A 54,994-nucleotide genomic window follows, 5' to 3' on the forward strand; every position below is an offset into this window, starting at 1 on the left:
CACCGCGCCTCCCGTCCGTCTTCAGTTGCATTTGCAACCATTACCGTCCAGACGGTACACTAACGGAGTCCTGACGGGATGCGTGCACACCCCGCGTCCCGTCCGGTCCGTTCGTCAGTTCCGCCGTCGACCTGGTCCGGCTCGAAGTCCCTGGAGTCACCGTGTCCGCCCTGCTCACCAGCCCGATCCCCACTGCCGCCACCGGCAGCCGCGCCCGCCGGTTCGCCGCCCTCGCGGTGCTCATGCTGCCCGTCCTCCTCATCTCGGTGGACAACACCGTCCTGAGCTTCGCGCTGCCGTCGATCTCGCGCGCGCTGAACCCGGACGCCACCACGCAGCTCTGGATCGTCGACGCGTACCCGCTCGTCCTCGCCGGCCTCCTCGTCGTGATGGGCAGCATCGGTGACCGCATCGGCCGCCGTCGGATCCTCGTCGTCGGTGCCACCGGCTTCGCGCTCTTCTCCGTCGCCGCGGCCTTCGCCACCGACGCCTGGATGCTCGTCGCCGCACGGATCGTCATGGGCGTGTTCGGCGCGATGCTCATGCCGGCGACCCTCTCGATCATCCGCAACGTGTTCGTCCACGCGGGGGAGCGGCGGATGGCGCTCGCCGTCTGGTCCACCATGTTCGCGGCGGGCAACGCCCTCGGCCCGCTCGTCGGCGGCGTGCTGCTCGCGCACTTCCACTGGGGCGCGGTGTTCCTCGTGGCGGTGCCGATCCTCGTCGTGATGCTCGTCGCCGTGCCGTTCTGCGTGCCGGAGTCCCGTGACCCGAACCCGGGGCCGGTCGACGTGCCGAGCATGTTCCTGTCGCTCGGCGCCCTCGCCCCGATCGCGTGGGCGATCAAGTCCGTCGTGCACCCCGAGGAGCGCGGCTTCGCGATCGCGATGCTCGCCGTCGGCGTCCTGTGCGGCATCGCGTTCGTCCGTCGGCAGCTCCGCTCGCGGACCCCGATGCTCGACCTCCGGCTGTTCCGGAGCACGGCGTTCACCGGCAGCGTGCTCATGAACATGGCGGCGATGTTCTCGCTGACCGGGTTCCTGTTCTTCATCGCACAGCACCTGCAGCTCGTCGCCGGCCTCGACCCCTTCGCGTCCGGCATGGTGCTGGTGCCGGGGTCGATCCTCACGATCGTGGCGGGGCTCGTCGTCGTGCCGATCGTCGCCCGGGTCGCTCCGCGCTGGGTCGTCGCCGTGTCGCTGCTGTTCTCGGCGGCCGCCTACGCGATGGTCGCGGTCCTCGGGCACCACGCCTCGATCGTGGCGCTGGCGTTCGCGTTCGTGCTGCTCGGGATCGGGATCGGTGCCTCGGAGACGGTGACGAACGACCTGATCATCTCGACGGCCCCGGCGGACAAGGCCGGTGCGGCGTCGGCGATGTCCGAGACGGCGTACGAGATCGGTGCCGTGCTGGGGACCGCGGTGCTCGGGACGATCCTGGCCACGGCCTACCGGGCGCACGTCGTGGTGCCGGACGGGCTGTCCTCGTCGGCGCACACCGCTGCGCAGGAGACCCTCGGCGGAGCGGTGTCGGCGGCGTCGTCCCTCGGCGGGTCGGCGGGGCAGGCGCTGCTCGAGTCGGCGCGGGCCGCGTTCGACTCCGGCGTCACGGTGACGGCGGGGGTGGCCGCGCTCCTGATGGTGGTCGCGGCCGCCGGTGCCGTCGTCATGCTCAAGCGCCGGTAGCGCCGCGCGCGCCGCGCCGCCGCGGGCGGCGCCGCGCCGCGCCGCGCACGCCGCGCCCCGGGCGCCGCCGCGCTTGGTGAGCAGATATGGTCGGGTCGCCGCGAGCGACCCGACCATTTCTGCTCACGAAGTCGGGCTCGCGCCGCCGCACCCCGCGTCACACGGGGTCACACGGCACGCCCGGGATCGACCGAACCTGGGAATCGTTGACCTCAACCAGGGTTCAGGTCATACGTTGGGACATGGCCGCGGAGCCGCGGCCCTCCCCATCGAAGGAACGACCACGACTCCCATGCCCGACGCAGCACCGGCGAACATCGCGGACGCCTACAAGGCCGCCTTCCGTGGACACCCGGCCGGTGTCGCCGTCATCACCGCCGAAGGCCCCGACGGTCCGACCGGCCTCACCGCATCGAGCGTCGCGAGCGTGGCGATCGACCCGCCCGTGCTCGTGTTCTCGTTGTCCACGAACTCGGGGTCAGCCGGAGTCGTGCTCGGCGCCCCGATCTTCGTGGTGCACCTCGTCGACTCGCTCGGCGTCGCCCTCGCCCGTCGGTTCGCCTCCACCGGCAGCCCCGCGGCGGACGACCCGATCTGGGGCACCCTGCCGTCGGGTGACCGCTACCTGCCGAGTGCCGCGAGTGCCCTGCGCTGCCGGCCCCTCTCGACCACGCCGATCGGCTCGTCGACCGTCGTCGTCGCCGAGGTCCTCGACATCGTCGTCGGCCTCGAGCGGGGCGAGCCGCTGGTCTACCACAACCGGGAATTCCACTCCCTCACCGATCGTTCCCGGCTCTCGTGAGCCGCGGAGCACCATCCGCACACCACTGATCGAAAGGAACTCACATGGCTGAGTACACCCTGCCGGAGCTGCCGTACGACTACGCCGCACTCGAGCCGCACATCAGCGGCAAGATCATGCAGCTGCACCACGACAAGCACCACCAGACCTACGTGACGGGTGCGAACACCGCGCTCGAGCAGCTCGCCGAGGCCCGTGAGTCCGGCAACCTGGCGAACGTCAACAAGCTCGAGAAGGACCTCGCGTTCAACCTCGGTGGCCACGTCAACCACTCGATCTTCTGGACCAACCTCGGCCCGGACACGAAGGTCCCCGAGGGCGAGCTCGCCGCGGCGATCGACGAGTTCTTCGGCTCGTTCGAGAAGTTCCAGGCCCAGTTCACCGCCGTCGCCACGGGTATCCAGGGCTCCGGCTGGTCCGTCCTCGCCTGGGACACTGTCGGCCAGAAGCTGACCACGTTCCAGCTGTTCGACCAGCAGGCCAACGTGCCGTTCGGTCTCGTGCCGATCTTCATGCTCGACATGTGGGAGCACGCCTTCTACCTCGACTACCTCAACGTCAAGGCGGACTACGTCAAGGCCGTGTGGAACATCGTCGACTGGGAGAACGTCGCCGCGCGCTTCGCGAACGCGAAGTCGCAGAGCTTCGTCACCCTCTGAGACGGGCGCAGCGGGTCACGGTCGTGAGCCGGTGAACGACGGGAGGCGCGGTGCCGGCTGGCACCGCGCCTCCCGTCGTTCGTCGGTGCGCGTCGACCGCTCAGGCCGACTGGAAGTGCGCCCCGGCGACCAGCTTCTGCGCGATCGCGCGCAGCGCGGCGTCGGGCGTCGCCCGCTCGCGGTCGACGATCGTGCCCCACTGCACGCCCCGAGCTGCGAGGACGGCACCGCGGGCCGCCCGTTCGGCGTCCACCGCGCCGTAGCCGTGTTCGACGCACCAGGCGGCGATCGCGCTCACCTGCGCGCGGTGGAAGGTGCGCTCGCGATCACGGCCGTCCAGCGACTCGACCGATCCGAGCTCGAAGGTGAGCCGGGCGGCGAGGGAGCGCTCGGGGTCGTCGAGCCCGCCGAACACCGCGATGAGGTAGTCGGTCAGCCCGCGGTCGTCGGCGCCGGGGTCGAGCGTGACGTCGGAGACCGATTCCGCCAGGTGGTCCACCACGGCGTCGATCAGGGCTTCGCGCGTGCCGAAGTGGTACACGATCGGGTACGCGCTCGTCCCGAGCACCCGGCCGAGGCTGCGGACGGAGACGTCCTCGAGCTTGGTGTCCTGCAGGTGCTCGGCCACCTTCGCGATGATCGCCGGCTTGAGTGTCGGGTCGGGCTTGCGGGGCATGGCGTCTCCAACGAGCGTGATGGGCAGTACGCGACCGTTCACATACGATCACAGAGTATATTACTGGCGATGGCCGGGAAACAGCCGGGAATCCATAACGGGTGCAAGGGATTTGTGGTGAGAAGCGGAGTTTTACTCGATTCCACGTAGGATGGGGCCGATGTCCATGCCTCCAGAGCGCCCTGTGGCCCCGTCGCGCCCCGAGGCACCCCGTGCCGGGCGGGCGGTCGCCGGACGCCGTCGCGGGGCGGGGAAGCGCTTCCTCGTCGTCGGGGACGTCCTGGACGGGGTGCTCGTGCACACCACGGCCGCGAGCATGGGTGCACACGACCCGGCCGCGGTCATCCGGCACCGACCGGTCGGCGCCGCGGGCAACACCGCGACCTGGCTCGGCTGGCTCGGCGCCGACGTGGACCTGGTGGGGCGGGTCGGCGTGGACGACGTCTACCGGCACGAGCGATCGCTCGCCGACGCCGGCGTCCGCGCGCACATCCGCTACGACGCCCGGACCGCGACCGGCGCCGTCGTGTCCGTGCGGAACGGGAACGGTCGGACCGCGATGTCGGATCCCGCAGCGAGCGGGGTGCTGTCGGCGGAGGACCTACCGGTCGACCTCGTGGCGCGCGCGGACATCGTGCACCTGACCGGCTCGGCGATGCTCGGCGGAGGCGGTCCGGACCGCATCGCGGCACTCGTCGCCCAGGCCCGGTCCGGTTCCGCCCGGGTGTCCCTCGACCCCTCGTCCGCCGCGGTGGTGCGTGCGGTCGGTGCGTCGGAGTTCCTCGAGGCGCTCTCCGGCCTCGATGCCCTCTTCCCGAGCGAGGACGAGGCCCTCGCGCTGACCGGAGCACCCACCGTCACGGAGGCGATCGAGTCGCTCGCCGACCGCGTGCCCCTGGTCGTGGTGACCATGGGGACCGAGGGCGTCCTGCTCGGGCGGCGAGGTCGGACGCCGCAGCGGGTGCCGATCACGCCTGCGACGGTGGTGGACACGCTCGGCGCCGGGGACGCGTTCGCGGCGGGGTTCCTCCGTGCGTGGGCGACCGATCCGGTGCGGGTCGCGGCGGCTGCGCGCGAGGGCACGCGGGTCGCGGCGCGGGCGCTCGGGTTCGTGGGCGGGCGTCCGCCGGTCTGACGCTAGCGCGTCAGCGCTCGCTGGATTCGGCCGGGACCACCGGTCGCGGGGTCAGCGCTCGCTGGGTTCGGCCCGGACCACCAGGGTCTGCACGAGGCCGGCCGCGAGCGGCGCCAACCGGATCTCGACGCGCAGCCGACCGGCCGTCCCCGGCAGCCACCAGCGCAGGTGCGACGGGGCCTGGGACTCGGCGGCCACCGGTTCCGCCCCGAGGTCGGCACCGACGGCCACCACCGCCTCCGCGATGGCCCGGCGGCGTCGTTCGTACGGCACGTCCATCGCCACGTTCGGCGTGCAGATCGCGTCGGCGAGGTCGTCGTCCCAGTGGGCCAGGAGGCGCGTCACGGCAGCCTGCGCCGCCCGCGTCGCGTCCACGGTCTGCCCGGTGCCGGGTGCACGGTCCGCCAGTGCGCCGCCCGCGGATGCACGGTCCGCCGCGGCGGTCGCGCGGGCGGTCGCGCGGGCGGTCAGCACGAGGTCGAGCGCCCGGTCCGCCGCCGCCGAGACCTTCGCCTGCGTGGCGTTCTCGAAGGCGACGACGCCGAGGCCGTCCCGGACCGACCACCGCATGTGCGCCGAGAACCCCGGGTACCCGCCGGAGTGCGAGACGAGCTCGCCGAACGCCGGGTCCTGCTCGACGAAGAGCCCGAAGCCGTACGCCGTCGCGCGGCTCGAGGTCGGCACCACCGCTGCGGGCACGACCCGCATCGCCTGCTGCATGAGTCGGCGGTCGGCGGGGGAGACCGGTCCGGGCTCGGGCGCCTCGGTGAACGCCGACGCGAGGTGCCGACCCCAGCGGGCGAGGTCCGTGACCGTCGAGAAGAGCCCGCCGATCGACGAGAACGCGCCGGGGCCCGACATCGGCAGCGGCTCCCATGTCCCGACTCCCGCCCCGTCAGTGGCGGGCTGCACGCCCGTGACCACGTGACCGTGGGCGTCGTCGGCGCGGAAGACGGTGTCGCGCAGGCCGAGGGGGCCGAGGACGAGTTCGGTCGCGACGTCGGGGAAGGGGCGGCCGGCCACGACGGCGATCGCCCGGCCGAGCAACGCGTACCCGGTGTTCGAGTAGGCGAACCGGGTCCCCGGGACCGAGTCGAACAGGAGCCCGGCGCGCAGGACTTCGTCGAGCTCGGCGTCCGAGATCGATTCCTGCCGGTCGGCCCACGGATCGTCGGTCGGGAAGCCGCCGGCCATGGTGAGGAGCATGCGGAGCGTCGGCACGGGGGAGTCGGCGGTGGGCAGTACGACGTCCGCGAAGGCGGGCGCGAAGTCCGTGATCGGGGCGTCCAGCCGGACACGGTCGTCCGCGACGAGGGCGAGCAGGGTGGCCGCCGTCACGCTCTTCGTGCAGGAGGCGATCCGGTACACGGTGTCGGCGTCGGGAGCGATGCCGTCGCCGCGGTCGCCGTGCCCGCCCGAGGCGACGAGCCCGGTGCGGTCGAAGACGCCCCAGACGCTGCTCGGAGCGACGCCGCGTTCGACACGTTCGCGGAACAACGCGTCGACGTCCGCGATCACCTGCGGATCGATGCCGCTCACGACCGGCGCATCCGGTCGTACGCGTCGAGTGCCCGCTGCCGGGTCTCCTTGAGGTCGAGCATGGGCTCCGGACGGTCTTCGTCGGCGGGGACCCAGCGGTGCACGTAATCGCGGTGCGGGTCGAATCGCTCGAGCTGCCGGTCCGGGTTGAACACCCGGAAGTACGGCGCCGCGTCGAACCCGGAGCCGGCGACCCACTGCCAGTTCGCCGCGTTGTTGGCGGAGTCGGCGTCGACGAGGGTGTCCCAGAACCACTGCTCGCCCACGCGCCAGTCGACGAGCATGTTCTTCACGAGGAAGCTGGCCGTCGCGAGCCGGACCCGGTTGTGCATCGCACCCGAGTGCCAGAGCTCCCGCATGCCCGCGTCGACGAGGTCGAACCCGGTCGTCCCGGTCCGCCAGCGGTCGACCTCGGCGTCGGGGACGTCCCGCCAGGGGAAGGCGTCGAACTCGCGCCGGACGTTCACCGTGGTGATGTCCTCGCAGTGGAAGTACTCGTTCCAGTTGAACTCGCGCCAGGCCAGCTGCCGGAGGAACGCCGAGGCGTTCTTGCGCTGCTCGGGCTCGAGCTGGCCGTGCAGGCGGTGCCAGACCTGGTAGGGACTGACCTCGCCCCACCGCAGGTGCGGGGAGAGGTCGCTCGTGGCGGCCATCGCGGGTTCGTCGCGCTGGTCGTAGTCCTCGAGCGCGTGGTGCACGAAGTGTTCGAGCCGCCGGTGCGCGCCCTGCTCGCCGGGTTCCCAGGCGTCCCGGAGACCGCCGGCCCAGTCGGGGTGCGTCGGCAGCAGGTCCCAGTCGTCGAGGTCGTCGCTCGCGACCCGGGGCGCCGCGGGGAGGTCACGCGGCTTGGGCAGCGGATGGCGGGGCTCGGGCATCGCCTGGGCGGCACGCCAGAACGGCGTGAACACCTTGTACGGCTCGCCCTGCCCGGTGAGGACGGTCCACGGTTCCCAGAGCAGGCTCGCGGCGAAGCTGTGCGCCTCGGTCCCGCCGTCGGTGAGGGTCGACTTGATGCCGGCGTCGAGGTCCCGCTCGGCTCGGCCGTACCGGCGGTTCCAGAACACCGCGTCGGCGCCGGTGTCGGACACGAGCGCGTCGACGGCCTCGGCAGCGGGCCCGCGGCGGAGGACCAGTCGGGACCCGCGCTCGCGGAGTTCACCGTCGAGCGCGGCGAGCGAGTGGTGCAGCCACCACCGTGCCGCAGCCCCGATCGGGCGGATGCCGGGGGACTGCTCGTCGAGGACGTACGCGACCGTGACGTCGCCGCCGTGGTCGATCGCTGCTCGGAGTGCCGGGTTGTCCGCGAGACGGAGGTCGTCGCGGAGCCAGACCAGGGCGCCGGTCACACCGTTGCCGCGTCGACGTCGGACGCCGCCCGGGTCGCGCCACGTCGGGGCGAGGCCGCACCGGCCGCGGTCCGGAGCTTCGTGCAGAGTTCGGTGAGCGTGCGCAGCTCGACGTCGTCGAGGCCGGCACCGACCTGGTCGGCGATGGTCTGCGCGTGCTGGACGGCGACGGCGCGGTACACGTCGAAGCCGTGCGCGGTGAGGGCCACGATGACGCCGCGGGCGTCGGTGGGGTCCGGCTGCTTCTCGACGATGCCGCGCGCGGTGAGCCGGTCGACCAGGCGGCTGACGCTCGGCTGCGTCAGGAGCAGGTGGCCGGTCAGTTCGCGCATCCGGCAGCGCCGGCCGGGCTGCGTGGAGAGGTTGAAGCAGACGTCGTACTCGTTGAACGAGATCTCGCCGCCCGGGAAGTCGGCGTTGAGCGCGCGCATCACCGTGACCTGGGCGCGGAAGAGCGCTTCCCAGGCAGCGACGGCGGTCGCCTTCTCGCTGCGGCGTGGCTCGTTCACGGTCGCGCTCCCTCTGGTCGTACGGTCATGCCACACTACCGACGGCCTCGGACACGCGATGCTGCTGACGCGCAGCCGTGTCCCCCGGGACGCAACGAGGGCCGGTCATCACGGGGATGACCGGCCCTCTCCCTTGCACCAAGAGTGTCCTGCAATCACATTCCACAGGCGGTGCCACAGCAAACACCGTCTGCACGCACGACTGTATAACGAACGGGTAACGGCGCGCTACCGGACGCGGCGGTCGTTCGCTGCGAGTTCACCAAGAACGACCGATCAGGATCAGAAGAGGTCCGGCGACGGCGTGGAGGCGTAGCGCACGGCGACGTCGGCGTGGCGGTCGAAGCGGTAGCCGACACCGCGCACGGTGCGGACGATCTCCTCGAAGGCGCCGAGCTTCGAGCGGAGGCGACGGACGTGGACGTCGATCGTGCGCTCGTTCGGGGTCTCGTCCTCGCCGTCCGACCACAGGCCGTCGATGATCGCCGAGCGGTCGACGGTCTGGCCCTCGCGGAGGACGAGGAACTGCAGGAGCTCGAACTCCTTGTACGTCAGGGGAGCGGCTTCGCCGTCGAGCGTGACGCGCTTCCGGGAGATGTCGATGACGACCCCGGTCTCCTCCGGCTCGGGCTTCTCGGCCTGCTTGCGCGCGGCCACGGCGGAGCGGTCCTGCAGGGCGAGCCGGACGACGTCGACGTCACGGCCCCCGGAGCCCTCGGCGGCGACGGCCACCGCGGCGTAGGTCTCCGAGGTCGGGACGAGCTGCGCGGTCAGGGCCTTGAGCTGCTCGACGACCGCAGCGAGGGTCGTGCCCGCCGCCGCTGCCTTCGCCTCGTCGATGCCGACGTAGAGGGCGAAGCCGCGTGCCTCGGTGCCCTCGGGCAGGGCACGGTTGCGCTGCGGGGCGACGACCGGGCTGGTCGGCACGCCGGTGGCGACGGGCGGGGCGACGGGCTCGCGACGCGGACGGATCGGGGTCACGGTGCCGAGGTCGGTCGGCGCGGGTGCGGCGGTGCGGAGGGCGGTGCGGGGCTGAGCGATGGTGAGCGACATGGCGGTTCTCCGGGCGATGTGGCTGCGGTGTCGAGGTGTGCCGCGGCCGTGTCGAATGCGTCGGTCCGGGTACGGCGAGTGCCGTGGGCCCTGCGGTCCTGCTGCGGACCGGGGCCGACCCGGGGGTACGGGAGACAGACCTCGTGACGTGGTGCGCGTCGTCGACGTGGTCGTCACCCGGGGATCACGCTCGCGCGACGGGGGTGGTGTCGCGGGGGATCCGGCTGGAACGGGTGCCGATCAGGCACACATTCGACAACGCATGACGGCCGTGGCCGGCATCATCATGCCGGCGGTCCCCTGGGCCTCGGAGAGGACGCGGGTGGACACGGTTGCAGTCATGGGACGAGTATCGGTGGGATACCAACGTCGTGTCAACCGTCCGCACGGACGGTGCGTTCTGCGAACGCACCGGCACGACGGACAGGAGGCGCGGTGCCAGCTGGCACCGCGCCTCCAGTCGGAACGTGGTCGCGTCTACTCGGCGAGACCGTAGAGGCGGTCGCCCGCGTCGCCGAGGCCCGGAACGATGTAGCCGTTCTCGTCGAGCTTCTCGTCGAGCGCGCCGAGCACGATCGAGACGTTGCGGTCGCCCACGGCGGCCTCGACCGCGGCGAGCCCCTCGGGCGCGCCGAGGATGCAGACGCAGGTGACCTCTTCCGCACCGCGGTCGAACAGGAAGTCGATCGCGGCCGCGAGGGTGCCGCCCGTCGCGAGCATCGGGTCGAGGACGAAGCACTGCCGACCGGAGAGGTCGTCGGGCAGGCGCTCGGCGTAGGTCTGCGGCTCGAGGGTCTCCTCGTTGCGCGCCATGCCGAGGAAGCCGACCTCGGCCGTCGGGACGAGCTTGACCATGCCCTCGAGCATGCCGAGCCCGGCACGCAGGATCGGCACGACGAGCGGGCGCGGCTTCGCGATCGAGACGCCCATGGTGTGTGCCACCGGGGTGTCGATCGGCGTCGCGGTGACCCGGACGTTGCGCGTGGCCTCGTACGCGAGGAGCGTGACGAGCTCCTCGGTGAGGGCGCGGAACGTGGGGGACGGCGTCGTACGGTCGCGGAGCACCGAGAGCTTGTGGGTGATGAGCGGGTGGTCGGCGACGTGGACTCGCATAGGGTCGAGCCTACCGTGCTGCCGACCGCCAGGAGGTTCCGTGGAAGCACCCGCCGCCCGCCCGTTCGTCCCCGCGATGGAACGCGCGCTCGACGAGGCCCGCGCGTGCCTCGCGACCGGGGACGTCCCGGTGGGGGCGGTCGTCCTCGACCGGGACGGCGCGGTCATCGCCGTGGGACGGAACGAGCGCGAGGCGCGACAGGACCCCACGGCACACGCCGAGGTCCTCGCGCTCCGGGCGGCCGCGGCGGCGATCGGCGACTGGCACCTCGAGGAGCACACCCTGGTGGTGACGCTCGAGCCGTGCCCGATGTGCGCCGGTGCGGTCATGGCGGCCCGGGTGCCGCGGATCGTGTTCGGCGCGTGGGACCCGAAGGCCGGCGCGAGCGGGAGCGTCTACGACGTCGCGCGGGACCGTCGGCTGCCGCACCGGTCCGAGGTGATCGGCGGGGTGCTCGAGGGGGAGTGCGCCGCGCTGCTCGACGCGTTCTTCGCCGAGCGTCGCTGACCTGTGGGCGTCACTTCCAGAGGACCGCGACGAACACGTTGACGATCGCGAGCGCCCCGGCCGAGTGGAAGAACGGCAGGGCGGCCTTCGCCTTTGCGGTACCGGCGTCCGCCCGCTTCTGACGCGCCCGCGCGACGAGCGCCAGCACGAGTGCGACCGCCGCGATGACGAGCTTCACGCCGAGCTTGACGTGGTTCGCGCCGCCGTCCTGCGTCGCGTCGATGATCCCCATCATCCCGAGGCCCGTGACGAGCTGCACGACGAGACCGGTGATCGGCCAGGAGGTCTGGAAGCCGCCCTTGCGGCGGACCTGCACCAGGAAGGCACCGATGACGGCAGCGAGACCGAGGAAGTGGAGGACGAGCAGGATGCTGAAGAGCGCCGACATGTGACCATCGTGGATGACCGGCCACGGCGCTCGCCAGCAAGGTTCCCCTTAGTCTGCGGCGCGGATCACGATCGCCTCGGTCGGCGGGCGGGGGCCCGTCCGGAGCACGTCGGGTTCGACGTAGATCACGCGTGCGATCGGCACCGCCTGGCGCACCCGGTGCTCGACCGTGTCGATGCCCGCGGCGACGTCGCCGAGCCGTCGGTCGCCGTCCACCGCGACCTTCACGCCGACCATGAGCTCGTCGGGGCCGAGGTACAGGGTCTTGATGTGGATGATCGAGTCGACCTCGGGACCGTCGAGCACCGCGTGCTTGATGCGCTCGACGTCGGCCGCGGTGGCACCCTCGCCGACGAGGAGGCTCTTCGTCTCGATGCCGAGCACGACCGCCACGGCGATGAGCAGCGCGGCGATGAAGATCGTGCCGATCGCGTCGAACACGCCGTTGCCCGTGATCGCGGTGAGGCCGACGCCGAACAGGGCGAAGACGAGGCCGAGCAGCGCCGCGGTGTCCTCGAGCATCACGACGGGGAGCTCCGGGGCCTTGGCGCGGCGGACGAACTGCACCCAGCTCTGCCGGCCCTTCTGCGGTCGTGCTTCCTGCAGTGCGGTGCGGAGGGAGAAGCCCTCGAGCCCGATCGCGATGACGAGCACCACGAGCGGCAGCCACCAGTTCTCCAGCGGGTGCGGGTGGGTGAGCTTCTCGATGCCCTCGTAGAGGGAGAACACCCCGCCGACCGAGAACAGGATGATCGACACGACGAACGCGTACACGTAGCGCTCACGCCCGTAGCCGAACGGGTGCTCCTCGTCGGCGGCACGCCGGGCACGACGGCCGCCGAGGAGCAGGAGGAGCTGGTTGGCGGAGTCGGCGAGCGAGTGGACACCCTCGGCCAGCATCGACGCGGAACCGCTGATCGCCGCGGCGATGAACTTCACGATCGCGATCCCGACGTTCGCACCGAGTGCGGCGAGGATCGCCCTCGTGCCTCCAGAAGCGCTCACAGCTGTCCCCTTCTCCCGATCTGTTGGACGATCCTAGGCGAGGGCGCTCGGTAGGGTCTGGGGCATGACGATCGAACTGCCCCGCACCGCCCTGCTCGGCGTCGGCTCCATGTCCGGCGCGGTCCTCGACGGCCTGCTCGCCGCCGGTCTCGACCGGGCCACCGTGACCCTGACGACGAAGTCGGAGCAGTCCGCCGCGGCACACCGGGAGCGCGGCCTGGACGCCACCGCCACCGACACCGACCCCGACGCGAACCGGGCAGCGGTGCGCGGCGCGTCGCTCGTCGTGCTCGGGGTGAAGCCCTACGCGATCGGTGACCTGCTCGACGAGGTCTCGGCGGACCTCGAGCCGGGGACCGTCGTCGTGAGCGTCGCCGTGGGGACGACGACCGCGAGCATGGAGGCGAAGGTGCCGGCCGGTGTCCGGGTCGTCCGAGCGCTCCCGAACACGCCGATCGGCGTCGGGCACGGGGTGACCGGGATCAGCGCCGGTGCCTCCGCGGACGCCGACGCCGTCGCGCTCGCGTCGTCGGTGTTCGACGCGTCCGGTGTCGTGATCGAGGTGCCGGAGTCCCAGCTCGACGCGCTCTCCGCCGTCTCGGGCTCCGGGCCCGCCTACGTCTTCCTCCTCGTGGAGCAGTGGCAGCAGGCCGCCGAGTCGCTCGGGTTCTCCCACGACCAGGCCGAGGCGATGGTGCAGGGGACGCTCCGCGGTGCCGTCGAACTACTCGCCGCCTCCGGCAAGGAGCCCGCCGACCTGCGGAGGGCCGTCACGAGCCCGAAGGGGACCACCGAGCGCGCCGTCGCGGTGCTGCAGGACGCCGATCTGGCGGGGACGTTCGAGCGGGCGTCCCGCGCGGCGATCGCCCGCGCCGAGGAGCTGGCGAAGGGCTAGCGGTCGTCCCGGCACGTCCGGCCCGGACCATCGCCCAGACGACGAGCACCCCGGCGAGCACGGTGAGCACCGACCCGCCGATCGTCACCGCGTGGTCGAACGCCACACCCTGGGCGTGCGTCCACGGCGTCGCGGTGAGCGACCCGGTGAACACGGCACCGAGCACCGTGCCGGCGATCGCCACCCCGACGGCCGAGGCCACCTCGGAGGAGGAGTCCACGAGCGCGGCGCCGATCGTCGTGCGGTCCTCCGGCAGCCCGCGCAGGACGTTCGTGCCGGCGACCACCCCCACGACCCGCATGCCGGCGGCGACGAGCACGAGCGCCAGGGCGATCCACCCGTAGCCGAGCGGCCCGAGCACCGTGTACACCGCGAGCCCGACGACGACGGCGGCCGCGCTCGACCACGCGGCGTGCCCGAGTCCGACGCGCCGGACGAAGGGTCCGACGAACGCGCTCCCGGCCACGAGCACGGCGACCTGCGGGAGCATGCCGATCGCGGCGAGGGCCGGCGGCCACCCCCAGGCGAGCTGCAGGTGCAGCGTCACCAGGTATCCGAGGCCCGCGACCGCGAGGCCCGTGGCCGCCTTGTACGCGAGGCCGCTCGAGACCAGCGGCCGGGCGACGAGCGCGAGGTCGAGCAGCGGGTGCTCGACGCGGCGCTGTCGCACGGCGAACCAGACGCCGCCGCCGATCGCGCCGGCCGTGGCCGCCCAGGCCGTCCAGTCGTCGAGCCCGCCGTCGGCGAACCGCGTCGGCGCGACGAGGGCGAGGACGATCGTCACGGTCCCCAGTGCCGCTCCGATCCAGTCCACGGGAGCCCGGTGCAGACCCGCCGGATCGTCCGCGGTGACGCCGACGCGGATCCCCACGAACGCGAGTGCGGCGATCGGGACGTTGACGAGCAGGAGCACCTGCCAGGGCGCGACGGCGAGGACGAGTCCGCCCATCGTCGGTCCCACCGCGAGCCCGACGAGCCCGACGGTGGAGATCACCGTGATCGCCCGGACCCGCCGCTCGTCGTCGTCGAAGAGCCGGAACGCGAGGGCCATCGACCCGGGGGTGGTCATCGCCGCCGCGATCCCGGTGGCGACCCGGACGGCGATCAGCTGGTCGGCGGTGGTGACGAACGCGGTCGCGAGGCTCGCCAGCCCGAGGAGCACGAGCCCCACGAGCATCACCCGGCGTCGGCCGTACCGGTCCGCGACGGCACCCGCAGCGAGCATGAGCCCGCCGAACACCACCGAGTACGCCGTCGTCACCCACTGCAGCCCGGTCGCGCCGACCTGCAGCTCACGACCGATCGTGGGGAGCGCGACGTTCAGGACGGAGTTGTCGAGCATCTCGAACAGGAAGACCGCGGCGAGCCCGGCGAGGGCGACACGCGATCCGCGCAGGGATCGGGGAGAGTGGGGGGACCGGTCGACGTTCATGCGTCTAGGTTAAGTCAGTAAACTGAGTGAGTCAATCAACGAGGAGTCCGCATGCCCAGGAGCGCGCCCCGCGGCGGCCCGGAGACCCGTGCGCGGATCGCCGAGACCGCGTCCGGGATGTTCGCCGAGCACGGCTTCGACGGCGTCACCGTCGCGCAGGTCGCGAAGGCCGCCGGGGTCTCGAGCGTCACGGTCTTCAAGCACTTCCCGCGCAAGGAGGACCTGTTCCTCGACCGCTCCGCCGAGACGGTCGCGCTGTTCGTCGCAGCCGTCGAGGACGTTCCGCGTGACGAGGCGCTCGACGCGCTCGAGGCGCTCGCACTGCGCCTGGTCGACGAGCGCGCGCCGGTCTCCGGGCTGGCGCCCGGCGCACACGCGTTCTTCCGGACGGTCGCCGACTCGTCCGCCCTGCAGTCGCGCGCGCTCGAGCTCGTGGCGGGGGCGCAGCGCGCGCTCGGGGACGCCGTCGGCGACCGACTCCTCGCAGCGCTCTTCGTCGCCGGCTACGCCACGGTCTTCGTCGGGACGGCACGTGCCGTCCTCGCGGGGGAGGACGACGACACCGTCGTCACGGCGCACCGCGCCGGGCTGGAACGGCTCTTCCGCGCACTCCGGGACGGCGTCGCGTCCGCGACGTGACCGGCTGACGGACTGGAGGGACGGTGCGGGCCCGCCCCGCGCCTCCTGTCCGTCCCGTCCTCACTCCAGGGCGGCGAACCGTTCCAGCGCGCTCTCGGTCCCCGAGACGATGATGACGTCGTTCTGGCCGATCACGCTCTCCGGCGTCGCCGGGACGAAGGCCTCGCCGGGGGTCTTGATGCCGAGCACGGTGAGGCCGAAGCGCGTGCGGATCACCGTGGTCGCCAGGTCCTTGCCGCGGACCGATGCCGGCGGGAACATCTTGACCACGGCGAAGTCGTCGTCGAACTCGATGAAGTCGAGCATCCGGCCGGACACCAGGTGCGCGGTGCGCTCGCCGGCCTCGCGCTCGGGGTAGACGACGTGGTTCGCGCCGATGCGGGACAGGATCGTGCCGTGCGACCTGCTGATCGCCTTCGCCCAGATCTGCGGGATGCCGAGGTCGACGAGGTTCGCGGTGATGAGCACGCTCGACTCGAGGTCGCTGCCGGTCCCGACGACGGCGATCGGGAAGTCCTGCGCACCGATCTGCCGCAGGGCGTCGATGTCGGTCGCGTCCGCCTGCACCGCGTGCGTGACGCGGTCCGACCACTTCTGCACGAGGCCGGCGTCGGTGTCGACGACGAGGACCTCGCGGTCCTGCCGCTCGAGCTGCCCGGCGGTGGCGGCGCCGAACCGTCCGAGGCCGATGACGAGCACCGGAGCGTCGTGGCTGACGGCACCGAGCGGGTGCGGACGGTTGCGGTCAGCCAACGATCGGCCTCTCCTCGGGACGGCGGAACAGTTGCCGGCTCTGGCTGGCGGCCAGTGCAGCGGCGATGGTCACTGTACCGACACGGCCCAGGAACATCGTCGCCGCGAGCACGTACTTGCCGGACTCGGGCAGGTTCGCGGACACCCCGGAGGACAGCCCGCACGTCGCGAACGCCGAGATGACCTCGAACAGCACGCGGTCCAGGGACTCGTGGGTGATCTGCAGGAGCACGACGGTCGCGACGGCCACGATGGTGGCGCCCCAGAGCACGACCGCCACGGCCACGCGCAGGACGTCGCTCGGGATGCGCCGACCGAACGCCTCCATGCTCTGGCGTCCGCGGGCCTCGGCGACGGCGGCGAGGAACAGGACCGCGAGCGTCGTGACCTTGATGCCGCCGGCGGTCGAGGCCGAGCCGCCGCCGATGAACATGAGCATGTCCGTGACGAGCAGGCTCGACCCGTTCAGCTGGTCGAAGTCGACGAGGGAGAACCCGCCGGACCGGGTCATCGTGGAGAGGAAGAGGGCCTGGAACGCGGTGCGGCCAGCGCCCTCCTCACCGAAGGTGGTCGGGTTCGATGCCTCGAGCGCGATGTACACCGCGGCGCCGCCGACGAGCAGGACCGCGCTCGTCGCGAGCGTGAGCTTCACGTGGATCGGCCAGCGGCGCGGCGTCCGGAGCTGCTTCGTCAAGGCACGGATCACCGGGAAGCCGATCGAGCCCGCGACCACGCCGACCATGAGCAGCGAGAGGAACCAGTAGTCGTGCGCGAACGGGGTGAGTCCGCTGGCGTTCGGCGCGAAGCCGGTGTTCGTGAACGCCATCGCCGCGTAGTAGAAGGAGTCCCCGACCGCCGTCCAGAAGGGCATCCCGGCGATGAGGACGGACGGCAGCAGGAGGAGCCCGAGGACGATCTCGATCGACAGGGTGCTCACCGCGACCGTCGCGAGCAGGGTGCCGACCTCACCGAGACGGACGGCCTGGCCCTCGGGCACGGCGCCGTGGTGGGTCCGCAGGGGGTTCGAGTCGCCGGCCGCCATGAGCTTCGCGCGGAGTCCGAGCTTCCGGGTGACGAAGAGGCCGAGGATCGAGGCGAACGTCAGGACGCCCACGGCCCCGATCTGCGTGCCGATCACCACGAGGGTCTTGCCGAACACCGACCAGTGCGTCGCCATGTCCACGGTGGCGAGCCCGGTGACGCAGACCACCGACGCCGCGGTGAAGAGTGCGTCCGCGAAGTGCGTCGAGCGTCCGTCCGCCGCGGCCCACGGCGTCATGAACAGGCTCGTGAAGACGAAGATCAGCGCCACGAAGACGACGATCGCCAAGCGGGACGGCGACGAGCGGAGGGCGGTGCCGAGACGGGACGGCCGTCGACGGGTCGCTCCCGCCGAGCGGGACGGCGGCTCGTGTCGGTCGAGCATCGTATGCCTCCGTGGACATGGGCGGGACGGTTCGTCATGGTACATCCGTGACGCCCCGGCTAGCCTTGCCCCATGGCCGACATCTTCAGCGTCGTGGCGGACCCCACCAGGCGTGAACTGCTCGGGACGCTCCTGTCCGCGTACGGCTCGGACGTCACCGGCGGCGAGCTCAGCGTCGGCCAGCTCGTGGAACGCCTCGGCGTCAGCCAGCCGACCGTGTCGAAGCACCTGCGCGTGCTCCGCGACATCGGCCTCGTGACGAGCCGCGAAGAGGGGCAGCACCGCTACTACCGCCTCGACCCGGAGCCGCTCGTCGGCATCGAGGAGTGGGTCCTCCCGTTCACCGGCGCGGTGGACGCCGACGGCACCCCGGCCACGACGGCGTGGACGCTCGACGGGCAACCGGTCTCGGTCCGACGCTCCGGCACGGCGGGCAAGGCCACGGTCGAGGTCGGCACCGAGCTCGGCCGCGTGATGGCCGAGGCGTCCTACCGCGCGACCGCGGCGCTGTCCGGCGCGCAGCAGGGCTGGGAACGGGTCGTCGACCGCAGCCGGAAGCGCTTCACGCGTCGTGGCGACGAGGACTGAACGGGACCTGGACACCGGGTCGCACCGGCCCCTACAGTTGCCAGTGACCACACAGGTCACACCGATTTCCCGAAGGCGGACCATGACCGGCAGTTTCGACGACGTGCGCTTCCTCACCGTCGCTGAGGTCGCCGAGATGATGCGCGTCTCCAAGATGACCGTCTACCGCATGGTCCACGCGGGGGAACTCCCCGCCATCCGCTTCGGCCGGTCCTTCCGCGTCCCGGAGTCCGCCGTCGCGGACGTCCTGCGCGGTGGCATCGCCGACGTCGGCTAGGCGGGTCCGAACCGGCCCGTTCGACATCGCGTCAGGCCTCCGCTAGACTCGGCGGGGTTGTTTTTCCGCGGTCTCGTTGGCCCGGTGTCCACACAACATCAGTCCGAGTGAGGTCCGTATGGGTTCTGTCATCAAGAAGCGTCGCAAGCGCATGGCGAAGAAGAAGCACCGCAAGCTGCTTCGCAAGACGCGCCACCAGCGTCGCAACAAGAAGTAGGCCCCGAGCCTGCAGCGTCATGCCCCGGTTCGCCGGGGCTTTCGCGTTTCCAGGGGCGGATATGGTGGTCCCATGCCCGCCGTGACCCTGCTGACCAAGCCCGGCTGCCACCTCTGCGACGACGCCCGACCGGTCGTCGAACGCGTCGTTGCCGAACACCCGGGGACGACCCTGCAGGAGCTGTCCATCCTCGACGACGACGCCCTCCGCCTGGAGTACGCGGAGGACATCCCGGTCGTCCTGGTCGACGGGCGTGTCCACAGCAACTGGCACGTCGACGCCGACCGGCTCCACCGTGCCCTCGAGAAGGCCGAGGCCCGCGCATGATCCACCACGTCGTCTCCTGGACCCTGCGCGAGGACCTCGACCGCGCACAGTCCGTCGAGCGGATCCGCGAGCTCCTCGTCGGGCTGATCGGCACCGTCGACTCGATCCGTTCCCTGCAGGTCGTCGAGAACGTCGCCTACCCGGGGAAGAACCAGGACGTCGCCGTCGTGGCGACCTTCGACGACCTCGCCGGCCTCGACGAGTACCAGGTGCACCCGCAGCACCAGGCCGCGGCAGCGGAGATCCGTGGCCTGGTCACGGGGCGGGCGGCCATCGACTGGGAGAGCTGAGCCGCGCCTCCAGGCCCGCGCTCCCCGCGCTCGCCGCGCGCCGCGCTCGCTTCGTGAGCAGAAATGGTCGCCTCCCGACTCGGGAAGCGACCATTTCTGCACACGAAGGCCGGCGGCGGTGCCTCGGACTACGGGGTGAGGCGCGTCGGGCCGCGGAACAGGTACGTGACCTCGCGGATCGACGGCTCGTGCAGCGCGAGCATCAGCACGCGCGCCAGGCCCATGCCGAACCCGCCGTGCGGCGGCACGCCGTAGCGGAAGAAGTCGAGGTACCAGCCGAGCTCCTCGGGGTCGAGGCCCTTCTCGACGGCCTGTGCCGTCAGGGTGTCGACACGGTGCTCGCGCTGTGCACCCGTGGAGATCTCGGCACCGTTGAACAGCAGGTCGTAGCTGTTCGTGAGGGTCGGGTCGTCGGCGTGACGCATGTGGTAGTACGGGCGGATCGACGCGTCGTAGTCGGTGACGAAGACGAACTCCGAACCGTGCGTCTCCTTCGCCCAGGCGCTCACGCGGCGCTCGCCCTCGGGGTCGAGGTCACCGTCGGCGCGGACGACCTCGTAGCCGCTGTCGGCGACGATCTTCCGGGCCTCGGCGAGGGTCACGCGGGGGAAGGGTGCGGTCGGGACGACGAACTCGAAGCCGAAGACCTCTTCGATCTCGGTGCCGTACTTCTCCTTGACGGCGGTGAAGCCGGCGACGAGGAGCTCCTCGTGCATGGCCATGACGTCCTCGTGCGACTCGACCCACGAGATCTCGGCGTCGACGCTCGTGAACTCGGTCGCGTGGCGGCTCGTGAACGACGGGTCCGCACGGAAGGCGTCGGCGATCTCGAAGACCGCGCCGAAGCCGGCCGGCTGCGCCATCTGCTTGAAGTTCTGCGGCGACTGCGCGAGGTACGCCGTCGTCTCGAAGTACTCGAGCTGGAAGAGCTCGGCACGCGACTCGGACGCCGAGGCCATCAGCTTCGGGGTGTGGATCTCGATGTAGTCGCGCTCGACCCAGTACGTGCGGAACGCGTGCTCCATCGTCGTCTGGATGCGGAAGATGAGGTTCTGCTTGCGGTTGCGCAGGTCGAGGAAGCGCCAGTCGAGGCGCTTGTCGAGCGAGGAGTCGTCCGCGATCGGGGTCTCCGGGATGGCGGCGCTGATGACGGTCAGGTCGCCGACCTTGACCTCGAGCCCGCCGAGCTTGACGCGCTCGTCGTGCTTCAGGGTGCCCTGCACGTGCACGAAGGTGCCGTGCGCGAGGCCGGAGATCGCCTCGGTCGTCGCGAGTGCGGCGGCGGAGGCGTCGTCGCCCTCGACCGCTTCGCGCGTGGCGGGGTTGACGAGCTGTGCGGCGCCGGACTCGTCACGGAGGACGACGAACTGCACCTTCTTCTGGTCTCGGACGGTCTCCACCCATCCGGCGACGGAGACGGGGCCGTCGGGGCGTGCGGCGAGGTCGGCGATGCGGGTGCGTTCGATCACGGTGGTCGAGTCTACCGGTTGCGCCTCGGGCGCCGTCGTCGGGTGCGTTCGTTCCTCCACAGGTCGGCTGGCGTCCGGCATCGTCCACAGGATGGGCCCGGAGGCGCGGGTCGGGTCCGATGTCTCCGTAGCGTTCCTGACGCGGCCGGGTCGCGAGCTGGAGGGAGGCCCCGCACGACGGCAGGGGTCGAGGGGCTCGCGGCCCGGCCGCCCGCGGCGGGGGGAGCTGTCACGGGAGTGAAGCGCGCAGGCTGCCGAGCGTCCCGATGAACTCCTCGGCCATGCCCGCCCGCTCGACGAGCTTCGCGTGCCGCGCCCGCGCGTCCACGAGGAACTCGTCGAGCCGTGCGGCCAGCGCAGGCGCGTCCCCGGGGTCCTTCGCGGCCAGACCGTCGACGACCCGGAGCAGCTCGGCCATCTCGTCCAGCGTGAACCCGAGCGGCTTCATCCGCCGGATCACGAGCAGCCGTTCGAGGTCCTGTTCCGTGTAGACCCGGAACCCGCCGGTCGTCCGTCCGCTCGGCACGAGCAGCCCGACCTCGTCGTAGTGCCGGATCGTGCGGAGGGACATCCCGGCGCGGTCGGCCAGTTCGCCGATGTGCATCGTGGTGCTCACGGGGACGACTCTACCCTCACGTGAGGGTAGAGTTCAGGGCGATGTCCGTGACCACCCACGCTCCCACCGCTCCGAGCGTCCTCAGCGCCCTGCGTTCGCCCCGCCTCCTCACGCGCGAGGTCCTCGCCGGGATCGTCACCGCGCTCGCCCTCATCCCCGAGGCGATCTCCTTCTCGGTCGTCGCCGGGGTCGACCCGGCTGTGGGGCTCTTCTCGAGCGTCGTCATCGCCGTCGTGATCTCGATCGTGGGCGGCCGTCCGGCCATGATCTCCGCCGCCGCCGGGTCCGTGGCGCTCGTGATCGCCCCGCTCGTGCGCGACCACGGGATCGCGTACCTCGTCCCGACGATCGTCCTCGGCGGCCTCATCCAGATCGTGCTCGGCTTCCTGGGGGTCGCCCGGCTCATGCGGTTCATCCCGCGCAGCGTGAACGTCGCGTTCGTGAACGCCCTCGCCATCCTGATCTTCACCGCGCAGCTGCCGAACCTGTTCGGGCCGGACGTGCCGGCGGTGGTCTGGGCGCTCACGGCACTCGGCGTCGCCGTCATCATCGGCTTCCCGTTCGTCACGAAGGCGGTCCCGGCACCGCTCGTCGCCGTCGTCGTGATCACCGCGATCACGATCCTGTTCGGCGTCGCCGTGCCCACGGTCGGCGACGAGGGTGCGCTGCCGAGCGCGCTGCCCGGGTTCAGCGGCATCACCACGCCGTTCTCGCTGGACACGCTGCAGACCATCGCGCCGTACGCCTTCGGGGTCGCGATCGTCGGGCTCATCGAGACGCTCCTCACCGCGCAGCTCGTCGACTCGATCACCGAGACCGGTTCGAGCAAGTGGCGTGAGTCGTGGGGCCAGGGCATCGCGAACGTCGCGTCGGCCTTCTTCGGCGGCACCGGCGGCTGCGCGATGATCGGCCAGACCGTCATCAACGTGAAGACGGCCGGGGCCCGGACGCGCATCTCCACGTTCGCCGCCGGAGCGTCGGTGCTCGTGCTGACGATCGTCCTGCACGACCTCGTGGCCGAGATACCGATGGCCGCGCTCACCGCCGTGATGATCATGGTCTGCGTCGCCACCTTCGACTGGCACAGCATCCGCCCCCGCACGCTCCGGCGGATGCCCCTCGGCGAGACCGCGGTGATGGTGATCACCGTCGTGGTCGTCGTCGCCACGGACAACCTCGCGACCGGCGTGCTCGTCGGGGTGGTCGTCGCCGCGCTCGTCTTCGCCCGCCGAGCCGCCCACGTGGTGACCGTCGCGCGTGAGGTCGTCGACGAGCACACGGTCCGCTACCGGGTCCGCGGGGCGCTGTTCTTCGCCTCGTCGAACGACCTCGTCACCCGCTTCTCCTACGCCGAGGACCCCGAGCACGTCGTCATCGACATGTCCGACGCGCACGTGTTCGACGCCAGCACGGTCGCGGCCCTCGACGGGGTCGAGCAGCGATTCGCCCAGCACGGGTCGACGGTCGAGGTGGTGCACCTCGACACCGGGTCCACGGCGCTCCACGGGCGGCTCTCCGGCGAACTGGGCTGAGTGGTTCCGCATCCGGGGAATCCGCTGTGCGGGCGATGGGAACCCCTGAGCGACCTACACTGGAACCCATGCCCGCGTCCCGAATCCACCTCGTCCGTCACGGCGAGGTGCACAACCCGGACCGTGTCCTCTACGGGCGGCTCCCCGGCTTCGGGCTGAGCGACCTCGGCAAGCAGATGGCCCTCGCCTCCGCGACCGCGTGGAAGGACGCCGGCGTCGACGTCCGGCGGATCGTGGCCTCGCCGTTGCAGCGCACGCAGGAGTCCGCCGCGCCCTGGTCCGAGGCCTTCGGGCTCGACGTCGCCCTCGACGAGCGGCTCATCGAGCCGACCAACCGGTACGAGGGACAGCCCCCGGGCTTCACGAAGCGTTCGCTCGGACGCCCGGCCGAGTGGCCCTGGATCGCGAACCCGTTCCGGCCGAGCTGGGGCGAGGCGTACGAGTCCATCGCGAACCGGATGCTCGCGGCGATCGCCACGGCGTGGGAGAGCGTCGACGACGGAGACGTCGTCCTCGTCAGCCACCAGCTGCCGATCTGGATGGTGCACCGCCGTCTCGCCGGCGAGCAGCTCTGGCACGACCCGCGCAAGCGACGCTGCGACCTCTCCAGCATCACCACCGTCGAGCGTGTACCCGCCACCTCGTCCGGTCGGTTCACCGAAGTCGGGTACGCGGACCCGGCGCAGGCCCTGCGCGCGACCGCCATCGACGAAGGAGCAGTGTGATCACCAGCAGGAGCAAGCGGTTCGCGGTGCTCGCGGCGACGGCGGTGACCGCCGCCCTCGTCCTGACGGGGTGCTCGTCCGACAACGACTCGCTGTCGAAGCAGTACGGCAGCGGCACGACCCAGAACTACATCTCCGGTGACGGCGCCGTGACCGAGGTCGCCGCCGACAAGCGCACCGACGCGGTCGACTTCGAGGCGAAGGACATCGACGGCGAGACCCTGTCGTCGAAGGAGCTCAAGGGCAAGGTCGTCGTCCTCAACTTCTGGTACGCCGGCTGCCCGCCGTGCCGTGCCGAGGCGAAGTACCTCAACAAGGTCCACGACCAGTTCGCCGACGACGACGTCCAGTTCATCGGCGTCAACGTCCGTGACGAGCAGGCCACCGCCGAGGCGTTCGAGCGCACCTTCAAGGTCGACTACCCGACGGTGCTCGACCAGAAGACCGGCGCGATGCAGCTCGCGCTCTCCGGGCAGATCGCCCCGAACGCCGTGCCCGCCACGATCGTGCTCGACAAGCAGGGCCGCGTCGCCGCCCGCGTCCTCGGTGCGGTCGACGGCCCGGGCATCCTGAACACGCTCGTCTCCGACGAGTTGTCGGGCAAGGCTTCCTGACCCGTGTCCAGCAACCCCTTCGCCGACGCGATCCTCAGCGGGCAGATGGCCGTGGCGCTCCCCGTCGCGGCACTCGCCGGGCTCGTGTCGTTCCTGTCCCCGTGCGTGCTGCCCCTCGTGCCGGGCTACCTCGGCTACGTCGGCGGCGTCGCCGAGGGCGGACAGCGCCGCGGTCGCGTGGTGCTCGGGGTGCTGCTGTTCATCCTCGGCTTCACCGCGGTGTTCGTGGCGTACACGACGGTCTTCGGCGCGCTCGGGTTCTGGCTCGTCCGGTGGCGCGACCTCATCACGCAGATCCTCGGCGTCGTCGTCATCGCGATGGGTCTCGTCTTCGTCGGCCGCTTCACCTTCCTGCAGCGCACGATCAAGCCCGGGTGGACGCCCGCGACCGGCCTGGTCGGTGCGCCCCTGCTGGGCATCGTGTTCGGGCTCGGCTGGACGCCCTGCCTCGGCCCGACCCTCGCGGCGATCAACCTGCTCAGCGTCCAGTCCGGCAGCGCCTGGCAGGGCATGTGGCTCGGTGTCGCGTACTGCCTCGGCCTCGGCGTCCCGTTCGTCCTCGTCGCGCTCGGCGCCGGCTGGGCCACGGGTGCGATCCGCGCCGTGAAGCGCCACATGCGCATCGTCAACATCATCGGAGGAGCGATCCTGATCGTCATCGGTCTGCTCATGGTCACCGGCATCTGGTCGGCCGTCATGTCGAGCGTCGGGGCGGTGATCCAGACCTTTGTCCCCGCAGTCTGACCCCGACATCGACTCCACCGACACCTCGGCGGACCCGCAGCGACCGTCGGACCACGTCGACGGATCCGGCCCGGAGACGGCTGCAGGCGGGTCGGGCGACTCCGGCGTCAACCAGCCGAAGCTCGGGGCCGTCGGGTACCTCCGCTTCTTCTGGCGGCAGCTCACGAGCATGCGCACGGCGCTGTTCCTCCTCATGCTGCTGGCACTCGCGGCGATCCCGGGGTCCCTGGTCCCGCAGCGCACGGCCGACCCGAACGGCGTCGTCCAGTACAAGGCCGACCACCCGCAGCTCTTCCCGGTCCTCGACAAGCTGCAGGTCTTCGACACCTACACGTCGGTGTGGTTCTCGGCGATCTACCTGCTGCTCTTCGTGTCCCTGATCGGCTGCATCGTCCCGCGCACGAAGCACCACTGGCAGGCGCTCCGCACCCGACCCCCGAAGACCCCGGTCCGCCTGAGCCGTCTGGCCGGCTACCGCTCGGTCGCCGTCGACGGCGAGGGCGTCACGCCGGAGCACGCCGTCACCCGCGCGATGGCGATCCTCAAGCGCTCCGGCTACCGCGTCGAACGCTTCGGCGACTCCGTGAGCGCCGAGCGCGGCTACCTGCGCGAGACCGGCAACCTGGTGTTCCACGCGGCGCTCGTGGGCGTGCTGCTCGCGGTCGGTGTCGGCGGCGGGTTCGGGTACACCGGTCAGCGACTCCTCGTCGAGGGTCAGACGTTCTCGAACGTGCTCGGCTCGTACGACTCGTTCAACCCCGGTCGCTGGTTCCAGCAGAGCGACCTCAAGGGCTACAACTTCACGCTCGACAAGTTCGTCACCAAGTACGAGGAGCGGAACCTCGACGCCCTCGGCCAGGCGCTCGACTACTCGGCGACGGTCACGACGCAGGAGAAGGGCCGCTCCAAGCAGACGAGCCGACTCGGCGTCAACGACCCGGTGAGCGTCGGCGGCACCAACGTCTACCTCCTCGGCAACGGCTACGCGATGGACGTCACCGTGCGCGACGGCGACGGCAACGTGGCGTTCCAGGACACCGTGCCGTTCCTCCCCGAGGACGCGAACTACACGTCGACCGGCGTCATCAAGGTGCCGGACGCGCTGCCGGACCAGCTCGGCATGGTCGGGTTCTTCTACCCGACGGCGTCGAAGCTCTCGACCGGCGCGTACGCCAGCGCCTACCCGGACGACCAGAACCCGCTGCTGACCCTGCAGGTCTACACGGGTGACCTCGGGCTCGACGACGGCGTCCCGCAGAGCGTCTACACGCTCGACACGAGCGGCCTGCAGCAGATCGCGGGCCGCCAGTCCAAGACCGCCAGTGTCGAGCTGAAGCCCGGGCAGACCAAGACGCTGCCGGACGGCGCGGGGTCGATCACGTTCGACGGGGTGAAGCGCTACGTCTCGCTCGACGTCCACCACGACCCGTCGCAGCTGTGGGTCGGCGGCTTCGCCGTGCTGTCCGTCCTCGGGCTCCTCACGTCGCTCTTCGTCCCGCGCCGTCGCGTCTGGGTGAAGGTCGTGCCGCGCCGCGACGGCAGCGCCGACGCCGAGCCGGGCTACGACCTCGAGTACGCGGGCCTCGCACGCGGCGAGGACCCGAACCTCGAACGGGCTGTGGCGGACATCGCCAAGCGCCACACGTCGGACCTCGGAGTTAGGATGCCCCAGTGAACGACATGACCACGAACCTCGCGACCTACTCGGTCGTGCTGACGTACTCCGCCATGGCGGTCTACGTCATCGCGTTCATCGCGTTCGCCCTCGACATGGCGAAGCGGGCCGGCAACGTGACGGCTGCGTCCGACGCCGCTGCGGCACCCGCCGTCGGCGCGGAGCGGACCGTCGCGACCGTCCAGGGCGGCACCGTCGTCCTCGAGCAGGTCGCCGTCACCGACGAACGAGCCGGGCGCCGCGGGACGAAGTTCGAGCGGGTCGGCATGGCGATGACGATCCTGGCGCTCGTGCTGCACGTCGCGTCCGTCGTCCTGCGCGGGATCGCGGCCGACCGCGTGCCGTGGGGCAACATGTTCGAGTTCTCGCTGACCGGCACTGCGCTGATCACCCTGATCTTCCTGCTCGTGCAGTTCTGGCAGAACCTGAAGTTCCTCGGCGTCTTCATCACCGGCCTCACGATCATCCTGCTCGGCATCGCGACCGTGAACTACTGGGTGCCCGTCGTGCCGCTGCAGCCCGCGCTGCAGTCGTACTGGCTCGTCATCCACGTCTTCGTCGCCATCGCCGGCACGGGCTTCTTCGCCCTGGGTGCCGGACTCGCCGTGGCGCAGCTCGTGCAGACCTACCGCCAGGGTCGGACCGCCTCGGGCAAGCTCCGCTTCATGGAGACGCTGCCGGACGCCGACCGGCTCGAGGTCCTCACCTACCGCGTCCTGCTCGTCGGGTTCGTCCTCTGGACCTTCACGCTCATCGCCGGTGCGATCTGGGCCGAGCGCGCCTGGGGTCGCTACTGGGGGTGGGACACGAAGGAGGTCTGGACCTTCATCATCTGGGTGGTCTACGCCGGGTACATCCACGCGCGTGCGACCCGCGGGTGGCGTGGCGCGCGGTCGTCCTGGCTGGCCCTCATCGGCTTCGCCGCGGTGATGTTCAACTTCTCGGTCGTGAACGTGTTCTTCAAGGGCCTGCACAGCTACTCCGGGCTCTGATCCGGACGGGTCGCTGATGCGGCCCTGGTCGCGACCACCACCGGACGGGAGGCGCGGTGCCAGCTGGCACCGCGCCTCCCGTCCGTCGTCGGCGCGAGTCCGAGGCCGAGCCCGAGGCACGAGCCCTGGTGCGAGCCCAGGCGCGAGCGCGAGGTCGCGCAATCCGTCGCCCGGCGCGCGTCGGAGCGACCGAACGTGCGACCTCGGCGAACGCGAGCGGCAGGTCGTGCGACCGGGCCGACCGTGCGCCCGGGCGGCCGGTCAGCCGGCGAGGAGCGCGTGCACCCGCTTGAGCCGCGCGAGCCACCACGCGGCACGCTCCGGCGACGCCGCGTTCCGCTCGAGCAGGTCCCGGTCGACCTCGACCCGCCGCACCGGCACCCGCCCGTCCACCGGCAGCAGCGGCGCCGCCGACACGTCCGACGTGAACATCGCCGCGGTGCCGAGCCCCGCGGCGTACCCGGGCGACATCGCCTCGGCCGCGAGGAACGCACCCATCCCCAGCCCGACCGACGTGTCGAGCGCACTCGACACCACGCAGGGGAGCCCGGCGTCGGCGACGACCGCACGCGCGGCGGTGATGCCGCCGAGGGGCTGCGCCTTCACGACGAGGACGTCGGCGGCACCGGCCCGGGCGACGGCGAGCGGGTCCGAGGCCTTGCGGACGCTCTCGTCCGCGGCGATCGGCACGCCGAGCCCGGCGATCCGCTGCCGGAGCTCGGCGAGTTCCGGCACCGTGCTGCACGGCTGCTCGGCGTACTGCAGGTCGAACGGGGCGAGGCGCTCGAGGGCCTCTGCGGCGGAGTCGACGCTCCAGAGCCCGTTCGCGTCCACGCGGACCGCCGCGGAGGGGCCCATCACCCGTCGGACCTCGGCGACGCGGGCCACGTCGTCGTCGATCGTGGTGCCGGGTTCGGCGACCTTGACCTTGGCGGTCGTGCAGCCCGGGTATCGCGAGAGGAGGTCCGCGACGCCGTCCGGAGCGATCGCCGGCACGGTGGCGTTCACGGGGACGCTGTCCGCGGCGGGCTCGTGCGTCGTCCAGCCGAAGTCGACCGCGGCCCGGAGCCACGCGGCGGCCTCGGCGTCGTCGTACTCGACGAACGGGGAGAACTCGGTCCACCCGGCCGGGCCGCGCAGGACGAGGGCCTCGCGCACCGTGATGCCGCGGAACCGCACCCGCATGGGCAGCGCCACCACGTGCGCGTCGGAGAGGAGGTCGTCGAGGTCGGGGAGCACCTGGCCATCATCCCAGGAGCACCCAGGGCACCCCACGGTTCCTCGGAGCGGACCGCCAGGGCAGCGCACTAGTCTGCATCGGTCGGCCACGGTCGGCAGCCCAGCACCAGCACCGAGGACGAGGGAGGACCTGTGGCGCCGGAACCGCAGCAGCGCGCGTCGCAGCGTTCCGCAGCACCGTCCTCGGCGCGTGCGCAGGCCCCGGGCGCGCGTGCGCAGGCCCCCGGTCGCGACACGGGCGAGTTCGCCCGGCTCATGCAGCGGAACACCGTCGACGTCCGGCAGGAAGCCCAGAAGGGGCGCAAGAAGCGCAACCCCGTGGTCGGCAAGATCGCCCTGGGGCTCGCGGTCGTCTCCGCCGCGGTCGACGCGAGCGCCTTCGCCGTCTTCATGGGCGGCGACACCGACTTCGCGTTCGGCATCTGCTTCGTGGTGGTCTTCCTCACGCTCATCGCCGCGGTGCTCGGGTTCGTCGCCGCGGTGGGGTCGTTCGGCCGCTGGTACGGCGCCGTCGGGGTCGTCGTGGCGTTCTTCGCGAACCCGGTGATCCTCATCGTGCTGCTCGTGATCGTCGCCCCCGAGCTGCTGACCGACATGGGCGGTTCGGCCGCGACGGATGGCGCGGGGCTGTAGCACGCGGCGGTAGCGTTGGAGCATGGCTGCTCCCGTCTCCGACCTGTTCGACCCCGACGTCTGGACCGCGGCTCCGATCGCGGAGCAGTTCACCGACATCACGTACCACAAGCACGTCTCCCACGGGATCGTCCGGGTCGCGTTCGACCGGCCCGAGGTGCGGAACGCCTTCCGTCCGCGCACCGTCGACGAGCTGTACCGCGCGCTCGACGACGCCCGGCAGGACCCGCGTGTCGGCGTCGTGCTCCTCACCGGCAACGGCCCGAGCCCGAAGGACGGCGGTTGGGCGTTCTGCTCCGGCGGCGACCAGCGCATCCGCGGCCGGAGCGGCTACCAGTACGTCGGTGACGAGGGCGCCCCGCCCGAGGGGGTCGACCCGGCAGCGGCGCAGGCGTCGATGGGGCGGCTGCACATCCTCGAGGTCCAGCGCCTGATCCGGATGATGCCCAAGGTCGTCATCGCCGTCGTCCCGGGGTGGGCGGCGGGTGGGGGCCACTCGTTGCACGCGATCTGCGACCTCACCATCGCGAGCGCCGAGCACGGCAGGTTCAAGCAGACCGACGCCGACGTGGGCTCGTTCGACGGCGGGTACGGCAGCGCCTACTACGCCAAGCAGATCGGCCAGAAGTTCGCGCGTGAGGTCTTCTTCCTCGCGCAGGAGTACTCGGCGCAGCGCGCGTACGAGATGGGCGCCGTGAACGCCGTCGTCCCGCACGAGGACCTCGAGCGCGAGGCGGTCCGCTGGGGCGAGATCGTGCTCGGCAAGTCCCCGACGGCGATCCGGATGCTCAAGTACGCCTTCAACGCGGTCGACGACGGCATGGTCGGCCAGCAGGTGTTCGCCGGTGAGGCCACGCGGCTCGCCTACGGCACCGACGAGGCGGTCGAGGGTCGTGACTCCTTCCTCGAGAAGCGCGCGCCCGAGTGGACGTCCTTCCCCTGGCACTACTGATGGCCCGTCCGCTGGTCGCGACCAGCACGTCGGACGCGTCGGTCGTGCTGCGGGGCCTGGAGGCGGCACTCGCCGGCGGCCCCGCCCTGCTCCCGGTCGCGGACGGCGCTCCGGCGCTGCCGACACCTGCTCCGGCCACCGTCCCGCAGCGGGTCGCCCTGGTCGTCGAGACGAGCGGGTCCACCGGCACCGGCAAGCGCGTGGCGCTCTCGTCGGAGGCGCTCCTCGCCGGTGCCGCTGCGGCGGACGCGGCACTCGGGGGCCCCGGCGGCTGGGTGCTCGCGTTGCCGACGCACTACATCGCGGGGCTCAACGTCCTGACCCGGTCGATCACCGCGGGGACGGCGCCCGTCGTCGTCGCTCCCGGGCACTTCGACGCGGGTGCGTTCGCCGACGCGGCCGACCGGCTCGTCACCGGTCCCGGGGCACCGCGGCGATACACCTCGCTCGTCCCGGTGCAGCTCGCCCGGGTGCTCGACGACGAGCGGGCCACCCGTGCCCTCGCCGGGTTCGACGCCGTGCTCGTCGGCGGGCAGGCGACCCCGGCGCCGCTCCGTGACCGGGCCCGCGCCGCCGGCGTCCGGATCGTGACGACCTACGGCGCGAGCGAGACGAGCGGCGGGTGCGTCTACGACGGTGTCCCGTTCGGCACCGTCCGCACCGAGCTCGTCGACGGCGAGCTGTTCCTGTCCGGGCCGATGCTCGCCGAGGGCTACCTGGACGACCCCGACCGCACGGCGGCGACCTTCACCGAGCGCGACGGACACCGCTGGTACCGCACGGGCGACGCCGCCGAGGTCGTCGACGGTGTCGTGCGGGTGCTCGGCCGGCTCGACGACGTCGTGATCTCGGGCGGCGAGAAGGTTCCGCTCGGCGCCGTCGAACGGATCGTCCGCGGGCTCGACGGGCAGGAGGGCGCGGTGGTCACGCGCCGGGCGTCGGGGGAGTGGGGCGAGGTCCCGGTCGTCGTGACCGACCGTCCGCTCGACCTCGACGTGGTCCGCGCCGCGGTCGGCGACGCCCTCGGGCGGGCCGCACGGCCGGCCGACGTGGTCGTCGTCGAGCGGCTCCCGATGCTCGCGACCGGCAAGCCGGACCGCCGGGCGATCCGCGCGATCGCGGACCCGACCGCCTGACGGGGGTGGGTCGACCGCCGATCGCGATCCGTTCCTCCTGGGCCGGCGTCCCGGACGCACGGCGGACGCGGATACGATGGACGGTCGTGGCACGCACGAAGAACACGAACCGGTCCAGGAACCGCTCCGGCAACCCGGCCAAGGCCGCGGCACCGCAGCGCACGAAGCGCCGCGCGACCGCGGGCGACTGGATCGGCGGGGCGCGCCTGCGCACCCTGACGCTCGGCGTCGTCCCCGTCGTGATGGGCACGACGGTCGGGTTCGTGGACAGCGGTGAGGCCGGTGACTTCGGCGACTGGCTCGCGAAGGGCCACCACCTGCCCATCGCGATCCTGGCGCTGCTCGTCGCGCTGTTCCTGCAGATCGGCGTGAACTACAGCAACGACTACTCCGACGGGGTGCGCGGCACGGACGAGTTCCGCGTCGGGCCGGCCCGCCTCACCGGAGCCGGACTCGCGAAGCCCCGCACCGTGCTGACCGTCGCGCTGACGTTCTTCGGGCTCGCAGCCGTCGCCGGCATCGTCATCGTGGTGCTCACCCAGCTGTGGTGGCTCCTGCTCGTGGGCGCTGCCGCCATCGTCGCGGCGTGGTTCTACACCGGCGGCAAGAAGCCGTACGGGTACAACGCCCTCGGCGAGGTCTTCGTGTTCGTGTTCTTCGGACTCGTCGCCGTCCTCGGTACGCAGTTCGTCCTCATCGACCGGGTCACCCCGAGCGGGTGGGCCGCTGCGATCGCCGCCGGGTTCTTCGCCTGTGCGGTGCTGATGGTGAACAACATCCGCGACATCGACGAGGACCGTCTCGCGGGCAAGCGCACCCTCGCGGTCGTGGTCGGACGGCCGGTCGCCCGGGTGCTCTACGGCCTGTTCCTGATGCTGCCGTACGTGGTACTGCTCTGGTTCGTGCTGCTCTACTTCCGCACCGGGTTCACGTACTTCTCGCTGCTGCTGGCGCTGCCGGCACTCGCGATCGGCGTCTCGTCGCGGAAGCCGCGGGAACTCATCACGGCGCTCCAGCTGTCGTCGTTCGCGTCGCTCGTGTTCGGCGTCGTGCTCGGCATCACGCTCGCCGTCCAGCCGTAGCCCGGCGGGTCAGTCGTCGCGGTGCTCGCGGCGCGCTGCGTGGCGGTCGGCGTCGGAGACCGGCTGCTCGACCGGGGAGTCGCTGTCGGCCGCGTCGACGAAGTCGTCCTCGAAGTCGGTGTCGACGTCGTGCTCCGGCGCCGGTCGACGGTTCGCCAGGCTCTCGGTGACGCGACCGCGCAGCTTCGGCAGGGCGATGTACGAGATGAGCAGCGCCACGAGCGCGGCGACGATCGTCGCCCAGTAGCCGGGCATCGGCGTCAGGAGCAGGAGCAGTGCCAGCGCCGCGGCGAAGATGCCGAGGCGGGCCAGGGTGTACACGAGCCACGCTTTCACCTGCGCAAGTCTACGGATGCGCAACCGGCAGGGACCCCACAGGCTGCCGACCTAGACTCCCGGCCATGATCCGACTGTGGCTGATCGTCGTCGTGGCCGCCGTGGCGTTCACGGTCTACGCGGCCATCGACTGCGCCACGATGCCCCGCGAGCGTGTCCGTTCCCTCAGCCGTGGCGTGTGGGTCCTCCTCGTGATCGTGCTCCCCGTCCTCGGCGGCGTCCTCTGGTTCGTCCTCGGCCGGGCACCGGCGACCCGTCCCGGCGGTGGCTCCGGGTACCGTGGTCCCGAAGACGACCCGGACTTCCTCGGCGGCCCCAGCGGCCCCGAGCAGCACCGCACGGACAAGGACCAGGACGACGAGACCCTCCGAGACCTCGAACAGCAGTTCCGCGAACGAGAACGACGCGCCGACCGAGACCGCCGCGACCAGCACCGCGACGACGACGGCCGCACCGATCGCTGACGGCCCGGCCGGTTCCGGCAGCCCGGCGACCGACTTCGCCGTCGCGCTCCTGACCGAGCTCGCCCGGGCCGGTGTGACCGACGTCGTGGTGAGCCCCGGCTCCCGGTCGCAGGCGCTCGCCCTCGCTGCCGTCGCCGTCGAGCGGGCGGGCGGCATCAGCGTGCACGTCCGGCTCGACGAGCGCACCGCCGGCTTCTTCGCGCTCGGGCTCGCCGTCGAGTCCGGTCGGCCCGCCGCGGTCGTGACCACCTCGGGCACCGCGGTCGCCAACCTGCACCCCGCCGTGCTCGAAGCGCACCATTCCGGTGTGCCGATGATCGTCGTCAGCGCGGACCGCCCGGACGAGCTCCGGGGCATCGGCAGCAACCAGACCACGGTGCAGCCCGGGCTCTTCGGGCCGGCCGTCGCCGTCGTCCGCGACGTCGAGGCACCCACCGCGCACGGGGTCGACGCCGACACCGCCGCCACCGTCCGGGAACTCGTGCGCGAAGTCGTCGCCGCGGCCGCCGGCCACACGGGGCAGCCCGGGCCGGTCCAGCTCAACGTCGCCTTCCGCGAACCGCTGTCGGCCGGACTGGGCGAGGGGACGGTCCAGCCGGTGCCCGACGACGAGGTCGACCTCGCGTTCGCCACCAGGCGGGTGCACTCCGGTCTGCCGGCCGTCGACCTCGCGCCGGACGACGAGCCCGCGACGGTCGTCATCGCGGGACACGACGCGGGGGCGGACGCCGAGCGGATCGCCTGGGAGCTCGGTGCGCCGTTGCTCGCCGAGGTGTCGAGCGGTGCGCGGTTCGGGCGGAACCTGGTCGTCACGTACCGTGAGCTCCTGCGCGACCCGGACTTCGGCGGTGCGGTCCGCCGTGCCGTCGTGCTCGGCCACCCCACCCTCAGCCGCGAGGTCCCCGCGCTCCTGCAGCGCGCCGACGTCGAGACGATCGTGGTCCGCGGACCGGGGGCCGATCCGTACGACCCGGCCCGCGCCTCCCGGCCCGACGCCGCGACCACCTTCGTGTCGGACGTCCGCGTGACGGGCCGCACCCGGCCGGAGCACCGCGCCTGGGTCGGCCGGTGGGTCGCCACGAGCCGCGCGCTGCTCGGCGGTGGCGACGCCGGCCCCGACCTCGATGCGAAGCGCTCCGGCGACCGCGCCGAGCGCAACAAGTTCCTCCGCGACGAGGTGGCGCTCCGCCGCCGCGCCGTCGACCGCACGATGCTCGCGGACGCCGTCTGGGGTGCGACCTGGCCGCACGACCGCCTCGTGCTCGGCGCCTCGCAGATCATCCGCGTGGCCGACGGGCACGTCGCGGGCAAGGCGATCCGCGTGCACGCGAACCGCGGACTCGCGGGCATCGACGGGACGATCTCGACCGCGCTCGGGATCGCCGCCGCGCTCGAGCGTTCCACGGCCTCGGTCGGCACGACACGCGTCCTGCTCGGCGACCTCACGCTCCTGCACGACCTCGGGGCGCTCGTGACCGGCACCGAGGAGCACCCGCACCGCGTGCAGGTCATCGTCGGGAACGACGGCGGGGGAGCGATCTTCCGGGGGCTCGAGGTCGCGGCGACGACACCGGAGGCCGACATGCGCCGCATGATGACGACGCCGCAGCACGTCCACGTCGAGCCGGTGGTGACCGGGCTCGGCTGGGAGTACCGGCGCGCGGCGACCTGGGGCGACCTCGAGCGGGTCCTGACGGACCCGGCCGAGCGCGTCGTCATCGAGGTGCCGCTGGCCGACTGAGCGGCACCGGGCCGCGGCCGGCGCCCGGCCGGCACCGCGCCTCCTGGCAGTCGACTAGGCGAGCGCGTCGGTGACCGGCCGGAACTTCAGGGCCGTCTCGGCGACCTCGCGCGCCGGGTCGGACCCGGCCACGATGCCCGCGCCGGCCCACGCCCGCACGGTGCCGTCGTCGGAGATCCGGGCGCTCCGCAACGCGAGCATCCACTCGCCGTCCCCGTTCGCCCCGAGCCACCCGACCGGCCCGGCGTAGCGCCCGCGGTCGACGCCCTCGAGCTCGGAGACGAGCCGGACCGCGACGTCGGTCGGGGTCCCCGCGACCGCGGCGGTCGGGTGCAGGGCATCGGCGACGTCCAGCGAGGTCGTGCCGACGGGCAGCGTCGCCTGGACGTCGGTCGCGAGGTGCCACAGGTTCGGCAGCTGCAACCGGAACGGCTCCGGGTCGGCGCGGAGGTCGGACGCGATCGGCGCGAGCGCGGCCAGCAGGCTCTGGATCGCGAAGCCGTGCTCCTCGACGTCCTTCGCGCTCGCGGCGAGGGCCTCGGCGGCGGCGCGGTCGGACACCGGGTCGGTCCCACGCGCCGCACTGCCCGCGAGCACGCGTGCCGAGAGCCGGGTGCCGTCGGTCCGGGCGAGGGTCTCCGGCGTCGCGCCCACGATGCCGTCGACGGCGAACGTGACGCACTGCGGGTACGCCTCGGCGAGGTCGAGCAGGATCGCTCGCTGGTCGGCGCCGTCGGGGAGGGTCCCGACGAGGTCCCTCGCCAGCACCACCTTCTCGGCGTCACCGGCGGTGATCCGCCGGACGGCGTCGGCGACCGTCGCGGCGTAGGCGTCCTCGTCGATGGCACCGGGACGGAGCGCGACGGACACGTGCGGACCGACGTGCGGCACCGGCACCGACGTGCGCGTGAAGGTGAGGGGTTCGGGGTCGAGCGTGGTGTCGACGGCGGTGAGCCAGGCCTTCCCGCGGCGGCGGCCGATCACGACGCGCGGGACGATCAGCACGCTCGTCTCGGTCGAGTCGTCGGCGAACGCGAACGCGCCGAACGCGACGAGCCCGGTGCCGCGCAGCTGCACGGGGTCGTCGACCAGGGCGTCGCGGACCAGGGACCGCCAGGCCGCCGAGGCCTCGCGCATCCGGTCCGGGCCGGTGAACGTCCACCGCACGGCCTCGCCGATGCCGACGATCCCGTCGCCGTTCCGGACGAACGCGAGCGGGCTGTCCCGGAGGGTGTGGCGGAGGACGGCGCCCGGGTCGTCGAGGATCCGGGTCGAGACCGTCAGCGGTGGGGCCGCCGTGGTGGTTCGGGTCACCCCACAGATCGTACGCGCCGCGCGGGGAACGTCCGGGCACGACCTCTAGGATGTTGTGGGTGAGCAGAGCGGACCTGAACAAGCGGCCGGACGAGGTGGCGGCCATGTTCGACGACGTCGCCGCGAAGTACGACCTCACGAACGACATCCTCTCGGCGGGCAACGCTCCGCTGTGGCGTGTCGCGACGGTCCGCGCGGTCGACCCCCAGCCCGGCGAGAAGGTGTTGGACATCGCCGCGGGGACGGGCACGAGCGCAGCGGCCTTCGCGAAGAAGGGTGCCGAGGTCACGGCGCTCGACCTCTCCGCGGGCATGATCGCCGTCGGCCGTGAACGCCACCCCGAGATCACCTTCGTCGAGGGCGACGCCGAGCAGCTGCCCTTCGACGACGACACCTTCGACGCCGTCTCGATCTCGTTCGGGCTGCGCAACGTGAACGACCCGATGCAGGCCCTCGGCGAGATGCTCCGGGTCCTCAAGCCCGGCGGTCGTGTCGTCATCTGCGAGTTCTCCACGCCGCCGCTCGCCCTGCTCCGCTTCGGGTACGGCACGTACCTCAAGCGCGTGCTCCCGGGCGTGGCACGGTTGTCCAGCAGCAACCCGGCGGCCTACCGCTACCTCGCCGAGTCGATCGAGGCGTGGCCCGACCAGCAGGTCCTCAGCCAGTGGCTGCGCGGCGTCGGGTTCTCGGTCGTCGCCTACCGGAACCTCACGGCGGGTATCGTCGCACTGCACCGCGGTCGCAAGCCCGTCGCGGGCGAGGTCCGCGAGTCCGTCGCCCGGCGTGCCAAGGCCCGTCGCGAGCACCAGCACACCGGTGAGCAGCCGAGCGTCGACCCCACCGACGCCTGACCGGTCCCTCCACCCCCGAACACGGAGCAGCACTTGAATCCGAGCGTCCCGGTCGCACGTCGCGCACCGAGTCTCCGCGCATCGCTGGGCATCGGCGAGCGACTGTTCGCCACGCCCGCGGAACGCCGGTTCATCGCCGCGGTCGACGACGGCCTCGAGCTCGTCGAGCAGGGGCTCGAGGAAGCCATGCGCTCCACCGACACCCTCGCCGACACCACGAGCCGGTACCTGCTGTCGGCCGGGGGCAAGCGGATCCGGCCGACGCTCACGCTCCTCATCGCGCAGCTCGGTGACGGGGTGACCGACGCGGTCGTGAAGGCCGCCGTGAGCATCGAGACGACCCACCTGGCGTCGCTCTACCACGACGACGTGATGGACGAAGCGCCCGTCCGACGCGGTGTCCCCGCGGCCCACGTGACCTACGGCAACAACGTGGCGATCCTCACCGGCGACCTGCTGTTCGCGCGTGCCAGCCTCATCACGGCCGACCTCGGCACCGAGGGCATCCGGATGCAGGCGGAGACCTTCCAGCGGCTCTGCATGGGCCAGCTCCACGAGACGACGGGCCCCCAGCCCGAGGACGACCCGGTCGAGCACTACATCCAGGTGCTCAGCGACAAGACCGGCTCGCTCATCGCGACGGCCGCCCGCGCCGGTGTGATGTTCTCGGGCGCCGACCGCACGTACCTCGACGCCGTCGGCACCTTCGGCGAGAAGGTCGGCGTTGCCTTCCAGCTCGTGGACGACGTGATCGACCTCGCCCCCGCGAAGGCCAAGACCGGCAAGATCGCCGGCAACGACCTGCGCGCCGGCGTCGACACCCTGCCGCTGCTCCAGCTCAAGCGCCTCGCCGCGACCGGTGCCCCCGACGCGGTGGACCTGCTCGGGCGCATCGAGCGCGACGTGAACGCCGCACCGGACGACGTCGTCGACTCGGCGCCGTACCAGTCCGCCGTGGCCGCCCTGCGCGAGCACGAGGCGACCGCCGCGACCCGTGCCGTCGCGGTCCGCTGGGCGACGGACGCCGTCGACGCCCTCGCACCCCTGCCGGACGGCACCGTCAAGCGGGCACTCGTCCGCTTCGCCGAGTCCGTCGTCGAACGCAGCCGCTAGCGCCGGACCGCCGCGGTGACCGACGGTCCCGCCCCTCGAACCCCCTCGGGAGCACCCCACCCGAACGAACTGGAGACGATCAGTGCCCACCCTCCGAGTCGCCATCGTCGGCGCAGGCCCCGCCGGCATCTACGCCGCCGACATCCTGCTGCGCGAGGCCCACGGCCACGACGTGTCGATCGACCTGTTCGAGCAGCTGCCCGCCCCCTACGGCCTGGTCCGCTACGGCGTCGCCCCGGACCACCCGCGCATCAAGGGCATCGTCAACGCGCTGCGCGACGTGCTCGACCGCGGTGTCGTCCGGCTGTTCGGCAACGTCCGCTTCGGCGAGGACATCACCCTCGACGACCTCCGGCAGCACTACCACGCGGTCGTGTTCTCGACGGGTGCGATCAAGGACGCCGACCTCGACGTCCCCGGTGTCGAGCTCGAGGGGTCGTACGGCGCCGCCGAGTTCGTCAGCTGGTTCGACGGCCACCCCGACGTCCCGCGCACGTGGCCGCTCGAGGCCGAGAGCGTCGCGGTGATCGGCAACGGCAACGTCGCCCTCGACGTCTCGCGCATCCTCGCGAAGCACGCCGACGACCTGCTGCCGACCGAGATCCCCGCGAACGTGTACGAGGGACTCAAGGCGTCCCCGGTCACCGACGTGCACGTGTTCGGCCGCCGCGGCCCGGCGCAGGTGAAGTTCACCCCGCTCGAGCTCCGCGAGCTCGGCGAGCTCCGCGACGTCGACATGATCGTCTACGACGAGGACTTCGACCACGACGAGGCCTCGAAGACCGCCATCGCCACGAACAAGCAGGTCATGGTGATGAACCGGGTCCTCGAGCAGTGGCGCACCCGTGAGACCGGCCAGGCGAGCCGCCGACTGCACCTGCACTTCTACGCGAAGCCCCTCGAGTTCATCGGCGAGGACGGCAAGCTCACCGCCATCCGGTACGAGCGCACGCGGCCGAACGGCCAGGGCGGCGTCGAGGGCACGGGCGAGATCCGCGAGATCCCGATCCAGGCCGCCTACCGCGCGGTCGGGTACTTCGGCTCGCCGTTGCCGGGCGTCCCGTTCGACGAGCGCCACGGCGTCATCCCGAACCACGAGGGCCAGGTCCTCGACGACGACAACCAGCAGATCCCGGGCGTCTACGCGACCGGCTGGATCAAGCGCGGCCCCGTCGGGCTCATCGGCCACACGAAGTCCGACGCGATGGAGACCGTCCAGCACATCGTGAACGACCAGGCGAGCTGGTGGACCCCGGCCGACCCGTCCGAGGGCGCGATCCCGGCCCTGCTCGCCGAGCGTGGTGTCGAGTACACCGACCTCGACGGTTGGCACAACCTCGACACCCACGAGCTCGCCCTCGGCGAGGCCGAGGGCCGCGAGCGCATCAAGGTCGTCCCGCGCGAGGACATGGTCGACGTGTCCCTCGGCCGCGTCGACGCCCGCACGGGCTCGGCGACGAGCTGACCGGCGGACCGCGAACGCCATGACGACCGCACGCCCCGCACCGCCCACCGCGCTGCGGGGCGTGTCCGTCTCCGGGGTCCGGCTCGAGGGCGTCGACGTCGCCCGTGCGCTGGCGCTGCTCGGCATGATGGCGACCCACGTCGGGGGCATCGCCGACCAGGTCGACTGGTCGGACCCCGGCACCTGGGCCGCCGTCGCCCACGGCCGGTCGTCGTCGCTCTTCGCGGTGCTCGCCGGCGTCTCGATCGGTCTGACGAGCGGTCGGACGTCGCCGCCCGGCCCGCCGCGGATCGGTCGGGTCCGTGGCCGGCTCGCGATCCGCGCGCTCGTCGTCGTCGCGGTCGGCCTGCTGCTCATGGCGCTGCAGACCCCGGTCTACGTCATCCTCCCGACGTACGGCGTGCTGTTCCTGCTGGCGATCCCGGTGCTCCGGGTCCGTGCGCGCTGGCTGCTGGTCCTCGCCGCGGCGTGCGCCGTGCTGTCGCCCGTCGTCGCCCTCGGCATCGTCCCGCTCTACGCGGACGCCGGCATGTGGGAGGTCCAGCTCGGCCTCGTCTACCCCGTGGTCACCTTCCTGGCGTACGTGCTGGTCGGTCTCGCGGTCGCCCGTGTCGGACTGGAGGGACGGCGCACCCAGGTGGTCCTCCTCGCGTCCGGCGCGGTGGTCGCCGCCCTCGCCTACCTCGTCGGCAACGCGGTCGCGCCGGTGCCCGCCGACGCCGGGTTCGCGTTCCCCGGTGTGCCGTACGCGGGCGAGGGGAGCACCGCCGCCGAGGCCACGGCGCAGCTGTTCCTGTCGCCGCGGGACCACTCCTCGTCGATCGTCGACGTCGTGGGGACCGCGGGAGTGGCCGTCGCCGTCATCGCGCTCTGCACGCTGGTGTTCGACGGGCGGGGCGAGGTCGTCCGACGCATCGGGTACCCGTTGGCTGCCGTGGGGTCGATGCCGCTCACGGTCTACGCGGGGCACCTCGTCGTGCTCGCGGCGCTGCCGACGTACCCGGACTCGGCGGCGGCGTGGGGCTGGTTCGCGCTGGGGTCGATCGTGTTCGCGATGCTCTGGAGGCGGTTCCTCGGGAGGGGGCCGCTCGAGCGCGTGACCGCCCGACTCACCCGCCTGGTGCCGGACCCGCGCTGACCGCCCCCGCCGCCGCGCACCCGCACCCGCTCCCGCGCACCCGCGCGCGGCACCGCCACCGCGCACCCGCGCCCGGGCGACCACCCGCGGCCCGCACCTGCCCGCCGGTCGCGACCCGCGCCTCCTGGGCCGGCCGCTACTGCAGCGCCGCCGTGAGCCGCGCGACGTTGTCGAGCACCTGCGACCGACGCGGCCGCTCCACCCACGCGTCGAGCGTCAACTCGAAGCTGTGCTCCTTGTAGGCGTCCTGGACCTCGCGCAGCGCATCGACGAAGCGGCTGCCGCGGACCATCACGGAGACCTCGAGGTTGAGGCTGAACGACCGCATGTCCATGTTGCTCGACCCGATCACCGCCACGTCGTCGTCGATCGTGAAGTGCTTCGCGTGCAGGATCGTCGGCGCCCGGTACAGCCAGATCTTCACGCCGGCCCGGAGCAGCCCCTCGTAGTAGGAGCGCTGCGCGTGCCACGTCATCGCGTGGTCGCCCATCTCGCCGACGAACAGCTCGACCTCGACCCCGCGCTGCGCCGTCGTGGTGATGGCGTAGAGCATGGAGTCGTCGGGGACGAAGTACGGCGAGGTGATCGACACCTTCTGCTGGGCCGAGTAGAGCAGGGCGTTGAAGAGGCGCAGGTTGTTCTCGCCGTCGAACCCGGGGCCGGACGGGACGACCTGGCAGTCGAGTGCGTCACCGCGGTCGGCCCGCTGGACGGGGTCGCTCTCGCGGAGCAGCAGCTCGTCGGTCTCGCTGTACCAGTCGGTCACGAACAGGGCGTTGAGCCCGGCGACGATGGGACCCTCGAACCGCGCGAAGAGGTCCTTGTACTGCATGCCCTTGTCGATGTGGGACTTCAGGTCGTAGGACTTGTCGATGAGGTTCTGCGACCCGGTGAACGCGATCGACCCGTCGATGACCACGATCTTCCGGTGGTTGCGGAGGTCCGGGCGCTGGAACTTCCCCTGCAACGGCAGCAGCGGGAGCATGAGGTGCCACTCGATGCCCGCGCGGTCCATGAACGCGAGGGTGTCCTTGTAGCCCGGGTAGCCGCGGCTCGCCCAGTGGTCGAGCAGGACCCGGACGGTGACGCCGCGGGCCTGGGCGCGGGCGAGCGCCTCGAAGAACGGGCGCGTGGTGTCGTCGAGGGTCGCGATGTAGAACTCGACGTGCACGAACCGCCGCGAGCCGTCGATCGCGCGGGTCATCTCGGCGATCGACTCGTCGTAGTCGGGGTAGAGCTCCGCGGAGTTGCCGCCCACCAGGGGCATGGCGCCGAGTTCGCGGTTCAGGCGGGTGATGCTGTCCAGCCACGCCGGCCACGGGTGGTCGCGCCGGACGCGCTCGATCCCCTCGGTCTGCTCGAGGATGTACGCGTTGATCTCGGTCTGCTTCTCACGCCGGGCGTGCGGGAGCTTCGTCGACCCGATGACGAGGAAGACGATGAACCCGATGTAGGGGATGAGGAAGATCGCCAGCAGCCAGGCCGTCGCGGTCTGCGGCTTCCGGTTGATCGGGACGTAGATGATCGAGAAGACGCGGATCGCCAGGTCCAGCAGGACCAGGAAGACCGTGATCGCGACGGTGAGCCAGTGCTCCACAGCGGCGGGCGGCGCGTCAGCGGAAGTTGATGAACTGCAGCGGCACGTCGAACTCTTCACCCTTGAGGAGCTGGATCGTGTTCTGCAGGTCGTCGCGGCTCTTCGAGGAGACGCGCAGTTCGTCGCCCTGGATCTGGTTCTTCACGGTCTTCGGGGCGTTGGCCCGGAGGAACGCGCCGATCTTCTTCGCCACGTCCTGCTCGATGCCGTTCTTGAACTTCACCTCGATGCGGTACTCCTTACCCGACGGGTACGGGTCACCCGCGTCGAGGCTCTTGAGGCTGATGTTCCGCTTGATCGCCTTGCTCTGCAGGACGTCGAGGACGGCCTTCGCGCGCTCTTCCGAGTTCGCCTTGATGAGGACGTCCTCACCGCTGAACGCGATCGATGCGTCGGCGCCCTTGAAGTCGTACCGCTGCTCGATCTCCTTGGCGGCCTGGTTGAGGGCGTTCTCCGCCTCCATCTTGTCGACCTTGCTGACCACGTCGAAGGAACTGTCTGCCATGCGGGACAGCCTAACGGCGGACGGGAGGCGCGGTTCGGCACCCGTGGATCGGCCCACGGTGGTCACGAGCACCGTCTCGGATCGGCTATGCTTTCATGCGCGCCTTCGGTTGGTGACTACACGGGCCGGGTGCGCACATGGCAAGTTACCCAAGCGGCCAAAGGGATCTGACTGTAAATCAGCCGGCGTAGCCTTCGGGGGTTCGAATCCCTCACTTGCCACCATCGGAACGGCCCCGTCCTCATCGGACGGGGCCGTTCCGTTTCCGCGAGGATGGACGCATGCCCTCCGACCTCACCCCCGTCCAGTTCGCCGACCTCGCCGAGTCCATCGCCCGAGAGGCAGCAGCGCTCGCCGCACGCCGACGGGTCGAGGGGGTCGAGGTCGCCGACCGGAAGTCGAGCATCGTCGACGTGGTCACGGCTGCCGACCGCGAGGTCGAGGCACTCGTCCGGGCCCGGATCGCCGAGGCCCGGCCGGACGACGCGTTCTTCGGTGAGGAGTCCGGCACCGGCGCGGGGACCTCGGGCATCACGTGGGTGGTCGACCCGATCGACGGCACGGTCAACTACCTCTACGGCAGCGCCGAGTACGGCGTGAGCATCGGCGTGGTGCGCGGGCCGGCGGACCCGACCTCGTGGGAGCCGATCGCCGGCGTGGTCGTCCAGCCCGCGACCGGCGTCGTGTTCCGCGCGGCCGCCGGCGAGGGTGCCACGCGCGACGGGGTCCCGCTGCACGTCGGGACGCCGGCCTCGCTCGCCGAGACGCTCGTCGCCACCGGCTTCGGGTACACCGCCGAGCGCCGTCGGCAGCAGATCGCGGTACTCGCCGGACTCATCGGCGAGGTCCGCGACATCCGCCGTGGGGGAGCGGCCTCGCTGGACTGCTGCGCGGTGGGGGTCGGCACCGTGGACGCCTACTACGAGCGCGGGATCAACCCGTGGGACATGGCCGCCGGGTCGATCGTCGCCCGTGAGGCCGGCGCCGAGACCCGGATCTGGGAGGCCGGCGGCACGCGGTCGTTCCTCTTCGCCGCACCCGCGGTCGCGGACGAGCTCGCGGACCTGCTGCGGCGTCTCGAGGAGTCCGTGCTGGCCGGGTGAGGACATCCCGAGGACTGGCGTCTCCCGGACGCTCCTGCTAGCGTGCTCGGGTCCCGTTATCTGCTCGTTACCAACGAGCGCGTCTCGCCCCGATCAGGATCCACGCCGAACACATGCCCCACGCTCCCCTCACGCCCGTGCACACCGACGGCTCCGCGGACGCTCCCGCACCGGTCGTCCACCTGACCCGACGGGCCCGCATCGAGGCGGAACGCGCGGCGGCGACGGCGTCCTCCGGGGGAGCACCGGAGCGCGTCGAGCACGCGACGGCCGTGGCGGAGACGAGCCGCGCCTCCCGGGCCGCCCTCGGTGACGCGACCTTCGACGACCTGGTGAGCCCGGGGACGCCCGCGACCCCGGCCGCACCCGTGTCGCCCGTCGACCTCGCGCCGGCCTCGCCCGCGATGCCCGCGGCGACCGCATCGCCCGTGACGCCGCCGGCGCCCTCGTCGCCGGTCGTGGCTGCTGCCCCTGCGGTCGCGGCACCCACACCGTCCGCGCCGGCCACGCGCCGTGTCCTCGGACAGGTGCCGGCGTCCCGTCGGACCGGGCGTGCCACCACCGCCCCGGTGCAGGCCGACCGGGCCACGCGCCACATCGCTCGTACGGCTCCCGCGGCAGCGACTCCGGTCGCCGGGGTCGCGCCGCGTGCCGCGCGGGGGTCGCAGGGTGCGTCGTTCCGTCGAGCGGCCTCGCGGGTGACGGCCGTCGGCGCGCTGCTGTTCGTCGCGGGGCTCGTCGTGTCGACCTCGCTGCCCGCACAGGCGCTGTACACCCCCGAGCCCGGCTCGACGTCGGCGCGGGCGACGGCCTCGGGTGACACGCAGTCCCTCAGCGTCGGTGCCGGTGCGACCGACGCCGAGACGAACCGCGACCAGTACTCGGTGTCCTCGGCGACGCAGTACAAGAACGTCGACTCCTCGAGCTTCACGAACGACCCGAACGGCACGATCCAGTGGCCGTTCCTGACCGGTGTGCCGATCACCTCCGGGTTCGGCGGACGCCAGGTCGAGGGGTGCTCCTTCTGCTCGACGAACCACATGGGCGTCGACTTCGCTCCGGGTGAGGGCACGCCGATCCGGGTCATCGCCGCCGGCACCGTCCTCAAGGTGCAGGCGAACGACGGCGGCTTCGGCAACGACGTCTGGGTCGAGCACGACGTCGACGGCAAGCAGTTCGTCAGCGTCTACGGCCACATGGAGGACAACTCCTTCAAGGTCGTCAAGGGCCAGCAGGTCGAGGTCGGCGACGAGCTCGGTCTGGTCGGCAGCACCGGCAACTCGACCGGTCCGCACCTGCACCTCGAGGTGCACGTCGACGGTGTCCCGGTGGACCCGCTGGCGTGGCTCGAGGCCAACGCGAACTAGCGGTTCCACGCGGCACGCCCGGGCGTCACGGCCGGTTCCTGACCACCGTCGCGGGTCTGCTATCCTCGTGTGGTGCCGCCGAGCGGCACATGCCCCGATAGCTCAGTGGTAGAGCACTTCCATGGTAAGGAAGGGGTCGTCAGTTCAATCCTGACTCGGGGCTCCGACCCGGTGCGGTAGTCGTGCCGGATCCTTGGCGGGGTAGCTCAGTTGGTTAGAGCACACGACTCATAATCGTGGGGTCGCGGGTTCAAGTCCCGCCCTCGCTACCGCAAGCCCGGCGATCCGTTCGCCGGGCTTTCGTCGTTCTCGGGGCGGTGTCGCGCGCGTGCGCGTCTCGGTGCGTCGGCGTCGGTGCGCGTCGCGGCGGCGCAGCGTCGAACCACGTTCCCGACATCGAACCGGGCCCGCGACCTGGTTCCGTGTCGTTCCCGTGGTTCGTCCCGGCGCCCGCTCTTGGCGGGGCAGCGCCGCGGCGCTGCCGTGCCCGCCGCGTGGCCTCGGGTGCCTGCGCACAACGCAAGTCGCCCCGAACCGCGGGAGTGCGCGGTTCGGCGCGCTTTGCGTTGTGCGGCACGCGTGCCGGCGGGGGCGACCGCTCGCCGTCGCGGTCCGCGGGCGGCGTCGAACCACGTTCCCGACGTCGAACCGGCCCCACGACCTGGTTCCGTGTCGTTCCGGTGGTTCGTTCGTGCCTCCGGCCGCGGCGTGGCCGGGCGCCGGCCGCGCCGGGCGCCTGCGCACAACGCAAGTCACACCGAACCGTGCGAAGACGCGTTTCGCAGCGACTTGCGATGTGCGGCGCCCGGCGGCGCGCCCGCGCCCGGCCGCAGGTGCCCGGCGGCCCGGCCCGCCCGGCCCGCGGCGCGGCCCGCGCGCCCCGCGGCCCGCGGCCCGCGCCGCGCTACCGCGCGCTGAGCACGCCCGCCTGCCGGAGCGCCCGCTCGATCACCGCGGCCGTGCTGCGCCAGGCATCGTGCCGCCGCTTCGCACCGATCTCCCCGCCCGACACCGCGGTGCCGTGCCCGGAGTGCCGCAGCGTGATCGTGGTCGACGTCCCCGTGACGGTCGTCGAGAGCTCGTACCGCCGGAACTCCCGCGACGGGTGCACGAGCGCTCCGAGCAGGATCGTGAGCACCCGGTTGCCGGTCGTCGCGGTGAGCGTCCCGCCCGTCGACTCGACGTGGTGCCCCGCCTGCTGCAGTGCGGCGCCGGCGGCCTCCATCGCGGTGCAGCGGTCGCCCGTGTGCACGGCGAACTCGGTCGTGTGGTCCATCGTTCCTCCCCATCCCCGGAGATCGGTGTCGGTTCCCCCGAACCGCGTCGGGTCAGCATAGCCGATGCATACTCATGAACACAGGCCACCGAGCGGGCGTCGCTAGACTGCCGGACGTGTCTGTGAACCCCGAGCTCGTCGGCAGGACGTTCCCGCCGGCCCAGCCCTACCTGGTCGGTCGCGAGAAGGTGCGCGAGTTCTCCCGCGCCGTGTTCGCGACGAACCCGATCCACCACGAGCCCGAGGCCGCCCGCGCCGCCGGTTACGACGACGTCGTCGCCCCGCCGACCTTCGCGGTCGTCGTGCAAGAGGCCACGCTCGCCCAGCTCCTCGCCGAGCCCGACGCCGGCATCGACTTCTCCCGCGTGGTCCACGGCGAGCAGGCCTTCGCCTACGAGCGCCCGATCGTCGCCGGGGACGAGCTCACCGCGACCCTGACCGTGACGAGCGTGAAGACCCTCGGCGGCAACGCCATGGTCACCGCCGAGAGCACGATGAACGACGCCGCGGGGGAGCACGTCGTCACGGCGACCTCCACCCTCGTGGTCCGAGGAGACGACGCATGACCACCGCACCCGTGACCGCGCTCGAGGTCGGCACCGTCGTCGCCGAGCGCGAGGTCCACATCACCCGCGACTCGCTCGTCCGCTACGCCGGCGCGTCCGGCGACTTCAACCCGATCCACTATCGCGACGACGTCGCCGCCTCCGTCGGCCTGCCCGGTGTCCTGGCGCACGGCATGCTCACGATGGGACTGGCCGTGCAGCCGGTCTCCGAGTGGCTCGGCGACCGCGGCTGGGTGGTCCGCTACGGCGTCCGGTTCACCCGCCCCGTGGTCGTCGACCCGGAGCAGGGCGCCACCGTCGGCGTCGTCGCCAAGGTCGGCACCGTCGACGACGACGGCCGTCCGCAGCGCATCGACCTCACCGTGACCGCCGCCGGGCAAACCGTGCTCGGCAAGGCGCAGGTCACGGTGGCGTTCCGCTGACCGTGACGGAGTCGGTGCTCGCCGACCTCACGACGCTGCGCGTCGGTGGTCCCGCGGCGCGGCTGCTCACGGCGTCGACCACCGACGAGCTCGTCGCGCACGTCACGGCGGCGTGGGACGACGACGAGTGGCTGGTCCTCGGCGGCGGCAGCAACCTGCTCGTCGCCGACGACGGCTTCGACGGCACCGTCGTGCTCGTGCGCACGACGGGCATCGAGCACGACGCGGACGACGACGGCGTCACCGTCCGCGTCGCGGCCGGTGAGCCGTGGGACGCGTTCGTCGCCACGACGGTCGAGAACGGGTGGACGGGCCTGGAGGCGCTGAGCGGCATCCCGGGCACCGTCGGCGCCGCCCCCGTGCAGAACATCGGCGCCTACGGGGTCGAGCTGTCCGACGTGCTCACCCGGATCGAGTTCCTCGACGCGTCGACGGGGGAGCGCGCGTGGGTCCCAGCGGCCGAGCTGGCGCTCGGCTACCGCACCTCGACCCTCAAGCACGGACGGCGCGGTGCCGTGCTGACGGTCGAGTTTCGGCTCGGTACCGTCAGTGCCGCCGGGGTCCCGGTCCGCTACGCCCAGCTCGCCGGGTCGCTCGGTGTCGAGCTCGGGGCGTTCGTCGAGCCGGCGACGGTGCGGTCCGAGGTCCTGCGGCTCCGGGGGTCCAAGGGCATGGTCCTCGACGCGGACGACCACGACACGTGGAGCGCGGGGTCGTTCTTCACGAACCCGATCGTGTCCGCCGCCTTCGCCGAGACCCTGCCGGCCGAGGCACCGCGCTGGCCGGCGGGCGACGACGTCAAGCTCAGCGCCGCATGGCTCATCGAGCACGCCGGCGTCCACCGCGGGTACGCCGTCCCCGGGTCCCGCGCCGCGATCTCGTCGAAGCACACGCTCGCGCTGACGAACCGCGGGGGAGCGACCGCCGCCCAGGTGGGCGAACTCGCCCGCTACGTCCAGGTGACCGTCCTGAACCGCTTCGGTGTCTCGCTCGTGCCGGAACCCGTCGTGGTGGGCGACCTGCTCGCCTGAGCCGAGCCGCGCCTCCTGGCCCGCGACGCGGAACGGCCCACCTCGACGAGGTGGGCCGTTCTGCATCGACGGGTGACTACGCGAAGAACTTCGCGAGCCGCGCGACGCCCTCGGCGATGTCGTCGTCACCGAGCGCGTACGACAGGCGGAGGTAGCCGGAGGGGCCGAACGCCTCACCGGGGACGACCGCGACCTCGGCGTGCTCGAGGATGAGGTCGGCGAGTTCGAGCGTCGTGGTCGGAGTCGAGCCGGCCCACTCGCGGCCGAGGAGCGCCGTGACGTCGGGGTAGACGTAGAAGGCGCCGTGCGGGGTCGGCGTGACGAAGCCCGGGATCGCGTTCAGACCCGCGACGATCGCCTGACGACGGCGGTCGAAGGCCTCGCGCATGGCCGTGACGGGCTCTTGCGGGCCGGTCAGCGCGGCGATCGCGGCGCGCTGCGACACGTTCGACACGTTGCTCGACAGGTGCGACTGCAGGTTCGACGCCGCCTTGACCGCGTCGGACGGGCCGATGAACCACCCGACACGCCACCCGGTCATCGCGTACGTCTTCGCGACGCCGTTGACGAGGATCGTCGTGTCGGCGAGGGCCGGGACCGCTTCGAGGATGCCGGTGAACCGCACACCGTCGTACACGAGGTCCTGGTAGATCTCGTCGCTGATGACCCAGATGCCGTGCTCGAGCGCCCACTCGCCGATGGCCTTCGTCTGCTCGGCGGTGTACACCGAGCCGGTCGGGTTCGACGGCGAGCAGAACAGCAGCGCCTTGGTCTTCGGGGTGCGGGCTGCCTCGAGCTGGTCGACCGTGACGAGGTAGTCCTGGTCGCTGCCGGCGAAGACCTCGACGGGGACGCCCCCGGCGAGCCGGATGGCCTCAGGGTAGGTGGTCCAGTACGGCGCCGGCAGGAGGACCTCGTCGCCGTCGTCCACGATCGTCTGGAACGCCTGGTAGACGGCCTGCTTGCCGCCGTTCGTGACGATCACCCGGGCGGGGTCGACGGTGATGCCGGACTCGCGGGCGGTCTTCTCGGCGATCGCCTGCTTGAGCTCGGGCAGGCCGGTCGCGGGCGTGTACCGGTGGTTCTTCGGGTCCTGCGCTGCCTGCACGGCGGCGTCGACGACGTGCTGCGGCGTGGCGAAGTCCGGCTCGCCGGCGGCGAACGAGATGACCGGGCGACCGGCGGCCTTGAGCGCCTTGGCCTTCGCATCGACCTTGAGCGTCGCGGACTCGGCGATCGCGGCGATGCGGGACGCGATGCGCGGCCGATCGGTGGTCGCGGCAGCGGGGTGGGCGGTGGACTCGGGGCCTGGGGCTTCGGTGCTCACGGGGCCCAGCCTACCGGCGCGGCACGCCGGAGCATCCGTCAAGTGGACACCGTGTGACGGACTCCCGTACACTCGACCACCGGAACACGGATCGGTGACGAACCGTGTCCGAAGGGCGGTGGCTCAATTGGTAGAGCAGCGGTCTCCAAAACCGCAGGTTGCAGGTTCGAGTCCTGTCCGCCCTGCACATCTGGAAGGGTAGAAGTTGGCGAGCAAAGACATGGAGACGACGGCGGATGACGTCGTCGCCAAGGCGAAGCAGGACCGGGCCGAGCGCCGTGGTCCGTTCGCTGCCATCGTGCTCTTCATCCGTCAGGTCCTCGGCGAGCTCCGCAAGGTGGTCACGCCGACCCGCAAGGAGCTCTTCAGCTACACGGGCGTCGTCCTGGTCTTCGTCGTCGTGATGATGATCCTGGTGTCGGTCCTCGACTTCGTGTTCGGACTCGGCGTCGGGTACGTGTTCGGCAACGGGCCGACGGCCTGAGCCGGACGCCGGCTGTCCTGACCGCTCGCGGACAGGAGTACGGTCGCCCGAGACGGCGCCGGTCGTGAACCGATCCGCCCGCCAACCCGATCCGCATCACCGAACGGAAAGATTCGACAGTGTCTGACAACTCCCGCGACGACATCGACCTCGCCACGGCTGCCGAGCAGTCCTCCGAAGTCGAGGAGAACCAGGAAGGCGACGTCGAGACCGGCGAGGAGCGTTCGGCCGAGTCCGCCGAAGAGCGAGCCATCGAGATCGAGGACGAGAACGACGAGTCCCTCGGCCTGAGCGACGAGCCCGACGACGGCACCGTCGACGCCGGCATCGACGAGGCGCTCACCGCGCTGGCCGAGTCGCGCGACCCCGAGGCCGACGCCGTCGTGGACGACGCGCTCGAGATCGACACCGCCGACGAGGCCGAGGCCGCCGTCGAGGCAGTCGAGGACGAAGAAGAGGTCGAGCTGGAAGCAGAGACCGCGGCCGAGGCCAACGCGACCCTCGCCGCCGACGAGGCCCTCGACGCTGAAGAAGCCGAAGAAGAGGCCGAGGTCGACCCGTACGAGGCCTTCAAGGCCGAGCTGCGGATGAAGCCGGGCAAGTGGTACGTCATCCACTCCTACGCGGGCTTCGAGCGCCGCGTGAAGTCGAACATCGAGAACCGCATGGTCTCGATGTCGATGGAGGACTACATCTACCAGGTCGAGGTCCCGATGGAGGACGTCGTCGAGATCAAGAACGGGCAGCGCAAGCTGGTCACCCGCGTCCGGATCCCCTCGTACGTGCTCGTCCGCATGGACCTCAACGAGGACTCGTGGTCCGTCGTCCGGCACACCCCGGGTGTCACCGGCTTCGTCGGCAACGCCCACAACCCGACGCCGCTCCGCTTCGACGAGGCGTTCGGCATGCTGAAGTCCCTGGTCCAGGTGGCCGAGGCCGCTCCGACCAAGGGCGGCGCGAAGGGCTCCGGCGGCGCACAGTCCCAGCCGGCGGCCGAGGTCGACTTCGAGATCGGCGAGACGATCACCATCAAGGAAGGCTCGTTCGCGGGTCTCCCGGGGTCGATCTCCGAGATCAAGCCGGAGAGCGGCAAGCTCACGGTCCTCGTCTCGCTGTTCGAGCGCGAGACCCCGGTCGAGCTCAGCTTCGACCAGGTCACCAAGCTGTAGTCCAACCCGATCATCGGGTAGACTCAACGAGTTTGGCCCCGCACGCTTCGTGCGTGCGGGGCTTCACCGCGGTCCGGAACGGCCGGGCCAGCGGGAGAGTGCACGGATCCCCGTGCGTTCGATTCCAGGAGGAAGACAAGTCATGGCACCGAAGAAGAAGGTCACGGGCCTGATCAAGCTGCAGATCAACGCGGGCGCCGCCAACCCGGCCCCGCCGATCGGTCCGGCGCTCGGTCAGCACGGCGTCAACATCATGGAGTTCTGCAAGGCGTACAACGCGGCGACCGAGTCGCAGCGTGGCAACGTCGTGCCGGTCGAGATCACCGTCTACGAGGACCGTTCGTTCACGTTCGTCCTCAAGACCCCGCCGGCGGCAGAGCTGATCAAGAAGGCCGCGGGTGTGCAGAAGGGTTCCGCGACCCCGCACACGGTCAAGGTCGCGAAGATCTCGATGGACCAGGTCCGTCAGATCGCCGAGACCAAGCAGGCCGACCTGAACGCCAACGACATCGAGCAGGCCGCGAAGATCATCGCCGGCACCGCTCGCTCGATGGGCATCACGGTCGAGGCGTAAGCCCCACCTGCTCAGGCACACAACCGAACACCCTTCCGTGGGAGAGCCGCGCCGGCTCGTCAACCACGTAGCTCCCAAGGAGAACACCATGGCGAAGAAGTCCAAGGCCTACCAGGCCGCGGCCGCGAAGATCGAGGCCGACAAGTTTTACACCCCCACCGAGGCAGTCGCCCTCGCGAAGGAGACCGGTTCCACCAAGACCGACTCCACCGTCGAGGTCGCCCTGAAGCTCGGCGTCGACCCGCGCAAGGCGGACCAGATGGTCCGTGGCACGGTCATCCTGCCGCACGGCACGGGCAAGACCGCCCGCGTCATCGTCTTCGCGGTCGGCGCAGCGGCTGAGGCCGCCATCGCCGCCGGCGCCGACGAGGTCGGTGGCGACGAGCTCATCGCGAAGGTCGCCGAGGGCTACACCGCCTTCGACTCCGCCGTCGCGACGCCGGAGCTCATGGGCAAGGTCGGTCGTCTCGGTAAGGTGCTCGGCCCGCGTGGCCTCATGCCGAACCCGAAGACCGGCACCGTGACCCCGAACGTGGCGCAGGCCGTCAACGACATCAAGGGCGGCAAGATCGAGTTCCGCGTCGACAAGCACGCCAACGTGCACTTCGTCGTCGGCAAGGCCTCGTTCACGCCGGAGCAGCTCGACGAGAACATCTCGACCGCGCTCGAGGAGATCAACCGCCTCAAGCCGAGCGCCTCGAAGGGCCGCTACATCATGAAGGGCGCCGTCTCGACGACCTTCGGCCCGGGCATCCCGCTCGACGTCAACAGCATCTGAGTCATCTGACCCAGTGAAGGACCCGCACCGCTCCCGGTGCGGGTCCTTTCGCGTACCCGGCGCGGTGTGCCGGTAGCGTGGCCTGGTGCGCACCCTCGTGAACTCGCTCCGGCTGCTCGCGGTCATCGCCGTCGTGGCCGCCATCGTCGGGCAGTGGCTGGTCAGCTCGAAGCTCCCGAGCTACAACCCGTGGAACTTCTTCGGCTACTTCACGATCCAGTCGAACATCATCATCGCGTTGGCATTCGCCGTGACCCTCGTCGCGGCGGCCCGCCGGAAGCGCGGGGACCTGCGCGTGAGTCTGTTCCGCGGCGCGGCGACGGTGTACATCGCGACGACCGGGATCGTCTACAACACCCTGCTCACCGGGGTCGACGTGTCGGCGAACGTGCAGTGGTCGAACGACATCCTGCACAAGGTCCTCCCCGCGTACGCGGTGCTGGACTGGCTGCTGTTCTCCGACCGGTCGAAGCTCCTGCTCCGGCACGTGTGGTGGTTCCTCGTCTACCCGGCCGTCTGGACGGTCGTGGTGCTGGTCCGCGGTGCGACGGACGGATGGGTGCCGTACCCGTTCCTGAACCCTGACCTGGGCTACGGCGTCGTGGCGCTGTACTGCCTCGGGGTGGCGGTGTCGATCGTCCTGCTCGGCGTGCTCGTCATCGGGATGAGTCGCCTGCGGATCGTGAAGGTCTAGCTCCGGAAGTCGCGCAGCCGGTCGAGCACGAGGTCGGCGAGCTGGATCAGCCCGCGGATCTGGTCGTCGTCGCGGTCGACCCACCGGCACTCGGGCTCGTCGGCGACCGGCACGAAGCCGTCGTGGCGTTCCCAGACGAACAGGGTGCGGTCGGCACCGAGCACGTACTGCTGCCACCAGATCTGGCGGAGGTAGTGGCGGGGGATGCTCCGCCAGCCCTTGCCGGTGGTCTTGATCTCGGCGAGGACGACCCGCGACGAACCGTCGACGCCGACGCCGTCCGGGGTCGCGAGGTGGGCGCGGTTGGTGGCGGCGTGGAACAGGTGTGCGGACGGCTGGATGCCGTGCGTCGCGGCGACCCAGGCGGCGATGACCGGTTCGCGTTCCTTGCCGTGCTCCGTGTACGAGTTGCCGGAGAACCGCGAGCCGTACCGCTTGTCGGTGACGACCGCGTCGACGGCGCGCAGGGAGGCGAGCCGGGCGACGTCGGTGGCGGTGATGCCCATGGCGCGGGCGCGGAGCCACGCGACGCGGTCGGACGAGTGCGCGACGATGCGCTCGGTGTGCCCGCGGAGCGCGGTGAACGCGTCGTGGACGACGGGGCCCGATGCCGTGGAGCCGGCCACGGGTGCGACCGACGCCGGCGTGCCGGGGGCGGGTTGCGCCTCCAGGCCGGGGTCCAGGTCGCCCCACAGGGTGGGCTGCACGATCGTCACCCGTCGATTCTCTCCCCACGCACCGACGAGACGAAACCGACGCACCGGCGGACCCACGGACGCGACGCACCGGCAGACGCACGGACGCGACGCACCGGCAGACGCACCGGCGGACGCACGGACGCGACGCACCGGTCAGGAGACCAGCTGGCGCCCCTCGGCGAACGTCACCAGCTCGTCGACCCCCGCGGGGGAGAGCGCGTACCCGATGGCGAGCGCCGCCGCTCCCTGGAGCGCCGCGAGCGACCCCGCCCGCGACTGCGCGATCACCAGGTGTTCCGTGGCGAGGGGC

The 54,994-nt window shown here is 71.6% G+C and carries 59 protein-coding genes, 4 tRNA genes and 1 pseudogene (1 of these 64 cut by a window edge); 42 read left to right on the forward strand and 22 right to left on the reverse strand.

Annotated elements, in window-relative coordinates; all coding sequences use genetic code 11:
- Positions 1-161: 161 nt before the first annotated feature.
- The 3 genes from BIV01_RS08780 to BIV01_RS08790 all read left to right on the forward strand — a co-directional run bounded on the left by BIV01_RS08780 (position 162) and on the right by BIV01_RS08790 (position 3,146).
- The gene (locus BIV01_RS08780) at positions 162-1,685 is read left to right on the forward strand and encodes an MFS transporter (RefSeq protein ID WP_070418338.1); all 1,524 of its coding nucleotides are present in this window, start codon (positions 162-164) and stop codon (positions 1,683-1,685) included.
- Between the two features lie 292 nt (positions 1,686-1,977).
- Positions 1,978-2,487 carry a flavin reductase family protein gene (locus BIV01_RS08785; protein ID WP_070418339.1) on the forward strand — a complete coding sequence of 170 codons (510 nt, stop codon included), beginning with the start codon at positions 1,978-1,980 and terminating at the stop codon, positions 2,485-2,487.
- Positions 2,488-2,531: 44 nt separating this feature from the next.
- On the forward strand, positions 2,532-3,146 hold the full coding sequence (locus BIV01_RS08790; protein ID WP_070418340.1) for a superoxide dismutase: 615 nt from the start codon (positions 2,532-2,534) through the stop codon (positions 3,144-3,146).
- A 100-nt stretch (positions 3,147-3,246) separates the two neighbouring features.
- On the opposite strand, the gene BIV01_RS08795 is transcribed toward BIV01_RS08790, so the two are convergent.
- On the reverse strand, positions 3,247-3,822 hold the full coding sequence (locus tag BIV01_RS08795; RefSeq protein ID WP_071302590.1) for a TetR/AcrR family transcriptional regulator: 576 nt from the start codon (positions 3,820-3,822) through the stop codon (positions 3,247-3,249).
- Positions 3,823-3,982: 160 nt separating this feature from the next.
- Between BIV01_RS08795 and BIV01_RS08800 the strand changes: the two genes are divergently transcribed.
- The gene (locus BIV01_RS08800; protein WP_139202090.1) at positions 3,983-4,957 is read left to right on the forward strand and encodes a carbohydrate kinase family protein; all 975 of its coding nucleotides are present in this window, start codon (positions 3,983-3,985) and stop codon (positions 4,955-4,957) included.
- A 51-nt stretch (positions 4,958-5,008) separates the two neighbouring features.
- Here the strand turns inward: BIV01_RS08800 and BIV01_RS08805 are convergent, their stop codons facing one another.
- From BIV01_RS08805 to upp, 5 genes are all read right to left on the reverse strand, one after another.
- The gene (locus BIV01_RS08805; protein ID WP_071302591.1) at positions 5,009-6,496 is read right to left on the reverse strand and encodes a serine hydrolase domain-containing protein; all 1,488 of its coding nucleotides are present in this window, start codon (positions 6,494-6,496) and stop codon (positions 5,009-5,011) included.
- On the reverse strand, positions 6,493-7,842 hold the full coding sequence (locus tag BIV01_RS08810; RefSeq protein WP_071302592.1) for a cryptochrome/photolyase family protein: 1,350 nt from the start codon (positions 7,840-7,842) through the stop codon (positions 6,493-6,495). Before BIV01_RS08810 ends, BIV01_RS08805 begins: the two co-directional genes overlap by 4 nt.
- The gene (locus BIV01_RS08815) at positions 7,839-8,351 is read right to left on the reverse strand and encodes a MarR family winged helix-turn-helix transcriptional regulator (protein WP_254791810.1); all 513 of its coding nucleotides are present in this window, start codon (positions 8,349-8,351) and stop codon (positions 7,839-7,841) included. The genes BIV01_RS08810 and BIV01_RS08815 overlap by 4 nt, the downstream gene beginning before the upstream one ends.
- 282 nt (positions 8,352-8,633) lie before the next feature.
- Entirely contained in the window at positions 8,634-9,404 is a 771-nt protein-coding gene (locus BIV01_RS08820) for a winged helix-turn-helix domain-containing protein (RefSeq protein WP_070418345.1), read from the reverse strand.
- A gap of 477 nt (positions 9,405-9,881) precedes the next feature.
- A complete protein-coding gene (gene upp / locus BIV01_RS08825; RefSeq protein ID WP_070418346.1) occupies positions 9,882-10,517 on the reverse strand; it encodes a uracil phosphoribosyltransferase in 636 nt (211 codons plus the stop codon).
- 76 nt (positions 10,518-10,593) lie between these two features.
- Here upp and BIV01_RS08830 point away from each other — a divergent pair, with 76 nt between their 5' ends.
- Entirely contained in the window at positions 10,594-11,025 is a 432-nt protein-coding gene (locus tag BIV01_RS08830; RefSeq protein WP_070419477.1) for a nucleoside deaminase, read from the forward strand.
- A gap of 10 nt (positions 11,026-11,035) precedes the next feature.
- On the opposite strand, the gene BIV01_RS08835 is transcribed toward BIV01_RS08830, so the two are convergent.
- Both BIV01_RS08835 and BIV01_RS08840 read right to left on the reverse strand, forming a co-directional pair.
- The gene (locus BIV01_RS08835) at positions 11,036-11,413 is read right to left on the reverse strand and encodes a hypothetical protein (protein WP_070418347.1); all 378 of its coding nucleotides are present in this window, start codon (positions 11,411-11,413) and stop codon (positions 11,036-11,038) included.
- A gap of 48 nt (positions 11,414-11,461) precedes the next feature.
- Complete coding sequence (locus BIV01_RS08840; RefSeq protein WP_071302593.1) at positions 11,462-12,418, reverse strand: cation diffusion facilitator family transporter; 957 nt, start codon at positions 12,416-12,418, stop codon at positions 11,462-11,464.
- Between the two features lie 64 nt (positions 12,419-12,482).
- On the opposite strand from BIV01_RS08840, the gene proC reads away from it, so the two are divergent.
- Positions 12,483-13,313: a pyrroline-5-carboxylate reductase gene (gene proC / locus BIV01_RS08845; protein WP_070418349.1), complete on the forward strand. Its 831-nt coding sequence runs from the start codon at positions 12,483-12,485 to the stop codon at positions 13,311-13,313.
- A gap of 196 nt (positions 13,314-13,509) precedes the next feature.
- On the opposite strand, the pseudogene BIV01_RS08850 reads toward proC, so the two are convergent.
- Positions 13,510-14,745 (reverse strand): annotated as a pseudogene (locus BIV01_RS08850) (MFS transporter); the annotation flags it as partial.
- Positions 14,746-14,796: 51 nt separating this feature from the next.
- Between BIV01_RS08850 and BIV01_RS08855 the strand changes: the two are divergent.
- Positions 14,797-15,384, forward strand: coding sequence for a TetR/AcrR family transcriptional regulator (locus tag BIV01_RS08855; protein ID WP_071302594.1), 588 nt, complete (start codon positions 14,797-14,799; stop codon positions 15,382-15,384).
- Between the two features lie 60 nt (positions 15,385-15,444).
- Here BIV01_RS08855 and BIV01_RS08860 read toward each other — a convergent pair whose 3' ends face one another.
- On the reverse strand, positions 15,445-16,137 hold the full coding sequence (locus BIV01_RS08860; protein WP_175473676.1) for a potassium channel family protein: 693 nt from the start codon (positions 16,135-16,137) through the stop codon (positions 15,445-15,447).
- On the reverse strand, positions 16,130-17,563 hold the full coding sequence (locus tag BIV01_RS08865) for a TrkH family potassium uptake protein (protein WP_071302595.1): 1,434 nt from the start codon (positions 17,561-17,563) through the stop codon (positions 16,130-16,132). The genes BIV01_RS08860 and BIV01_RS08865 overlap by 8 nt, the downstream gene beginning before the upstream one ends.
- A 72-nt stretch (positions 17,564-17,635) precedes the next feature.
- Here BIV01_RS08865 and BIV01_RS08870 point away from each other — a divergent pair, with 72 nt between their 5' ends.
- The 5 genes from BIV01_RS08870 (at position 17,636) to BIV01_RS08885 (ending at position 19,262) form a co-directional block, all read left to right on the forward strand.
- Entirely contained in the window at positions 17,636-18,151 is a 516-nt protein-coding gene (locus BIV01_RS08870; RefSeq protein ID WP_070418353.1) for an ArsR/SmtB family transcription factor, read from the forward strand.
- 82 nt (positions 18,152-18,233) lie between these two features.
- Positions 18,234-18,428 carry a helix-turn-helix domain-containing protein gene (locus BIV01_RS08875; RefSeq protein WP_022902482.1) on the forward strand — a complete coding sequence of 65 codons (195 nt, stop codon included), beginning with the start codon at positions 18,234-18,236 and terminating at the stop codon, positions 18,426-18,428.
- A 118-nt stretch (positions 18,429-18,546) separates the two neighbouring features.
- Positions 18,547-18,645 carry a 30S ribosomal protein bS22 gene (locus tag BIV01_RS18955; protein ID WP_003792170.1) on the forward strand — a complete coding sequence of 33 codons (99 nt, stop codon included), beginning with the start codon at positions 18,547-18,549 and terminating at the stop codon, positions 18,643-18,645.
- Positions 18,646-18,717: 72 nt separating this feature from the next.
- A complete protein-coding gene (locus BIV01_RS08880; RefSeq protein ID WP_071296698.1) occupies positions 18,718-18,972 on the forward strand; it encodes a glutaredoxin family protein in 255 nt (84 codons plus the stop codon).
- Positions 18,969-19,262, forward strand: a complete 294-nt coding sequence (locus BIV01_RS08885; RefSeq protein ID WP_071296699.1) for a Dabb family protein — start codon at positions 18,969-18,971, stop codon at positions 19,260-19,262. Before BIV01_RS08880 ends, BIV01_RS08885 begins: the two co-directional genes overlap by 4 nt.
- Positions 19,263-19,390: 128 nt before the next feature.
- Here BIV01_RS08885 and aspS read toward each other — a convergent pair whose 3' ends face one another.
- The gene (aspS, locus tag BIV01_RS08890) at positions 19,391-20,731 is read right to left on the reverse strand and encodes an aspartate--tRNA(Asn) ligase (RefSeq protein ID WP_071302645.1); all 1,341 of its coding nucleotides are present in this window, start codon (positions 20,729-20,731) and stop codon (positions 19,391-19,393) included.
- A 229-nt stretch (positions 20,732-20,960) separates the two neighbouring features.
- A complete protein-coding gene (locus BIV01_RS08895; RefSeq protein ID WP_070419479.1) occupies positions 20,961-21,335 on the reverse strand; it encodes a MerR family transcriptional regulator in 375 nt (124 codons plus the stop codon).
- A 53-nt stretch (positions 21,336-21,388) separates the two neighbouring features.
- On the opposite strand from BIV01_RS08895, the gene BIV01_RS08900 reads away from it, so the two are divergent.
- The 6 genes from BIV01_RS08900 (at position 21,389) to ccsB (ending at position 27,629) form a co-directional block, all read left to right on the forward strand.
- On the forward strand, positions 21,389-22,879 hold the full coding sequence (locus BIV01_RS08900) for a SulP family inorganic anion transporter (protein WP_071302596.1): 1,491 nt from the start codon (positions 21,389-21,391) through the stop codon (positions 22,877-22,879).
- A 68-nt stretch (positions 22,880-22,947) separates the two neighbouring features.
- Positions 22,948-23,604, forward strand: coding sequence for a histidine phosphatase family protein (locus BIV01_RS08905; protein WP_071296702.1), 657 nt, complete (start codon positions 22,948-22,950; stop codon positions 23,602-23,604).
- Positions 23,601-24,218 (forward strand): TlpA family protein disulfide reductase, encoded by a 618-nt coding sequence (locus BIV01_RS08910; protein WP_083413893.1) that lies wholly within the window; start codon positions 23,601-23,603, stop codon positions 24,216-24,218. The genes BIV01_RS08905 and BIV01_RS08910 overlap by 4 nt, the downstream gene beginning before the upstream one ends.
- 45 nt (positions 24,219-24,263) lie before the next feature.
- On the forward strand, positions 24,264-24,962 hold the full coding sequence (locus tag BIV01_RS08915) for a cytochrome c biogenesis CcdA family protein (RefSeq protein WP_071296728.1): 699 nt from the start codon (positions 24,264-24,266) through the stop codon (positions 24,960-24,962).
- On the forward strand, positions 24,946-26,637 hold the full coding sequence (gene resB / locus BIV01_RS08920) for a cytochrome c biogenesis protein ResB (RefSeq protein WP_083413895.1): 1,692 nt from the start codon (positions 24,946-24,948) through the stop codon (positions 26,635-26,637). The genes BIV01_RS08915 and resB overlap by 17 nt, the downstream gene beginning before the upstream one ends.
- A gap of 5 nt (positions 26,638-26,642) precedes the next feature.
- Positions 26,643-27,629, forward strand: coding sequence for a c-type cytochrome biogenesis protein CcsB (ccsB, locus tag BIV01_RS08925; RefSeq protein WP_071302648.1), 987 nt, complete (start codon positions 26,643-26,645; stop codon positions 27,627-27,629).
- A gap of 261 nt (positions 27,630-27,890) precedes the next feature.
- Here ccsB and BIV01_RS08930 read toward each other — a convergent pair whose 3' ends face one another.
- A complete protein-coding gene (locus BIV01_RS08930) occupies positions 27,891-28,868 on the reverse strand; it encodes an o-succinylbenzoate synthase (protein ID WP_083413897.1) in 978 nt (325 codons plus the stop codon).
- A 132-nt stretch (positions 28,869-29,000) separates the two neighbouring features.
- Here BIV01_RS08930 and BIV01_RS08935 point away from each other — a divergent pair, with 132 nt between their 5' ends.
- The 4 genes from BIV01_RS08935 to BIV01_RS08950 all read left to right on the forward strand — a co-directional run bounded on the left by BIV01_RS08935 (position 29,001) and on the right by BIV01_RS08950 (position 32,671).
- Entirely contained in the window at positions 29,001-29,501 is a 501-nt protein-coding gene (locus BIV01_RS08935) for a hypothetical protein (protein ID WP_071302597.1), read from the forward strand.
- A gap of 22 nt (positions 29,502-29,523) precedes the next feature.
- On the forward strand, positions 29,524-30,453 hold the full coding sequence (locus BIV01_RS08940) for a 1,4-dihydroxy-2-naphthoyl-CoA synthase (protein ID WP_071296704.1): 930 nt from the start codon (positions 29,524-29,526) through the stop codon (positions 30,451-30,453).
- The gene (locus BIV01_RS08945) at positions 30,453-31,589 is read left to right on the forward strand and encodes an AMP-binding protein (RefSeq protein ID WP_071302598.1); all 1,137 of its coding nucleotides are present in this window, start codon (positions 30,453-30,455) and stop codon (positions 31,587-31,589) included. Before BIV01_RS08940 ends, BIV01_RS08945 begins: the two co-directional genes overlap by 1 nt.
- An 86-nt stretch (positions 31,590-31,675) precedes the next feature.
- Positions 31,676-32,671, forward strand: coding sequence for a 1,4-dihydroxy-2-naphthoate polyprenyltransferase (locus BIV01_RS08950; RefSeq protein WP_254790973.1), 996 nt, complete (start codon positions 31,676-31,678; stop codon positions 32,669-32,671).
- A gap of 9 nt (positions 32,672-32,680) precedes the next feature.
- Here the strand turns inward: BIV01_RS08950 and BIV01_RS08955 are convergent, their stop codons facing one another.
- Positions 32,681-33,007, reverse strand: coding sequence for a DUF4229 domain-containing protein (locus BIV01_RS08955; RefSeq protein ID WP_071296706.1), 327 nt, complete (start codon positions 33,005-33,007; stop codon positions 32,681-32,683).
- A gap of 65 nt (positions 33,008-33,072) precedes the next feature.
- Between BIV01_RS08955 and BIV01_RS08960 the strand changes: the two genes are divergently transcribed.
- Both BIV01_RS08960 and menD read left to right on the forward strand, forming a co-directional pair.
- The gene (locus BIV01_RS08960) at positions 33,073-33,471 is read left to right on the forward strand and encodes a PLDc N-terminal domain-containing protein (RefSeq protein WP_071296707.1); all 399 of its coding nucleotides are present in this window, start codon (positions 33,073-33,075) and stop codon (positions 33,469-33,471) included.
- Positions 33,464-35,212 carry a 2-succinyl-5-enolpyruvyl-6-hydroxy-3-cyclohexene-1-carboxylic-acid synthase gene (gene menD, locus BIV01_RS08965; RefSeq protein WP_071302650.1) on the forward strand — a complete coding sequence of 583 codons (1,749 nt, stop codon included), beginning with the start codon at positions 33,464-33,466 and terminating at the stop codon, positions 35,210-35,212. The genes BIV01_RS08960 and menD overlap by 8 nt, the downstream gene beginning before the upstream one ends.
- A 54-nt stretch (positions 35,213-35,266) precedes the next feature.
- Here the strand turns inward: menD and BIV01_RS08970 are convergent, their stop codons facing one another.
- Positions 35,267-36,526 carry an isochorismate synthase gene (locus tag BIV01_RS08970; protein ID WP_071302599.1) on the reverse strand — a complete coding sequence of 420 codons (1,260 nt, stop codon included), beginning with the start codon at positions 36,524-36,526 and terminating at the stop codon, positions 35,267-35,269.
- Between the two features lie 59 nt (positions 36,527-36,585).
- On the opposite strand from BIV01_RS08970, the gene BIV01_RS08975 reads away from it, so the two are divergent.
- From BIV01_RS08975 to BIV01_RS08990, 4 genes are all read left to right on the forward strand, one after another.
- Complete coding sequence (locus tag BIV01_RS08975; RefSeq protein WP_070419487.1) at positions 36,586-37,377, forward strand: demethylmenaquinone methyltransferase; 792 nt, start codon at positions 36,586-36,588, stop codon at positions 37,375-37,377.
- Between the two features lie 33 nt (positions 37,378-37,410).
- Positions 37,411-38,490, forward strand: coding sequence for a polyprenyl synthetase family protein (locus BIV01_RS08980; RefSeq protein WP_070418365.1), 1,080 nt, complete (start codon positions 37,411-37,413; stop codon positions 38,488-38,490).
- Positions 38,491-38,572: 82 nt separating this feature from the next.
- Positions 38,573-39,955 carry an FAD-dependent oxidoreductase gene (locus tag BIV01_RS08985; RefSeq protein WP_071302600.1) on the forward strand — a complete coding sequence of 461 codons (1,383 nt, stop codon included), beginning with the start codon at positions 38,573-38,575 and terminating at the stop codon, positions 39,953-39,955.
- 19 nt (positions 39,956-39,974) lie between these two features.
- A complete protein-coding gene (locus tag BIV01_RS08990) occupies positions 39,975-41,093 on the forward strand; it encodes a heparan-alpha-glucosaminide N-acetyltransferase domain-containing protein (RefSeq protein WP_071296710.1) in 1,119 nt (372 codons plus the stop codon).
- 136 nt (positions 41,094-41,229) lie between these two features.
- Here the strand turns inward: BIV01_RS08990 and cls are convergent, their stop codons facing one another.
- Entirely contained in the window at positions 41,230-42,690 is a 1,461-nt protein-coding gene (cls, locus tag BIV01_RS08995) for a cardiolipin synthase (RefSeq protein WP_071302601.1), read from the reverse strand.
- Between the two features lie 16 nt (positions 42,691-42,706).
- The gene (locus BIV01_RS09000) at positions 42,707-43,195 is read right to left on the reverse strand and encodes a YajQ family cyclic di-GMP-binding protein (RefSeq protein ID WP_069712130.1); all 489 of its coding nucleotides are present in this window, start codon (positions 43,193-43,195) and stop codon (positions 42,707-42,709) included.
- A 139-nt stretch (positions 43,196-43,334) separates the two neighbouring features.
- Here BIV01_RS09000 and BIV01_RS09005 point away from each other — a divergent pair.
- The 5 genes from BIV01_RS09005 (at position 43,335) to BIV01_RS09025 (ending at position 45,934) form a co-directional block, all read left to right on the forward strand.
- Positions 43,335-43,419: transfer RNA gene (locus BIV01_RS09005), tRNA-Tyr, on the forward strand.
- A gap of 57 nt (positions 43,420-43,476) precedes the next feature.
- On the forward strand, positions 43,477-44,298 hold the full coding sequence (locus BIV01_RS09010) for an inositol monophosphatase family protein (protein WP_071302602.1): 822 nt from the start codon (positions 43,477-43,479) through the stop codon (positions 44,296-44,298).
- A gap of 113 nt (positions 44,299-44,411) precedes the next feature.
- On the forward strand, positions 44,412-45,665 hold the full coding sequence (locus BIV01_RS09015; RefSeq protein ID WP_071302603.1) for a M23 family metallopeptidase: 1,254 nt from the start codon (positions 44,412-44,414) through the stop codon (positions 45,663-45,665).
- A 91-nt stretch (positions 45,666-45,756) separates the two neighbouring features.
- Positions 45,757-45,828, forward strand: a tRNA-Thr gene (locus BIV01_RS09020).
- 32 nt (positions 45,829-45,860) lie between these two features.
- Positions 45,861-45,934, forward strand: a tRNA-Met gene (locus BIV01_RS09025).
- Between the two features lie 635 nt (positions 45,935-46,569).
- On the opposite strand, the gene BIV01_RS09030 is transcribed toward BIV01_RS09025, so the two are convergent.
- On the reverse strand, positions 46,570-46,941 hold the full coding sequence (locus tag BIV01_RS09030) for a hypothetical protein (RefSeq protein WP_071296713.1): 372 nt from the start codon (positions 46,939-46,941) through the stop codon (positions 46,570-46,572).
- A gap of 116 nt (positions 46,942-47,057) precedes the next feature.
- Here BIV01_RS09030 and BIV01_RS09035 point away from each other — a divergent pair, with 116 nt between their 5' ends.
- From BIV01_RS09035 to BIV01_RS09045, 3 genes are read left to right on the forward strand one after another with little or no spacing between them, the layout of a single operon-like run.
- Complete coding sequence (locus BIV01_RS09035) at positions 47,058-47,507, forward strand: MaoC family dehydratase N-terminal domain-containing protein (RefSeq protein WP_083295268.1); 450 nt, start codon at positions 47,058-47,060, stop codon at positions 47,505-47,507.
- Entirely contained in the window at positions 47,504-47,929 is a 426-nt protein-coding gene (locus tag BIV01_RS09040) for a MaoC/PaaZ C-terminal domain-containing protein (RefSeq protein WP_071296734.1), read from the forward strand. The genes BIV01_RS09035 and BIV01_RS09040 overlap by 4 nt, the downstream gene beginning before the upstream one ends.
- 2 nt (positions 47,930-47,931) lie before the next feature.
- Positions 47,932-48,960: a UDP-N-acetylmuramate dehydrogenase gene (locus BIV01_RS09045; RefSeq protein WP_083413899.1), complete on the forward strand. Its 1,029-nt coding sequence runs from the start codon at positions 47,932-47,934 to the stop codon at positions 48,958-48,960.
- Between the two features lie 76 nt (positions 48,961-49,036).
- On the opposite strand, the gene BIV01_RS09050 is transcribed toward BIV01_RS09045, so the two are convergent.
- On the reverse strand, positions 49,037-50,218 hold the full coding sequence (locus tag BIV01_RS09050) for a pyridoxal phosphate-dependent aminotransferase (RefSeq protein ID WP_071296736.1): 1,182 nt from the start codon (positions 50,216-50,218) through the stop codon (positions 49,037-49,039).
- Positions 50,219-50,399: 181 nt separating this feature from the next.
- On the opposite strand from BIV01_RS09050, the gene BIV01_RS09055 reads away from it, so the two are divergent.
- The 6 genes from BIV01_RS09055 to BIV01_RS19320 all read left to right on the forward strand — a co-directional run bounded on the left by BIV01_RS09055 (position 50,400) and on the right by BIV01_RS19320 (position 53,986).
- A tRNA-Trp gene (locus BIV01_RS09055) sits at positions 50,400-50,472 on the forward strand.
- 35 nt (positions 50,473-50,507) lie between these two features.
- On the forward strand, positions 50,508-50,771 hold the full coding sequence (gene secE, locus BIV01_RS09060) for a preprotein translocase subunit SecE (RefSeq protein WP_370871658.1): 264 nt from the start codon (positions 50,508-50,510) through the stop codon (positions 50,769-50,771).
- 119 nt (positions 50,772-50,890) lie between these two features.
- Entirely contained in the window at positions 50,891-51,940 is a 1,050-nt protein-coding gene (gene nusG / locus BIV01_RS09065; protein ID WP_071296714.1) for a transcription termination/antitermination protein NusG, read from the forward strand.
- A 142-nt stretch (positions 51,941-52,082) separates the two neighbouring features.
- Positions 52,083-52,514 carry a 50S ribosomal protein L11 gene (rplK, locus tag BIV01_RS09070; protein WP_022906459.1) on the forward strand — a complete coding sequence of 144 codons (432 nt, stop codon included), beginning with the start codon at positions 52,083-52,085 and terminating at the stop codon, positions 52,512-52,514.
- A gap of 88 nt (positions 52,515-52,602) precedes the next feature.
- Positions 52,603-53,292 (forward strand): 50S ribosomal protein L1, encoded by a 690-nt coding sequence (rplA, locus tag BIV01_RS09075; RefSeq protein ID WP_070418374.1) that lies wholly within the window; start codon positions 52,603-52,605, stop codon positions 53,290-53,292.
- An 85-nt stretch (positions 53,293-53,377) separates the two neighbouring features.
- Positions 53,378-53,986 (forward strand): Pr6Pr family membrane protein, encoded by a 609-nt coding sequence (locus tag BIV01_RS19320; RefSeq protein ID WP_139199277.1) that lies wholly within the window; start codon positions 53,378-53,380, stop codon positions 53,984-53,986.
- Here BIV01_RS19320 and BIV01_RS09085 read toward each other — a convergent pair.
- Positions 53,983-54,702, reverse strand: coding sequence for a YqaJ viral recombinase family protein (locus tag BIV01_RS09085; protein ID WP_071296716.1), 720 nt, complete (start codon positions 54,700-54,702; stop codon positions 53,983-53,985). The genes BIV01_RS19320 and BIV01_RS09085 overlap by 4 nt on opposite strands.
- A gap of 135 nt (positions 54,703-54,837) precedes the next feature.
- Positions 54,838-54,994 carry the final stretch of an ROK family transcriptional regulator gene (locus tag BIV01_RS09090; RefSeq protein WP_071302604.1) on the reverse strand. 1,055 nt of this gene lie beyond the right edge of the window, so only the last 157 of its 1,212 coding nucleotides appear in the window; its start codon lies beyond the right edge, outside the window; the stop codon is at positions 54,838-54,840.

This window comes from Curtobacterium sp. MCBA15_013 (assembly GCF_001865095.1).
In the GTDB taxonomy this organism is placed as follows: domain Bacteria; phylum Actinomycetota; class Actinomycetes; order Actinomycetales; family Microbacteriaceae; genus Curtobacterium.

Bases quoted from the DNA above. Each gene is read 5' to 3' on its own strand.
- BIV01_RS08990 (WP_071296710.1), top strand. From the start codon at position 39,975: ATGACGACCGCACGCCCCGCACCGCCCACCGCGCTGCGGGGCGTGTCC.
- BIV01_RS08900 (WP_071302596.1), top strand. From the start codon at position 21,389: ATGTCCGTGACCACCCACGCTCCCACCGCTCCGAGCGTCCTCAGCGCC.
- secE (WP_370871658.1), top strand. From the start codon at position 50,508: ATGGAGACGACGGCGGATGACGTCGTCGCCAAGGCGAAGCAGGACCGG.
- BIV01_RS09040 (WP_071296734.1), top strand. From the start codon at position 47,504: ATGACCACCGCACCCGTGACCGCGCTCGAGGTCGGCACCGTCGTCGCC.
- BIV01_RS08820 (WP_070418345.1), bottom strand. From the start codon at position 9,404: ATGTCGCTCACCATCGCTCAGCCCCGCACCGCCCTCCGCACCGCCGCA.
- BIV01_RS08830 (WP_070419477.1), top strand. From the start codon at position 10,594: ATGGAACGCGCGCTCGACGAGGCCCGCGCGTGCCTCGCGACCGGGGAC.
- BIV01_RS08790 (WP_070418340.1), top strand. From the start codon at position 2,532: ATGGCTGAGTACACCCTGCCGGAGCTGCCGTACGACTACGCCGCACTC.
- BIV01_RS08905 (WP_071296702.1), top strand. From the start codon at position 22,948: ATGCCCGCGTCCCGAATCCACCTCGTCCGTCACGGCGAGGTGCACAAC.
- BIV01_RS18955 (WP_003792170.1), top strand. From the start codon at position 18,547: ATGGGTTCTGTCATCAAGAAGCGTCGCAAGCGCATGGCGAAGAAGAAG.
- BIV01_RS08960 (WP_071296707.1), top strand. From the start codon at position 33,073: ATGATCCGACTGTGGCTGATCGTCGTCGTGGCCGCCGTGGCGTTCACG.
- BIV01_RS08895 (WP_070419479.1), bottom strand. From the start codon at position 21,335: ATGCACATCGGCGAACTGGCCGACCGCGCCGGGATGTCCCTCCGCACG.
- BIV01_RS08875 (WP_022902482.1), top strand. From the start codon at position 18,234: ATGACCGGCAGTTTCGACGACGTGCGCTTCCTCACCGTCGCTGAGGTC.
- rplK (WP_022906459.1), top strand. From the start codon at position 52,083: ATGGCACCGAAGAAGAAGGTCACGGGCCTGATCAAGCTGCAGATCAAC.
- BIV01_RS08865 (WP_071302595.1), bottom strand. From the start codon at position 17,563: ATGCTCGACCGACACGAGCCGCCGTCCCGCTCGGCGGGAGCGACCCGT.
- BIV01_RS08785 (WP_070418339.1), top strand. From the start codon at position 1,978: ATGCCCGACGCAGCACCGGCGAACATCGCGGACGCCTACAAGGCCGCC.
- BIV01_RS09030 (WP_071296713.1), bottom strand. From the start codon at position 46,941: ATGGACCACACGACCGAGTTCGCCGTGCACACGGGCGACCGCTGCACC.
- BIV01_RS08880 (WP_071296698.1), top strand. From the start codon at position 18,718: ATGCCCGCCGTGACCCTGCTGACCAAGCCCGGCTGCCACCTCTGCGAC.
- BIV01_RS09000 (WP_069712130.1), bottom strand. From the start codon at position 43,195: ATGGCAGACAGTTCCTTCGACGTGGTCAGCAAGGTCGACAAGATGGAG.
- rplA (WP_070418374.1), top strand. From the start codon at position 52,603: ATGGCGAAGAAGTCCAAGGCCTACCAGGCCGCGGCCGCGAAGATCGAG.
- BIV01_RS08870 (WP_070418353.1), top strand. From the start codon at position 17,636: ATGGCCGACATCTTCAGCGTCGTGGCGGACCCCACCAGGCGTGAACTG.
- proC (WP_070418349.1), top strand. From the start codon at position 12,483: ATGACGATCGAACTGCCCCGCACCGCCCTGCTCGGCGTCGGCTCCATG.
- BIV01_RS08835 (WP_070418347.1), bottom strand. From the start codon at position 11,413: ATGTCGGCGCTCTTCAGCATCCTGCTCGTCCTCCACTTCCTCGGTCTC.
- BIV01_RS09010 (WP_071302602.1), top strand. From the start codon at position 43,477: ATGCCCTCCGACCTCACCCCCGTCCAGTTCGCCGACCTCGCCGAGTCC.
- BIV01_RS08795 (WP_071302590.1), bottom strand. From the start codon at position 3,822: ATGCCCCGCAAGCCCGACCCGACACTCAAGCCGGCGATCATCGCGAAG.
- BIV01_RS09015 (WP_071302603.1), top strand. From the start codon at position 44,412: ATGCCCCACGCTCCCCTCACGCCCGTGCACACCGACGGCTCCGCGGAC.
- BIV01_RS08855 (WP_071302594.1), top strand. From the start codon at position 14,797: ATGCCCAGGAGCGCGCCCCGCGGCGGCCCGGAGACCCGTGCGCGGATC.
- BIV01_RS08940 (WP_071296704.1), top strand. From the start codon at position 29,524: ATGGCTGCTCCCGTCTCCGACCTGTTCGACCCCGACGTCTGGACCGCG.
- BIV01_RS08945 (WP_071302598.1), top strand. From the start codon at position 30,453: ATGGCCCGTCCGCTGGTCGCGACCAGCACGTCGGACGCGTCGGTCGTG.
- BIV01_RS08800 (WP_139202090.1), top strand. From the start codon at position 3,983: ATGTCCATGCCTCCAGAGCGCCCTGTGGCCCCGTCGCGCCCCGAGGCA.
- upp (WP_070418346.1), bottom strand. From the start codon at position 10,517: ATGCGAGTCCACGTCGCCGACCACCCGCTCATCACCCACAAGCTCTCG.
- BIV01_RS08915 (WP_071296728.1), top strand. From the start codon at position 24,264: ATGGCCGTGGCGCTCCCCGTCGCGGCACTCGCCGGGCTCGTGTCGTTC.
- BIV01_RS08885 (WP_071296699.1), top strand. From the start codon at position 18,969: ATGATCCACCACGTCGTCTCCTGGACCCTGCGCGAGGACCTCGACCGC.
- ccsB (WP_071302648.1), top strand. From the start codon at position 26,643: ATGACCACGAACCTCGCGACCTACTCGGTCGTGCTGACGTACTCCGCC.